Raw genomic sequence first — 57,671 nt, 5'->3', positions numbered from 1 at the left:
TCCTCGACGCTTTCGCTCTTCGGGGCGGGGCTCGGGGTCGCCATCGGCGTGGGCTTGAGCTGGCTGGTACGGGCGGTGACTCCGCTCCCCGCCGCGGTGGCCGTCAAGTGGGTCGTCGTTGCCGTCGTGCTGGGCGTCGCCACCGGCGTGATCGCCGGAGTCTATCCGGCCCGGCGCGCGGCCCGCCTGGATCCCGTGGACGCACTTCGCTACGAGTAGCGGGAGGATCCGCAATGAAGGGCATCACGACATTGATCGAGGGCGTACGGGTGGCGTTCGAGGCGCTGCGCTCGAACAAGATCCGTGCGGGCCTTACGATCATCGGCATCGCCATCGGCGTCGCGGTCGTGGTCGCGATGGCCAGCGTCATCACCGGCATCCGGAGCGGGATCGCCGAATCGTTCGAGGCGGCCGGACCACGCAACTTCGTGGTCATGCCGTTCGACCTGACCGGCATCCGCATCAGTAGTGGTGGCGACAGCGGGCCACCCTGGTGGAAGAACCCGGAGATCACCGACGCGGAGGTGCGCAAGGTGGGTGCGCTCCCGGCCATCCGCAGCGCCAGCGCTGCGATCAATTTCTCGATTGCGATTTCGAACGGCTCGGATCGCGTGAGCGACGTCCAGTCCCAGGGAACCACCTCGGGCTGGGAGCTCTACTCGGCCGGGGAGTTCGTGGCCGGCCGCAATTTCACCGAGGTCGAGGTGAACGAGGGACGGCCGGTGGTGGTGATCTCCGACCGCTTGGCGGAGGAACTCTTCGGCGCGCAGGACCCGATCGGGCGCCCGGTGCGGGCGACGTCCGGATGGAGAGGCGTCAACGAGCGTTTCCAGGTGGTGGGCGTCTACAAGCAGGCGGAGAACATCTTCGCCGGGGCCCAGCCCTTCTTCGCGATGTTCCCCTACACCACGGCCGTGCGGCGGCTCAAGGCCCGCAACATCTTCGCCTTCGCGCAGATCCTGGTCGTGCCCCGCGACGAGGTGCGCCTGGAAGACGCGCAGGATCAGGTCATCTCGGCGCTGCGCTCTTCGCGGGGGCTGCGTCCCGACGAGGACAACAACTTCTGGCTCATGCAGCCCACGCAGCTTCTCGACCTGTTCAATCGGTTCACCAGCGCGTTCTTCGCGGTGATGCTGGCGCTCTCTTCCGTGGCGCTGATGGTGGGTGGGGTCGGGGTGATCGGGATCATGCTGATCTCGGTGACCGAGCGGACCCGGGAGATCGGAATCCGGAAAGCGGTGGGCGCGAACCGGCGGGAGATCCTGCTCCAGTTCCTCGTGGAGGCCGCGGCCCTCACCATGGTGGGCAGCGCCGTGGGGCTGGCACTGGGAGGGCTGGGGTCCTGGGGCGTAGCCCGCTTCACCCCGGTCCCAGCCGAGATCCCGCTGTGGTCCATTGGCGCCTCCTTGTTGGCGGCGGCGTTCACGGGCATGCTGTTCGGACTGCTGCCGGCCGTGCGGGCCGCGCGACTCGACCCCGTGGTGGCCCTCCGGTACGAATGAACCCTCCTCCCTTGGACGTCCTGGTGGTCATGGCGCACCCGGACGATGCCGAACTGCTGTGTGGCGGGACCCTCCTGAAGTGTGCGGACCTCGGCCAGCGCACCGGCGTGCTCGACCTCACCCGCGGTGAGTCCGGGACCGCCGGCTCCGTCGGACTTCGGGCCCAGGAGGCAGCTCGGGCCGCCACGGTCCTCGGGCTGACCGAGCGCCGCAACGCCGAGCTGCCCGATGCCCGCCTGGAGAACGACCTGGCTGCGCGCCTGCGCGTGGCTGCGCTCCTTCGCGAGCTGCGGCCTACCATCGTCATCACGCATTGGCCCGTCGCCCGTCATCCCGACCACCGGGTCGCGGCCGAGATCGCCCGCGAAGCCTCGTTTCTCGCTGGACTCAAGGGACTGGAGCTTTCTGGCGTTCCGCACCGTCCCCGCTCGATCGTGCACGCGCTGGCGTTCCACGACGACGCGCCCGCGCCCACCTTCGTCGTGGACATCACCGAGCAGATCGACCGCAAGATCGAGGTGCTCAGGTGCTACGCCTCCCAGTTCGACGGCCGCACTGGCTTCGGGGGTGTGCACGCGGGGGGCGATCGGGCCCTTTACGACCAGGTGCAGGTTCACGCGGCCCGCGACGGTGCTCGCATCCGCCGGCGGTTCGGTGAACCGTTCTGGATCCGCGAAACCCTGGAACTCGACTCGCCGCTGGACGTCACCGTCCCGACCTTCTGAGGCGCCCCGCCCGTGGAGGCGGGTCCGTTGGACGCGAGCTACCCAGGTGTGCGGAGCCTCCCCCCTGAATCAGTCCTCCCCACCCTTGCACTCCACGTGGACGACGAGCCGCCGCCAGGACGGCGCCTCCGCTCCGTGGACCTGGATCGCTTCCGCCTCGGCATGTCCCCCCTTCTGCAGCCACGGCGCCAGCCAGGTGCCCACCTCGTCGGGCAGGTGCCCGACCGGCTCGCCGGACGCCAGGTGGACCCACACCTGCGGCTCCGGCTGCACCGGTGGATCGGCAGCCAGTCGCAGGGCCTGACCCCGGACGACCTGTTCGAGATAGCGCTCGCGATCCCCGAACACGGTCCCGTGCACGGTCACATTGAAGCTGCGAGGGCGTCCCGACGGGAAGGGAGGGCACGCTCCGGGCATTCGCCTGCCTCCTGCAGCGCGGGGATCGCCGCCGGCCCGGCGGACGGCGGACGCTGTTAGAATAACAGGTCCTGCTGCCGCAACGCTTCCAGATGAGCATCTATCTCGATCACGCAGCCACGTCTCCGCTCCGGCCCGAAGTCATGGAGGCCATGGAGGCGCTCCTCACCAGCGGCCTCGGCAATGCCTCCAGCCGTCATGCCTTCGGCCGCAGAGCCGCGGGCGTGTTGGAGGATGCCCGGGAGCGCGTGGCCCGAACGCTCGGAGCCGCGCCCGACGAGATCGTCTTCGTCCGAGGAGGAACGGAAGGGGACAACCTCGCCGTGCTGGGCCGGGGGCTGCACGCGCTCCGCCATCCCGGGCCCCTGCGCCCCGCCGCGCTCGTCTCCGCGATCGAGCATCCCGCCGTCCTGGCGGCAGCGCGAGCCCTGAGCACGTTCGGCGGCGGGCACACGTGCTTGACGGTCCATGCGAGCGGCAGGCTCGACTCCGATCAGCTCGACGCGGCGCTGGCCGCCAATCCCGCCGTGGTCTCCGTCCAGTGGGTCAATAACGAGACCGGGCTTCTGCTACCGGTGTCCGAGGTGGTGGAGCGTGCGGCGCCTGCAGGGGTGCCCGTCCACACCGATGCCGTGCAAGCGGCCGGAAAGGTGGCCGTGCGTGTCGACAAGGTGCCCGTGGACCTGCTGACCCTGACCGGCCACAAGCTTGGAGGACCGATGGGCGTGGGGGCGCTCTTCGTCCGCCGGGGCGTCGAGTTGGAACCACTCCTGTATGGTGGTGGCCACGAGCGAGGGATGCGACCCGGCACCTCGGACGTCGTAGGGGCCTTGGGCCTGGCCGTCGCGCTCGAACGTTCCGTCGAGGCGCTTCCCGAACAGGCGGTCCGTTGGCACGGCCTGCGGGAGCGCCTCGACGCGGGTGTGCGAGAACTCGTCGCGGATCGCGTGGTGCATGGGGGCCAGGGCGCGAGAGCGCCGCACATCCACAACGTGGGCCTCCCGCGGGTCGATGCCGACGCGCTCTTGGCCGGACTCGACCTGGAAGGCGTCGCGGTGTCCGGCGGGTCGGCCTGCGCGAGCGGGAGCGGCCGCGGAAGCCATGTGCTGGAAGCGCTGTACGGCGACGCTCAGGATCGCGCCGCCCTGCGCTTCAGCTTCGGTCCCGATACGGACGAGGACGATATCGATGGCGCCCTGGCGGCGCTCACTCGAGTCCTCGCTCGCCTGGGAGTGGGATCGTGAGCCGCGAGCGCGTGCTGGTGGCCTTGTCGGGAGGCGTCGATTCCTCCGTGGCAGCCGCGTTGCTGGTCGAGGCAGGTCACGACGTGGTGGGCATCACCATGAAGACCTTCTGCTACTCGGAAACCCCCTCGCACGGGAAGACCTGCTGTGGGCTGGATGGCATCGCCGACGCCCAGAGGGTCGCCCACCGCTTGGGGATCCCCCACTACGTCTTCGACGTCGAGGAGGAATTCACCCACGACGTCATCGACGACTTCGTCAGCGAGTACGCGCGAGGGCACACCCCCAACCCCTGTGTGCGTTGCAACTCCAACACGAAGTTCCGTGACCTGATGCGGCGCGGGGAGGCACTCGGTGCACACTCCATCGCATCAGGCCACTACGCGCGCGCGGAGGTCGATGCCCGGGGGGAAGCGGCACTGCTCCGCGGCGTCGACCGAGAGAAGGATCAAGCGTACTTCCTGTGGGGCCTCCCTCGTGACTTGCTGATGCGCCTACGCTTTCCTCTGGGGGAGTTGACCAAGCCGGCGGTGCGGGAGCGCGCGCGCGAATTGGGGCTCGTCACGGCGGAGAAGCCGGAGTCCCAGGAGATCTGCTTCGTCCCGACCGGAGACTACCGCGACCTGCTGAAGCGGAGGATGGGCCCGACCCACGACGCGCTCACCGCTGGTCCCTTCGTCGACCTGAACGGTCGGGTGGTGGGGCAGCACGCCGGATACGCCGGCTTCACGATCGGACAACGCCGCGGCCTCCCCGGGGGAGCGGCCGAACCCCAGTTCGTCCTGGCCATCCGGCCCGCGTCGCGCGAGGTGGTGATCGGCCCTCGAGAAGCGCTCTTCGTGGACGAGGTGATGGCGAGCGACCTGAACTGGCTCGCCGAGCGGCCCCGCCCCGGGGACCGGGTGCAGGTGCAGCTCCGACATCGAGCGCCTCCCGTGGGCGCAACGGTCGCCGAAGTGGAGGGGACGCTGCGACTCACCCTGCATGCGCCCCACGCGGCCGTCACCCCGGGTCAGTCGGCAGTGCTCTTCCAGGGAGAGCGCCTGATCGGAGGAGGTCGGATCCGAGCGTCCGATCGGCCCTCCAGGCTCAGTGCTTGAGGCCAGCCGACTCGGCAAATCCTTCGAACCGCTCGCGCGCCTGCTCATCCAGCGCTTCGGGGACCAACACCTTCACTTCGACGTACTGGTCACCGGTCCTGCCGTTCTTGCTGAGGCCCTGACCCCGGATCCGGAAGCGCGTCCCGGACTGCGTACCCGCCGGGATCTTGAGCGTGACCTTCCTGTCGCTGATGGTGCGCACGCGGATCTTCGAGCCCAGCACCGCTTGCGCGACGTTGATGGGCACCGTGACGTGCACATCGAGCCCCTCGCGCCGGAAGAAGCGGTCGGGAAGCACCTTGAAGGTGATGATCAGGTCTCCGGGAGGACCACCCTCGGCGCCGCGCTCGCCTTGCCCCGCCAGCTTCACCTTCGTGCCCGTCTCCACGCCTTCGGGGATGGCGACCTGGATGGCGCGCGTCTGACGGATCGTCCCGGTGCCGGCGCACGCCGCACACGGGCTCTCCGGGATCCGGCCCCGTCCGAGGCACGCAGGACACGGCCTCTTGACCGCGAACCCTCCCTGCCCGAACGAGACCGTTCCACTGCCGTTGCACTCACTGCAACGCACCAGCTTGGTACCGGGGGTGGCACCCGTACCGCCGCACGTCGCGCACTCCTCGGCGATCGGTAGGTTGATGGTGACCTTGCCGCCATCCACCGCTTGGCGGAACGCGATCTCCACCACGTACTCGACGTTCTGACCCCGCGTGGGCCCGCGCCGACGCTCGTCCGACCGTCGGCTGCGGTCGAAGATGGAGGCGAAGATGTCGCCCAGACCTCCCAGCCCGGACAGGTCGTCGAAGCTGAAGCCACCTTCGGCGCCGGGGGCCTGGGTCCGTCCGCCCGGCGCAGGCCGCCCTCCGAAACCAAACGCGCCCAACTTGCGCATCCGGTCGTACTGTTTGCGCTTCTCCGGGTCGGAGAGCACCGAGTAGGCTTCTCCGATCTCCTTGAATCGCTCCGCCGCCTTGGAGTCGTTGGGGTTGGCGTCGGGGTGATGCTGCTTGGCCAGCTTGCGATACGCCTTCTTGATCTCGTCGGCGCTCGCGCCCTCGGCCACCCCGAGGACCTTGTAGAAGTCGGTGGTGCTCGCCGCCATCGCCGTCAGTCGTGCTTGAGGACGCTGACGCGGGCGGGCCGGACCAGGTTGCCCTTCAGCCGATAGCCCTTCTGGAACACGTCCTTGACCATGTCATCGGAGGCCTCGTCGTCGGCGGGTACCCGCATGACCGCCTCCATGATCGACGGATCGAAGGGAGCATCGGCCGGCTCCAGGACTTCGACACCGGCCGCGGCCAGTGCTTGCTTGAACTTCCGCTCCACGAGGTCCACTCCCTCGATGAGCGCTTCGACGGTCGTCGTCGACGCCTCCCAGGTCCCGACGCGCTGCAGGTCGTCCAGGGCGTCCACGAGCTTGGCCAGCATGTCGGCCTGTGCGCGTCCCCACGCACTGCTGAGGTCCTGCTCGGTGCGGCGGCGGTAGTTCTCGAACTCGGCGGCCAGGCGCAGGTGCCGATCCGTGAGCCGCGCGTGCTCGGCCCTGAGCGACTCCATCTCGTCCTCTCCCCGCGCGCCGGTCGGCTCCACCTCCGCCGGATCGGGGTCTCCGGCGGCTGCGGTCTCGCCGGTCCCGGGTTCGAGGTCTTCGGTCTCGATGGCTTCCGCTTCCGATCGTTCGTCGCTCATCCCTTGTCCGCGGTCTGGGGCTCTCACTTCAGGTTCGGGCACAGCAGGGTCTATACCCGACGGGATCCGGGCGGTTCAGCCCCTACTGCCGTCCAGGGCTCCATCCATCCAGGACCCGACCTGTCGGAGTACGTCCTCCCGCTCCACTTCGTTCAGCGGCTCGTGGCGGAGGCCGGGCAGGCGGAGCAGTTCCATCCCGTGACCCGCCCTCTTCTCCGCATAGGCGATGCTCGTGGCCGGGTCCACGAGGAGGTCGGCCTCGGGTACCAGCATCAGGGTCGGCACCCGTACCAAGGGCGGCATCTGAAGGACGTGGGCTTGTGTGCGCTCGACCTCGAAGAAAAGACGAGGACTCATGCGCGAGTGATTCAAAGGATCCTCGCGGTACTCCCGGATCATCCGAGGGTCACGCGTCAGCAGTTCTGGCCTCGTCCCGGTGGGGAGGCCCACGCTGGGCCAGACGTGATCCAACGCTTCAGCCAGCCGGCGGCGGAGTGGGGAGACCGGAACGGCGGTGGCCAGCCAGGGCGCGCTGATCACGGCGGCGGCCACGCCAACCAGCCCGGTGTCCAGCGCGCGTAGTACGACCAGCCCCCCCAGCGAATGCCCCAGCGTCACCCAGGTGATCCCGGGTTCTCCGATGCGGTCGGCGGCCTCGTCCCGGGCCCGCCCCAGGTCGGCCACCAGGTCGTCGAAGCGATCCACGTGGCCTCGAGCACCCTCCGAGCGCCCGTGGCCGCGCTGGTCGTAGGCGAAGACCGCCAACCCACGCCCGGTCAGGGTTCCGGCCACCATTTCGTAGCGGCCCGCATGTTCGCCCCAACCATGGACGATCAGGACCGCGGCCCGGGGATGGTCGGGCAGCCAGAGCCTCCATCGCAGCACGGTTCCCCCCGCGCCTTCGAACACCCCCTCGCGCGCGCGGATCACGGGGTTCCCCCGGACTCCCGCAGCATGCGGTGGAGGAGGCCCAAGGCCGCCTCGCTGGCCCGCTCACGGACCCCCTCCCGATCTCCAGGGAATCGGCGCTCCACGGCACGTACGCGGCCATCCACCGCGGCCGCGTACCAGACCAGCCCGATCGGCTTCTGCGCTGATCCCCCGTCGGGGCCCGCAATGCCCGTGACACTGATCCCGGCGCCGGTCTCGAGGAGTCGACAAACCCCCAAGGCCATCTGCTCGGCCACCGGGCCCGACACCGCGCCCTCCCGCTCCAAGGTGGCGGCGTCCACACCCAGGAGCGCGGTCTTGGCTGCGTTCGCGTAGGCCACCACTCCGCCCACGAACGTGCGGGAGGCGCCGGGAATCCTGGTGAGGCGGTGGGCGATCCGCCCCCCCGTGCAGCTCTCCGCCACCGACAGGCTGCGCTCCGACGCCTCGCAGAGGGCGAGCACCGCTTCGGCCAGGTCCCCGTGCGCCGACTCGAACCGGTGGGGCGCCACCCGGGGCCCGATGGCCTCCTCGATCCGGTCCAACCAAGCACGCGCCTCCGGCTCGGGCAGGCCGCTCACGGTCAGGCGCACGTCCACGCTGCCCAGGTGCGGCAGGAACGCGATCGCGACCGGCCCGGAGCCTTCCGGTAGCGCCTCGGCGATGCCCGCGGAAAGCACGGACTCTGCGACTCCGGAGGTGTGGATGAAGCGGTGGAAGGGCGGATCCAATCGATCGGAGAAGCGCTCCCGCAGCGCGGGGACGACCGAATCTCCGAAGATCCGGCGCATCTCTCCCGGCACTCCAGGCAGGCACACCACCGGGCAAGCGCCCTCGAACCAGAGGCCGGGTGCGGACCCCAACGGATTCGGCAGGGGCGCTCCCCGCCCCTCCTCCGGAACCATGGCCTGGCGGGCGTTGTCGGGGGGAAGGTCCTTGAATCCGTGGGCAAGGAACCGGGCCTCCAGACCCCGCAGGATCGCGGCGGAGGGCACCAACTCGATGCCCAACTCCCGCGCCACCGCCTCGCGGGTGAGGTCGTCCGGCGTCGGGCCCAGGCCTCCGGTGACGATGACGGCGTCGACGGCGTCCCTGAGCCACCGCAGGGAGCGGCGGATTTCCCCCTCTACATCTCCCACGACCGCACGCGCCCGCACGGGGAGGCCCTGCTCGGCCAGTCGTGCGCTGAGCCAGCTTCCGTTGGTGTCGACGGTGCTCCCGTACAGGAGCTCGTCTCCCACGGTCAGGACGCCCACGCGCACCCCGGTCATGTCTACCCGCCGGCGGCTCGCGACAGAAGGCGCCGATACCCCCACAGGTAGTCGGCCATCGAATAGACGGTCAACACAAGGGCCGCGACCAGCATGATGCCGATCCAGGCACCGTGGAAGCCGCGCCAGACCGACCAGGCCGATCCCGCCCAGGCGCGATCCTCGGCGAGGCGACGCAGAGGGTACCACAAGAGCACGCCGCCCGAGAACAGATTCTGCACGAAGGCCTTGTACTTCCCGGAGGGACCCGCCGCGATCACCTCGCCTCGTCGGGCCGCCCAGCTACGGAACAGCGTGATGGCCAATTCGCGGCCGAAGATCACGGCAAGGACCCAGAGCGGCAGGGCACCCCACCAAGGCAGCTCCCAGGCGACGCCGCGGTGGGAGACGAGGTAGAACGGCACGAAGGTCGACGCCAACAACAGCTTGTCCGCAATGGGGTCGAGCAGCTTCCCCATATTGGTGATCAGCCCGTGCTTACGTGCCAGATAGCCGTCGAACAGGTCGGATGCGCTCGCGGCCAGGAAAAGTGCGAACGCCAGGAATCCGTTGGTGATCTCCGTCGACAAGGCCAGCCAGAAGATGACTGGACATGCGAGAATCCGCAGGACGGTGATCAGGTTGGGAAGGTTCCACCGACCACCGGCGGCCATGGTCAGCTCAGCGACTTGACGACCAGCTTGCTCACGGCCTGCAGGGTTTCGAAAACGCCTTTGCCCTGCACGGCCACCGCCTCGAAATCCGGCACCCCCGTCGGATTGAGTTGTGCGCGCATCTCCTCCACCGCAAGGACGTTGGGGAGATCCCGTTTGTTGTACTGGATCACAAAGGGGAGCTTGTCCATCTCGTACCCGTACGACTCGATGTTCTCGTACAGGTTGTGCATCGCCTCGATGTTGGCCTCGGAGCGACCCTCCTGGGAGTCCGCCACGAACACGAGCCCGTCCACGCCCTTCAGGATGAGCTTGCGACTCGCGTTGTAGTAGACCTGGCCAGGGACCGTGTAGAGATGGAAGCGCGTCTTGAAGCCTCGGATCTCACCCAGGTCAATCGGGAGGAAGTCGAAGAAGAGCGTGCGATCCGTCTCCGTGGCGAGAGAGATCATCTTCCCCTTGGTGTCGGGGTTGATCTTCTCGTACACGTACTCGAGGTTCGTCGTCTTCCCGCCCAGCCCGGTACCGTAGTACACGATCTTGCAGTTGATCTCGCGGCTGGCGTAGTTGATCATCGACATCGATCGGACCCTATGCTCCTTCTCTGAATACGCGTTCGATCTCGTTCTCGACGGCTTGGACCCATTCGGAGCCCACTCCCGCCGCGCCCGCACCGACGCTCTTTCCCAGGAACTCCGCGATCGGATCCGTGAGCTGGCGAGCCAACTCCAGGCCGGACGGACCTACGTCTTCAAAAAGACGAGTTCCCTCGTAGACCAGGGCGAGCACCGCGCTCGACCCCACACCTGCGAGATAGATGGACGCCTCGTGCCCCTGATGGAGCAGCGTCCTAAACTCGGGTTCCCCGACCAGCGTGGCAAGCTGCACATTGGCTTCGAAGTGGGCCGCGCAGACCGAAGCGAACGAGGTCGGATCCAGGCGTCCGGGGTTGCCGGCCGCTGTGATGACCCGCCCCGCGGTGTCGATCACCAGAGCCAGCTGCGCGTCGCCGCCGTCCAGATAGCCGCGCAGCAGCGCCCGCGCGTCGTGCACGGGGGTCTGCTCGTCCGAAGAGCCCCGGGCGCCGCTCAAGCCGGCTCTCCCACTCCGACCCCGACGACATCGCGCTCCATTCGCTCGATGATGCCCACCGCCCGTTTGCGGAGGGCCCGGATGGGCTCCCGGGCAACGTAGTCCCGGAGCACGTTCAGGTCGTCGATGGTGGCCTCGCGCTGGGCGAAATGACCAAGGGCTGCCAGGCGCTGCAGGCGGCGGGGACTGAAGAGGCCCCGCTGGTGCCTGTCCACCTGATCGCGTACCAACAGGGCAGCGGCGGCCCCGGCGGCGCCGGCAGCCAGGACCGCGATCAAGACGGTGCGCCATGGTTTCGACATACCTCTCCCCCCTACTGCATCTCACGCCGGCCGGACAAGGCCTGCGCCAGAGTGGTTCCGTCCACGTACTCGAGGTCACTCCCCATCGGAATGCCCCGGGCCAGCCGCGTGATCCGTCCCACCCAGGGCCGCAGCTGGGATTCCACCAGGACCGCGGTGGCCTCGCCCTCCATGCTGGCGTTCGTGGCCACGATCACCTCGTCCCGCCCCTCCCCTTCGTCGCGGATGCGGGCCAGGAGACCGGCCAGATTGAGTTCATCAGGCCCGATCCCGTCCAATGGGGACAACCGCCCACCGAGGACGTGGTACCGTCCCCGGAAGGCACCGGTCCGCTCCACGGCAGCCACGTCGAACGCTTCCTCCACCACGCAAAGGGTGCCAGGCTCCCGGCGGGGATTGCTGCAGACCTCGCACAGCTCACCCTCGCTGAAATTCCCGCAGCGGGTGCAGGGGTGGATGCGCTCGGCCAGATCCACCAGAGCCCGAGCCAGGTCCTGGGACCGCTCCGAGCCAGACTTCAGCAAGTGGTAGACCAGCCTAAGCGCGGTCTTCTGGCCGATTCCCGGGAGACGGGCGAACTCCCGGGTAGCTCGCTCGATGACCGACATGGTGGCGGGCGGCTACAGGAGCCCGGGGAAGCCTCCGGGGAGCGGCAGACCCCCCGTCACCTGGCGGAGCCGGTCCTCCTGACTGCGCTGGGCTTTGTGTTGCGCTTCCGAGACGGCGGCGCTGATGAGGTCTTCGAGCATCTCCACGTCGGAAGGGTCGACGACCTTGGGGTCCAGCCGGATACGCTTGACCCGACCCTTGCCGTCGACCGTTGCCGTCACCATGCCGCCGCCGGCGGACGCCTCGACCTCGAGCGAGTTCAGGGAAGCCTCCAATTCGGCCATCTTGGCCTGGAGTTCCCTGCCCATCTCGACCAGTTGCTGCAGATTGTCCATCGATCCTCGGGAGGGGGGAGTCCCATCGGGACGTTGGGCCGCAAGACCTATTCCATCAATTCGAGGTCGAGTCCTTCTACCGCCGCCTTCAGACGCGGTTCCCGGGCCAGAAGCTCGTCCATCCTCGTCTTCCGGACCGTTTCCTGAGTCACTCTCTCGGGAGTCTCGGCAGCCTTCGACTGGGATTCCACCCGGAGCCCGAGCGGGCGTCCGAGGTGCCGGGCCAGCGATTCTTCGAGCGCGGCACGCACCCGGGGGTCCTGAAGCCGCTCGAGCCCCGGACCGGGAGGCATGTGCAGTCGGGCTGCGCCGTCGCTCTCATCGATGGTCGCGGTCCGGAGAAAGGGGCCGAGCCCGGGTGGCACCCCGCTCCCCGATTCGACCAAGCGGGCCCAGGCCTCTCCGACGCTCCCGGCCGCCGCGGTCACCGTCGCCGCCGTAGGAGTGGGCGGCGTGGCGCGGGTCGCGTGGCGGGTGGCGGCGGCCGCCGGCTTGGGGTCCCGGGCCACGCGGCCGTCCGGAGACCCGCTGCCGCCACCGGCGGGTGCCCGGGCGCCTTGACCCACGGCGCTCCCACCGCTCGGGCCGCCCCCTGCTCCGGAAAGCAGCTCCTCGATCTGGAGGGTGCGGTCGAGGTAGCTGAAGCGGAGCAACAGCATCTCGATCAGCACACGTGGGTTGGGCGAGCGGCGCAGGTTGCCCGATGTCTCCAGGTCCGCCGCCAGTGCCAGCATCCGCACCAGGTCGCCGGTCGCGAACCGCGCGGCCGCCGTTCGGAATGCGTCGCGAAGGTGCTCCGGAAGGCTGGCGTCCGGTGCTTCAGGATCGAGCGCCGCGCGCAGCAGCAGGCGCAACGTGTCCATCAGCCCGTGATAGAACTCCACGAGATCATAGCCTTCGTCGACCAGCTCCTCGATCAGTCGGAAGACGTCTCCGTGTCGCCGCTCGGCCAACACGTCGAAGAGTTCGAGGTAACGCTCCTCCTCGACCAGGCCGAGCACCCGCCGCACGGCGTCGAGGTCCACGGCGTCCCCGGCGAGAGCCAACACCTGATCGAGCAAGGAGAGGGCGTCGCGCATCCCCCCGTCCGCCTTGCGCGCCACGGCGTGGAGCGCCTCGGGCGTTGCGGAGGCATGCTCCCGTTCGAGCACCATCTCCAGACGCCGCTCGATCTCGCCCGCCCCGACGCGACGCAGGTCGAACCGTTGGCACCGCGAGAGGATCGGCGCCGCGCTCTGCTGGATCTTCTGTGGCTCCGTGGTGGCGAAGACGAAGATCACCCGCGGCGGTGGCTCCTCGAGGATCTTGAGGAGCGCATTCCACGCTTCCCGCGTGAGCATGTGCGCCTCGTCCACGATGTAGACCTTGAAGCGCCCATCCTCGGACGGGGCGTACATCGCCCGCTCCCGCAAGCTGCGTGCGTCGTCCACCCCGCGGTTGGAGGCGGCGTCGATCTCGACCACGTCCAGCGAGGTGTTCCCGCTCCAGATGCGCGCACAACTCTCGCATTCCCCACAGGGCTCCCCCTCCGGCGAGCGCCGTGGGCAGTTCAGTGCCATGGCGAGAACGCGTGCCAGCGTAGTCTTGCCTACACCACGCGGACCGCAGAAGAGGTAGGCGTGTCCGACACGATCCGTGGCCACCGACTTCCGGAGCGTCTCGGAGACGTGCTCCTGCGCTGCTACGTCAGCGAAGTTCTTCGGCCGGTACTTGCGGGCGAGTGCGGTATGCGACACGGAGCACGGGAGAGAGGGCCAACGTGCCCCAGGCGATCCCAGCGACGGTCACCACACGTACCGCTGCTACCTGCCGGTCCTGACGGGATTCCGAGAGCTCCCACCCTGGGGACCTGGGGCACTGCCGAACCTAGATCCGGGTCACTCGACGGTCAAGGTGAAGCGGCGAAAGCACCTCAGCGCCAGGCGTCTTCGAATACGTCGATCCGGACGGTGCCACCGCGACGATCCACCAGGACCGAGACGATGTCGAAGCGCAGGCTGGCGCGGGGCTGGGGGTGGGTGCAGAGCCAGGCCCGCGCCACGCGGCGGATCCGAGCCTGCTTGCGCCGATCCACCGCCTGCGCCGGCAGGCCGAAGCGGTCGTCGCTGCGCGTTTTGACCTCCACGAAGGCCAGCGTTCCCTCACGCAGAACGACGAGGTCGATCTCTTCCCGACCCACACGAACGTTGGACGCAAGATGCACCCACCCGCGCGCCTCCAGGTGCTCCCGTGCGAGCCGTTCTCCGCGCTGGCCCAGCGAACGTCGGTCCACAGGTCCATCATCGTCCGGCCGCCGGGGCCGTGCGATGGCGGAACCGGCCCTCGTGCACCAGGTGCACTCAGGCCGGCACACCCTCCGGGAGTGTGCTCAGCTCGCGCCCGAGGGCTTCGAGCAGCGCGCGCGCCTTTCGCAGCAGCCGCGCAAAGGCTTCGGGGTCGAGCGACTGCGCCCCGTCCGACAAGGCCCGGGCGGGCTCAGGATGGACCTCGATGAGCAGTCCGTCCGCGCCAGCCGCCAAGGCCGCGAGGGCCACCGCTGGCACGAGGGCACTCGCGCCGGTTGCATGGCTGGGATCGCCCAGGATGGGAAGGTGGGAACGTTGATGCACGAGCGGAATGGCCGAGACGTCGAACATGTTGCGCGTGGCGGAATCGAAGCCTCGCACACCGCGCTCGCACAGGATCACGTGCGGATTTCCCTCGGCCAGCACGTACTCGGCAGCGAGCAACAGCTCGGTCACCGTCGCGGCGGGCCCGCGCTTGATCAAGACCGGTACGCCGGACTGACCCGCCTTCCGGAGCAACGGTGCGTTTTGCATGTTGCGGGCCCCGACCTGGATCACGTCGGCCACCTCGGCGACCCGCTCCACGCCGGACGGCTCGAGTGCCTCGGTGACGATGGGCAAGCCCGTGCGCGCCCTGGCTTCGGCCAACAACTCCAGCCCTTTCTCTCCCAGCCCCTGAAACGAGTAGGGCGAGGTGCGCGGCTTGAAGGCGCCGCCGCGCAGCGCGATGGCGCCGGCCTCCCGAAGGGCGTGCGCCACCTCCACGATCTGCGATCGGCTCTCCACCGCGCAGGGACCGGCAATGATGCCAGCTTCCTCCCCTCCCCCGATCCATACCGCGCCGAGGGGGACCCGGGTGGGCTCCCGCTTCCATTCGCGCGAGACCTGCTTGTAGGGCTCCGAGACCGGGACGACCTCCAGGATGCCCTCCAGGTGCGTGAAGCGCGCGGGGTCGATCGGACCGTCGTTGCCCAGAACGCCAATGGCGGTCCTGCCGTGACCAGGCAGCGGGCGGGCCTCGAACCCGAGCGCAGCGATGGCGGCCACCACCGCTTCCACGTCCTCGGCCGTCGCCTCGCGCCGCATCACGATCAGCATCCCACGGCCTCCTCCATGGGCAGGGTCAGTCCGTCCCACCCCATTTCCAGCGCTCCCACATAGCCCGCCCCACGCACCCGCCGCTCCGCCTCCGCGGGACCCAGGACGGGGTCCACATGCGTCAGACACAGCACCCCGGGGTCTGCGCGCGTCCACAGCGCCGCCACATCCGACGGCGCCAAGTGCCCGGCTCGCCGCGCTTCCTCCCGGGTACCGCACTCCGAAATGGCCACGTCGACGCCAGCGAAGAACGTCGCCAACCCTGCAGCGGGACCCGTGTCCCCCGTGTAGCCCGTCGCACCACCCGGGGTCTCGAGGCGGACCGCGATGGAGGGGTCCGCGTGCGGGGTCGGATGCACGCTCACCTCCAGCTGCGCGCCGGTGTCGTCCCGCCAATGGCCTGTGCCGAGTTCCACCACTCGGAGCGGTGCGCCCGGCGCCAGGATGTAGTCGCCGAACGCGGCAGCCACGCGCGCGAGCCACGCGTTGGTTCCGGGTGGGCCGAGCACGGTCAAGGGTCGAGGACCGGGGCGGGGCCGCCCCTTGGCGAGGGCCCAGAAGAGCCCCGGGACATCACCGACGTGGTCCACGTGGAAGTGCGACAGAATGAGGTGGGTAAGACCCTCCCACCCACGCTCCGCCAGGGAGCGGACCGTGCCCGCGCCACAATCCAACAACACATGCGCGCCCGTGGTCTCGACCAGATGGGCCGCGGAGCCCCGGCTGGAGTCCGGCGACAGCGTACCCGAGCCGAGGATGGTGACGCGCATCGGTGTGGCTCACGCCGCGCCGCTGACCTGCAGCGCCTCCTCGAGGCGGACACCCACGATGTTCGACACCCCCGGCTCCTCCATCGTAACGCCGTAGATCCAGTCGGCCGCTTCGATGGTGCGTGGATTGTGGGTTATGACGATGAACTGCGTCTGGCTCTTGAACTCGTGCAACAGGCGGATGAACCGCGCGATGTTGGACTCGTCCAGGGGCGCGTCCACCTCGTCCAGCACGCAGAACGGACTGGGCTTGACCAGGTAGATCCCGAAGAGTAGCGAGAGTGCCGTCAAGGCACGCTCTCCGCCCGAGAGCAAGTCGATGCGCTGGGTCTTCTTGCCCCGCGGGGACGCGTGGATCTCGATGGCGGACTCGAGGGGATCCTCCGGATCCGCCAGCCAGAGGTCGGCCTCCCCGCCCTGGAACAGCCGCTGGAAGGTCGCCTGGAAGTTCGTGCGGATGGCTTCGAACGTCTCGGTGAACAACGAGGTGGCGGTCTGATTGATCTGCTTGATGGCGGTGCGCAGGTCGTCACGGGCCGTGAAGAGGTCGGTCCTCTGCTCCTCCAGGAACTTGAGACGCTGACTCTCCTCTTCGTGCTCCTCGACCGCCAACATGTTGACCGGTCCGATGCGCGCGACCTGTTCGCTCAGATCACGGAGCTCGTCTTCGAGCATCTCCGGATCTCCTTCGACCGGCTCGGCCTCTCGCTCCAACTCCTCGAAGCTCTTCCCCCACTCCGCTTCCAGACGATCGTGGACACGCTCGATGCGTGCCGCCACGTCGTGTGCCTCCAACTCGAGCTTGTGCCTGCGCTCCGTGGCTTCACGTTCGACGGCGCGTGCGCGCCGCGCTCGGGTATCGGCTTCGGAGACCGCGTCCGCGATCTCCGCCAGCTTCTCGTCCCGCGCGCGCAGCTCGGACGTGGCGCGATCGCGATCCTGGAACAGCCGGGCCAGCGCCTCCTCGCCTTCCTGCCTCAGCGTCGCGACCGTCTCCAGCTCGGCGCGGAGCTCGGTCTGCTCGCTGGTGAGCGCCTCCTGGCGCTGCGCCAACACCTGGCGCTGCTCCTCGACCCGCTGGCGTCGGTCGCGCAGGCGTTCCAGCTCACTCTCGATGCGCGTGAACTGGACCGTGTGGCGCGCTTCGTCGGCACGAGCCTCCTCCCACTCCTCCGTGACCTGCTCGACGCGGGCGCGGGCCTGCTCGCGCTCCCCCCCGAGTCGCTGTTCCTCGTCCACGAGGGCTTCCCGCTCGGAGCGCGCGGAGCGCGCCCGGTCGGTGGCACGGACTTGAGCCGCCCGCGTACCCTCCAGATGACGCAGTAGCTCCTCGTGGTGGCGATCCAGACGGGTGCGGTGATCGGCCGACGCGGCAATGTCGGCGTCGGCACGGTGGAGCTCCGCTTCGGCCTCCTGTGCCCGCGTGCGCGCGGTCTCCAGGTCGGCTTCGGCCTGCGCGAGACGACTGAGCCCCTCGCTACGGGCCGCCGTCGCATCGGAGATCGCGCGCTCCAACGCACCGTGGCGCTCACGCAGTTCGCGCAGCTCCTCACGACGGGTGAGCGAGCCGCCGCCACCCAGCGGACGCCCCACGCGGAAGATGCCGAGCTCGTCCTGCACCAGGCCGCCCCGGGTGACCCGTGCCCGCCCATCATGTTTGGACGGACCCTCCAACGCCTCGGCCAGATCGACGTTGGCCAGCAGCGCCTGAGCCCAGGAGGCCCCGGGTCCGTCGATCTCCACCTGCCCCAGCAAGGAACCGCCCGCCGAGGCGGGCGTGGGCACGCTGTCGAGGGGCAGCAGGAACAGCCCACCGCCCCCGCCCCACTCCGTGCGGAACCATTGCTCCACGGCCGAGGCATCCGCCGCCGAGCGCACCAGCACCCCGTTGGCGAGCGGGCCCAGATAGGCCTCCACGGCCTCGACCGCGACGCGAGCCCCATGCACCGAGTCTCCGAGCACGCCCAGCACGCCGTCCCAGCCCAACGCCAGGATTGCCGCCACCACGGGCTCCATCCCTTCCTGGTCCCGCTCCATCTGCTCGAGCGCTTCGATGCGCGCGCTCAACGCGGAGGAGGCCTCGCGTGCGGCCGCCTCCTCGGCCCTGCGGGCGTCAAGGCCTTCCCGGGCGGCGCCCAGCCCGCTTTGAGCGCCCTGCACCTGCCGTCGCGCCTCGTCGACGCGCAGGCGGAGGTCGTCCAGCCGTCCCGCGAACAGGTCCCCCTGCGACTGCAGGTCGGATACGGCAGCGGCGGTCCCCTCCAGCTCCTCGCCGAGGCGCTGGATGCGGGAGGCGAGATCATGGGCCTGCGTTTCCGCGGCCGCCGCGTCGCCGTCCAGGCGTGCGGCCTGGTGCACGATCTCACGCTCGCGGGTGGAGAGGCGCTCCAACACGTCCCGGGCGTCGACCAGGCGCATGCGTACATCATCGGCCAGGGCGCGCGCCCGATCGACCGCCTCCCGAGCCCGCCCGACCTCTTCCGCGCGCTCCTGCTCCGTCGCGGCCAGCCCGGCATGCTCGCCGGCGAGCGACTCCTGCTGCTCGCTCACCTCGGCGTCCTCGCGGGCGATCTGCTCCAAGCGCCGTTCGGCATAGCTCTGCCGTTCGCCCGCGACGGCGAGGTCACGCTCCCAGCGGACCAACTCGTTGCGCACCGACTCGAGCGCCGCGGCCGCCTTGTGGCGGTCCCGCTCGGCTTCGACCTGCGCGATGCGCAGGGATTCCAGCTGCGCCTCCGCAGCGGTGACCTCGGCGGTAACGCCGGGACCGACCTCGGTGTCGCCCTGGAGCTGGTGCTCGAGGTGCTGAAGCCGGGCCCTCAGCGTCTCCAGCCGCTGACGCGTGACCGTCACCTCCACGGATAGCTGGCGGGCACGCAGCTCCAGGTAGCGTTGGGCCTTGCCCTTCTGGCGCGCGAGCGAGCGAACCTTGGTCTGCACCTCGGCGATCACGTCCTCGAGCCGCTGCAGGTCGATCTCGGCGGTCTCCAGACGGCGGGTGGCGACCTTGCGCCGGTCCTTGTACTTCCCGATCCCGGACGCCTCCTCGAACAGCGAGCGCCGCTCGTCGGCTCGATCCGAGAGGATGGCGTCCACCATGCGGCCTTCGATCATGGAGTAGGCGTTGGCGCCCAGCCCCGTGTCGCGACACAGATCGACCACGTCCCGGAGTCGGCAGGACGCGCGATTGAGGGAGTATTCGCTGCCGCCGTCCCGATAGACCGTTCGGCCGATCTCCACCTCCTGGAAGGGGACGGGGAGCAGTCCGTCCTCGTTGCTCACGGTGATCGACACCGAGCCCCGATTGACCGGCCGACGACGGATGGAGCCCTGGAAGATGGCCTCTTCCATCTTCCCGCCCCGGATCGCACTCGGGCGTTGCTCACCCAGCACCCAGCGAATGGCGTCGCTGATGTTCGACTTTCCACAGCCATTGGGGCCCACCACCGCGGTCATGCCGTCGTGGAACTGGACCTCCGTGGCATCGGCGAACGACTTGAAACCCTGGAGTCGCAGGGTACGCAGCTTCATGAATCCACCGTCGAAGTACGAAGAAACCCCAGCCCTGCCGCGAGGGCAGTGACCGCCGGATCGGAGCCCAGGCCGGGGATGTCGATCCAACCCATCCAGAACGCGAACAACAACGCGAGCAGAACCAGCAGGAGAAGCACGCGCAGCAGAGGAGTGCGGGGCTCGGTAGCGCGAGGTCTTGGCCCGGGACGGTCGGCTCCGCCGCGCTGCGCCGCTGGACGTGGCTCCCGCGTGTGACGGCTGGCCCCTTCGAGCGGCAGCGCGGGACCGGCGTCCGCCGTGCGTCGCAGCTCCCCGGAGTCGGCAGTGACCAGGCCATCCATGGGCTCGGGAACGGGCTCTGCCGCGGACCCCAGGTCGACGCGCTCCACTTCGTACTCCCCTGCCCACCCCGGGGGCCCATAGCGAGCGGGCGGCGACTCGGAGGCCTCCGGCTCAGTGGGCTCCTCCTCTCCCGCCGGTCCGAACCCCTCCCGCAGCGAAAAGGCACCACCGAGGTCACCCCAGCCGTCCGGCACGGACGGGATCGCCTCGGTGACCGATGCGTCCAAGCTGGGGCGCGCCGTCGACTTGAGCTCTTCGGTGACCTCGTCGACCGCTTGATCGATGGGGTCCGTGACCTCGACCGGGTCTCCCCAGACGTCGTCGAGATCGAGGTCGGGGGCGTCATCCCCGGAAACGTGGGCCGTGTCCGGCGCGTCCTGCCCCACGGGCTGCGCGGCCACCGCCTCCTCGAGCCCCTCCTCCTCGAGCCCCAACTCGTCGAGCTCGATCTCCTCGATCTCCAACTCATCCAGAACGGTTCCCGCCAGATCGGGCTCGCCAAGCGCTGACGGCTCGGGCTCCACCTCCGGAACCTGGGGCGCTGGGGTCGCTTCGAGGGGCTCGAGCACGCGGGGAGGGCCCGCCAGGGCCGCCGTCTTCGCCGCCAGGGTCGCGGGCAGAAGGGACGAGACTTCGGGCCCGCCCAACACCACCACCGCGTCCGCCCCTTCGAGCACCGCCTCTCCTCCCGGCTGTTCCAGGTGGACGACGGCCACCGCGAGGGCGTCGGTGGCGCAGGCGGCCCAGAATCGACTCCACGCCTGGTCCTCGAGGATGCTCCGTCCGTCGCCAACGGGCGTCCCGGCTGGAACGATCGAGATCGCCTGGCTCGCCTCTACCGTCACGCGGGTCGCGGAGGCGCCAAAGAGGACCGCGTCGCTCAGCCCTTCACGACACCCGGCCTCGGGTGTCAAGGAAGCAAGCAGCGGCCGAGCGAGGGATGCATCCAGGAGGCGCACGGGCCGGCCGGCGCTGTCACTCCAGCGCCGCGCCAGGTCGAAGGCGAGTTCGGCGATCCGGGCCGCGGCCGGCGCGGCGGAGACCCCGTCGTCGCCGGTGCACAAGAGCGCGATCCGGCCATGCGGACCCCACGACGTCGGGAGCGCGTCGAGGCCGGGCGCGGAGGACCCCAGCGCGAGCGGTTGCCAGTCAGGAAACGCGCTCGTCATGTCCGGCGGTGAAGAGCGGTGGACGGAGCACGTTCGAAACTAACCCGCTCCACGGGGGGCGACCACCGCCAGAGATCATGGCCCCGCCTGCCGCGCGACCGCATCCGGACCCTCGGGTTCGAAGTCGCGCGTCGGTGCGTCACCCCAGAGGTTCTCGAGTTGATAGAAGTCGCGGACCGAGCGCTGGAAGACGTGGACAACGACGTCGATGTAGTCCACGAGCACCCAGGCGCCCGACTGCAGTCCCTCGACGTGACCGGGTCGCACGTCGGCCTTCTTGAGCTCCTCGACGATGTGGTCGGCGATCGCACGCACATGCACGTCGGAGCCCCCACTGGCGATGACGAAGAAATCGGTCGCCGATGAGATCCCTCGAAGATCCAGCGCAACGACGTTCTCGGCCTTCCGCTCCAACGCCAGGTCGGCGATGCGGACCGCCAGGGCCTCGGCGTCGTTCGCTTGCCTTCGGGACGAGGTCAAGCGTTTAAGCCTCGGCCTCGATACGCACTTCGATGGGCACATGGACGTCGGCGTGCAGTCGCATCGCGACCGTGTGGGTGCCCACCTGCTTCAGGGGCTCCTCCAATTCGAGCCGACGGCGATCCACCTCGAAATCGAGTCCCATCTGATTCAGGCGCTCGGCGATGTCCGCGTTGGTCACCGACCCGAAGAGCTTGCCCTCCTCACCGGCCTTGGCCTGGAAGACGAGGCTCTTGCCTTCGAGCTGGGAGGCCCGCCGCTTGGCTTCGAGGTAGTCCCGACGACTGCGCTCCTCCGCCTGCTTCTGCTCTTCTTCGAGCCGACGCAGGTTCTGCTCGGTGGCCTGATACGCCAGGCCTCGGGGAAGGAGGTAGTTGCGCGCATAGCCGGGCTTCACCGACACCACCTCACCCGCGTCCCCGAGGTGCTCGACCGCTTCCCTCAAGATGATCTTCATCGTGCCGTTCCGTTTCTAGGAGCCGTTCTCATCCGTTGAACATCGCGCGGGCCCGCTCGCGGATGTCCAGCCACGTGTCACTGAGTCCCACCATCAAAGCCGTCCCCACCATGAGACGGGGCAGCAGTGTCATTCCCAGCAGCGTGAGCGCCACGCCTCCCACCGAGACACCCCCGGTCAGGAAGACGATGACCGCCGCTCCCCGCGCCGTGTAGAGGGCCGCCATGAAGACCAGCGCATTGGCGCCGGCCCGTACCCACCCGTCGGTCGTCCCCCACAGCGTAAGGGCCAGTCCCGCCACCACGACCCAGACCCAAGCGTGGTGGAAGCGGAAATCACGCAGCGGCCCCAGCGCTCGGTCACTGCCCTGTGCCACCCGCACGTACAGCCACCAGGCCACGCCCAGCCCACAGACGGAAGCCACCAGCAGGATGCCTGGATACAGTTGCGTCTGCCACTCGATCAACCGGGCCACGCCCGCCAGCACCGCCGGTGCGGCCGTTCGCTCCCCGACGAGGAGCCGCACGGCCTCCATCGCCGTGGCGCCCACCAGGCCGATGAAGTTGCCCATTTGCCAATCCACCACCTGCCAGTCAGGCCCGGCAAAGCGGAAGAGTCCCACGGCGATGCCCGTGCTCAAGACCAGCGTCGCCAACGCCCGTCCGGTGAACGAGGCTACCGGCCGGAACAACGTCACCGCGACGAAGCAGAATCCGATGAGCACGGCCCACCCACGCACCAGGTACCAGACGCTGTCCCCAGCTGGGCCCCAGAACGCGAACAGCGCCGCACCCATGGCGGCGAGCAAGGCCGGCCCCGACCGCGGGCGCGGGAGCAGCGCCAACTGCGCCAGCAACGGCAACGCGATCAAAGGGGTGTTCGGGATCACCGAGATCACCCAGGGGATCACCAGGAGCACCGCCGGACGCGTCCAGCGCCGAGAGCCCTCCTGCCCTACGTCCACCGCCCGACTCCGCCGCTCAGGCCTCGTGGTCCCGAACGTACGGGATCAACGCCAGATAGCGGGCTCGCTTGATGGCGCGGCCCAGCTTGCGCTGGAAGGCCGCCGTCACCTTGGTGGTGCGCTTCGGGAGGATCTTCCCCTGTTCTGTCATGAACTTGGAGAGCGTCCCCACGTCCTTGTAGTTCAGGAGCTCGATCGCGGGGCCCTCGATGCGCCGACGGCGGCCGCGACCGCCCGAGAACTCCACCGGTCCGCGGCGGCCCTCGTCGTCGTCATCCTCGTCGCTGGGGCCCTCGTCGCCGTCCTCGTCGTCATCCTCGTCCTCGTCGCGCGACGACGAGGCCGACTCGGGGCGCTCGGCCAGGATCGACATCCCGTTGGTGGGCTCGCCCTCGTTGACGACGATGAGGTGCCGAAGCAGCTCTTCGTCCAGGCCGATGATCCGCTCGAACTCCGGGAGGTCCGTGGCGGCCATGCGCACGTGGGCGACGACGTACTGACCGGTCTTGTGCCTACCGACCGGGTAGGCCAGCTGGCGGGGTCCCCAGGGATCGACGGCCACCACCTCGGCACCCGCGGTCGGGGTCGCCACGGAGTGGAACCGTTCGAGCTTCTGGGTCAGCCCCTCCTCCGAAAGGGAGGGGTCGAAGATGTAGACGATTTCGTACAGGCGCATCCGGGATCTCCCATGGACCGCAGTTCATACGGGCCCCACCGGGGACGGTGGAGCGGGATGTAGCCTGGAAATATGGCCGGCTAGACGTTGAAGCGGAAGAGGACGATGTCCCCGTCCTGGACCACGTACTCCTTGCCCTCGGAGCGGATCCGCCCTTCCTCCCGGGCCCTCTTCAGCGACCCCATCCGGACGAACTCGTCATAGTGGATGGTCTCCGCCCGGATGAAGCCCCGCTCGAAGTCGGAGTGGATCTCCCCGGCCGCTTCGGGCGCTTTGGCGCCGCGGCGTACGGTCCAGGCGCGCGACTCGTTTTCGCCGGCCGTGAAGAAGGTGATGAGGTCGAGCAGGGTGTACGCCTCCCGCACCAGGCGGTCCAGGCCCCGCTCCTCGATCCCGAGACTCTCCAGGAATTCCGCTCGCTCCGCCGGATCCAGTTCCGCGAGTTCCGATTCGACGCGACTGGAGACGGCGACCGTGCGCTCGCTGCCGTCCGAACGGATGGCTGCTTCCACGGCTTCCGTGAAGGGGTTGGTCCCGGCGGGCAGATCCCCCTCCGAGACGTTGAGAACGTAGAGCACCGGCTTGGCCGTGAGCAGGGCCAGCTGCTTGAGCAGCTTCCGCTCCTCGGGCTCGACCTCCAGCAGGCGTGCCGGACGGCCCGCGGCCAGGAGCGCGTGGACGCGCTCGACCAACGCAAGCTCCTTCTGGGCGTCCTTCTCGCCCGACTTGGCTTTCTTCGCCAGGCGGTCACGCCGCCGTTCGATGCTCTCCAGGTCCGCCAACACCAGCTCGGTCTCGACGATGTCCCGATCGCGGACCGGATCCACCGTCCCGGAGACGTGGGTCACGTTGGGATCGTCGAAGCAGCGTAGCACGTGGGCAATGGCGTCGACTTCCCGGATGTGGGAAAGAAAGCGGTTCCCCAACCCTTCCCCCTGGGAGGCCCCCGCCACCAGGCCGGCGATGTCCACGAAGTGGATGACGGTCGGCACTTTGCGGGTCGACCCCACCAGCTCGTGGATATGGTCGAGACGGGGGTCCGGTACCTCCACCGTCCCGACGTTGGGATCGACCGTGCAGAAGGGGAAGTTCTCCGACGGCACCCCCGCCGCGGTCAGGGCGTTGAAGAGGGAAGATTTCCCGACATTCGGGAGGCCGACGATGCCTACTTTGAGCATGTGCGAGCGCCGCGGGGGCAAAAAAAATGCGCCCTTCGGGGCGCGGGTCTTCTAAGGCCAGATAGTGTAGGGCGTTAGCAAGGGACGGTCAACGGATTCGCCCGTGGCGGGTTGCGCTCCCCACGCGTTCGCTAGAGGTTTTCCGCGCTCCCGCAACGCCATCAGGCGTCGGGCGGTGGGTCGTAATCCATTCAGCGCGAGTGACATGGACTACTCGTTCGCCGGACTCCACGAAGACGAGCGCTTCCGGTGGTTCGCCGACGGTCTCAAGACCGTCATGCAACGCCACGGGCATGACTACGTGTCCGACCCGAACGAGGCCAAGCTCGTCGTCAATTTCTTCCGGGGCAGCGAGCCCCGGCCCTTCCGTCGTCGGGCCCAGGCCGTCTTCCTGGCGGGCGTGGCCGATGTGGACGGACCCTTCGACAGCCACATGGTCAGCGGCTATCCGCTGCTGATCCGCTCGCTGTCCAACCTGTTCATCGCCTTGGTCCCGGGGTCGGAGGCCGATCCGGACGTCCACTTCGTGACGCCGGAACAAGGGCACTACGTGGTGCCCGGGAACTGCGATCGCGAGCAGTATTTCGAGGGCGTCTATCGGCGGATCCGGCCTTTGGCCTCCAGTCGCCTGGTGATCGACAACATCTTCGATCCCGACCTCCCGGAGGAGCTGAGGAACGGAGATGAGATAACCGAGTCCATCTATCGTGCTGGAAAGCACTTGGATGACCTCGAACTCCTCCCCGCCCCGTTCCCGATGCAGGAGTATCTGTCGGAGCGGGACATCAAGCATCTGAAGCGGCTGTACGGACTGGGCGGCCTCAGCTATGGCAACCTGAGCGCCCGCTTCGACGAGACGCGCTTCTGGATGAGCGCCTCGGGCGTCGACAAGTCCAACCTGCGGGAGATCGGTCGCGACATCCTTCTGGTGACCGACTACGACCCCGAGCTGAACGCCATGCGTCTCTCGGTGCCTCCGGGCGTGGAACCACGGCGGGTGTCGGTGGACGCCATCGAACATTGGATGATCTACCGCGAGCACCCCAGCGTCGGCGCCATCCTGCACGTCCACGCCTGGATGGACGGCGTTCCTTCCACAGAGTTCAACTTCCCCTGCGGCACCCGGGAGCTTGGGCAGGCGGTGGCGGACCTGGTGCGTACGGCCCCGGATCCGGACCGGGCGGTCGTGGGCCTCAAGAACCACGGCCTCACCATCACCGGTCGCTCCCTCGACGAGATCTTCGAGCGCGTCGAAGGGAAGCTGCTGAAGACCGTCCCGATGAGCTGAGAAAGGTGCCGGGGGCTACCGGCCCCCGGCACTCAAGAGATGGGGGGGCGTTCCAGCGCCCCTGCCGCGCCGCTCCTATCGTCGCCGCAGCGGGTCCTCGTGGCAGGCGTCGCACCGGATGGGCGCCTCCCAGCGGTGCTCCTCGTGGCAGGCCCCACAGTCGTTCGCCACCTGGGCGTGTTCGTCCCGGTGGAAGGCGGAGAGCTGCTCCGGCTGCTCATGGCAGCCTGCGTTCGTACAGGTGTTGTACGCCTGACTGGGCTCTTCCTGGACGTGCGGATTGTGGCAGTAGCCGCAGGTGCCCTGATGGGGCTCCTGCTCGATATCGAACTCCTTGGGTAGCCCCTCCATCTCGTGGCAGGACTGACAGTCCTGCGAATCGGGGATGAGCCGACCGAAGGCATCGCTGCGGGGTGCGCTCTCGGAGACGGGGGCGGTGAACTCGTGGCAGATCACGCAGTGGAGTGACGTGGTGTCGGAGCTCATCCCGCCCAGCACCAGGTCCACCGACCCGTTGTCGTGGCATTCGGACTGGCCGCAGGTCTCGGCCGTGGGAACGAAGTGGTGGATTTCCCGCGCGTGACACTTCACGCACTGCACATTCTCCAATACCGTCGAATCCGACTCCAGGTGGACCCGGTGGCCCGCCGTGGCCGAGATCCGCTGCCAGGTCTCGTCAGGGTCGTCTTCCACGTGGCACCGCATGCACACCTGATTGGGAACGGGAGCGTGCGAGCCGATGGACGTGGGACGCTCCAGCACCCAGAGCGCGACCTGTCGCAAGCTGGCCGATATGGGCTGCTGATGGCAGTCGTGACACCCCTCCTCCGCGTGCTCGCTCTGCCCGAAGCGCGTGAATGCGTCGTCCATCACGTGGCAGCTGACGCAGAAGTCGTTCGAGTGCTGCGTATAGTTGTACCCCGACATCCCCACCATCGAGACCACCGTGAGGGCGACCACGCCCAACACGACGAATCCGATCTGCAGGGCGGTCGAGCGGGACCGCGCCCAGCCCCAGAGGCGAGGTCCCTCCTTCCAGAGCTTTCGTCCCAGCCAGAGCAGCACGACCGCCCCGGCCAGCGCGGCCGGGACCTGAATGACACTCGGAAGTTGAAACAGCCAGATGGAGATCCGGGTCACCAGAGGAAACGGGGAGGTCAGGCTCTCCGGGATCTCCTGCAGGCCGGTCCCGGCCTCCGTCCACGCTGCTATCACTTCAACCATCGGTCGAGACTCCACGAATCGTCAGGCCCACTTCCTCGGGGTGTCCGAGGGCTTCGCCCGCTCCTACGTGCCACGCCACTTCCGCTGCCGCGCCGTGTTGCTGCTGCTCGATCTCCCGGGCGGACGCTCGGTATCCCAGGTAGGTGAGGAGCACGATATAGGCCAGGACAGCGTAGACGCCGTAGGTCCACATCGGGTGATGGGAGCCGTCCGAGCGGGGGCGATCGAGGAACGGCAGCAGGAGCAGTACCGCGCCGAGCACGCCGAATCCCAGGATCCCGACAAGCTCTCCTTCGATGCCCAGGATGGTGGCAGGCAGGTATTTCAGCGTCTGGAACATGAACATGAAGTACCACTCCGGCTTGATGCCGGCCGGGGCGGGCGCGAACGGATCGGCCTTCGCCCCGAGATGTGCGGGCACGAAGGCCGCCATCGCAGCCAGGATGGCAAGCGCACACAGCCAACCCACGAAGTCCCGGAGCAGGAAGTTGGGAACGAAGGGCACCGTGTAACGGGCGCCCCCCTTCTTCTCGACGCCGGGAGGCACGCTCATTCCGTGCTTCTGTACCAGCAGCACGTGTAGACCCACCAGCATGAATGCGATGCCGGGCAAGACCGAGACGTGGAGGGCATAGAAGCGGGTCAACGTCGCGCCCGTGATGTCGTCACCGCCCCGAAGGACCGTTCGCACGATGGGTCCAACCCCCGGAATGACGCCAGGAATCTCCGTGCCCACCCGTGTCGCGAAGAACGCCAGCTCGTTCCACGGCAGCAGGTAGCCCGTGAAGCCCAGACCCAACGCCACTGCGAACAGGCCCACGCCACTCAGCCAGGTCACCTCGCGCGGTGCCCTGTAGGCCTTCAAGAGCATGACAGAGAACATGTGCACGAACACGACGAAGATCATCAGGTTGGCGCCCCAGGAGTGGATGGATCGCACCAACCAGCCGAACTTCACCTCGGACATCAGGAACTGCACGGATTCGAATGCGCCTTCCGCGCTGGGGCGGTAGTAGAACAGCAGCAGGATCCCGGTCCCGACCTGGAGCAGGAACAGGAAGACCAGCATCCCTCCCAGGTAGTACCAGATCGAATGCCTATGGACCGGAATACGCTTCTTCCGTCCCAACGGGGCGAGGGCGCTGAACCCGATGCGATCATCGAGCCAGGCCACGGCCTCGCGCAGTCGGTGCAGAAGGGTATCCATGATCAGGCCTTGCGGTTCACCACAATCGTGTTTCCACGCAAGCGCACATCGTACGCTTCCAACGGTTCCGGCGGCGGGCCCGCGATATTGCGCCCATTCAGGTCGTAGTGACCATTGTGACACGCGCACCAGATGTGCTCCAGATCGTCGCGGTATTGCACCGTGCAATCGAGATGGGTACAGGTCGCCGAGAAGGCCCTGAGCTCGCCCGCGGGAGTGCGCACCAGGATCCCGGGGCGACTACCGAACTTGAAGATTTGTCCGGAGTTGGGGGCCATGCCGCTGGGGTCGACGTTCAGTGTCACGCTGTTGACCGCCGCTTCCTCGACCTTGGGCGGAAAGATGTAGCGCACCACCGGATACACGATGGAGATCATCAAGCCGACCACGCTGGATCCGAGCACCCAGTCGATGAAACCGCGCCGTGAGAACCGGCCATGCTCCCGCGTGGACCTGACTTCCGTCTCCCGATCTGCGCTCACTCCAGCTCTCCTTGGTCTCGACCGTAGTCGTGGTTCACGGACTCGAGCGGCCGGCAGAGGCCGTCGCATCCTGCAACGCGGCGGGACTGAGTCCCAGGCGCTGGAGCAGTTGACTGAGAATGAAGGACTCGTGCAGCGCCAGGTCGGCAACCGCCGCACACAGCTTCCGCACTGTGGTCACGACCTGAACCTTCTGCCGCTCGTCGAAGTGCTGAGCGGTCAGGCGGGCGAACTGGCCCGCGTCCATGGCTTCCTGGTGCTGCTCGTCGATCAGAGCGAGCAGGCGGGGAAGCGCTGGGGAGGCTGCGGTGGCCGACGCGTGCGCGCGGGTCGCCTCGGCTACCTCATAGAGCCGGTGCTCCTCCTTCGTCAGTTCGTACAGCAAGGCAGAGGCGGCGAGGGCCATGCCGGCTTCGCTCACCTCCTGACCGGGCTTCTCCGGGTCCAGGATGTGCTCGACGAAGAAGCGGCGGGTCTCCAGGGCGGTGCCGCGCAGCCGTGCATCGATCCCTCGGATCCGCAGGATCAACAAGAGCACCACCAGGGCCATCAGGCCGGCGGAGACCCCCAGCCCCACTCTCCGGAAGCGATGCTCCTCCAGGGCGGCCTCACCCCTGCGCTGCGCGCTCCGGACCACGGCCCGTCCCTTGTCGATCTCCTGCTGCACGGGCTCGACGCGGAACGAGTGCACGGCGGTCCGAGCCAGGGTGAGCGCGGTATTCACGCCATCGAGCTCGAAATGGGCTTGGCTCACCTCCATGCCCATCTCCTCGGCTTGCTCGAGCCTGGCCGCTGCGGAGTCGACCTCGTGCTCGAATCCGCCCAGGAGATCATGGATCGCCAGAAACTCCCGCCCGACCGGCTCCCGCTCGGCGTGACACTGGGCACAGACGTCCTGACTCACCTCCAGGAGGAACTCGTCGTGGGGGGGTGAGATGTCGTGATTGCTGTGGCAGGCGGCGCAACCGGGAAGACCTTCCCTCGTGAACACGTCGACGTGCCCACTGTTCTGGAAGAACTCCGCCATCTGCACGTGACACTCGCCACACACGTTCCGTACCGAGGCTACGCCGGGGGGAGCGGCACCGTGATTCCCGTGACAGTCGTTGCAGGTGGGGGCGCTGAGATCGCCAGACTCGTAGAGCAGCTGGCCGTGCACGCCATGTCGGTACTTCTCCAGCTCGTCCGTCTCGTGCCCGCGCGGACCCATGATCTCCGCGTTGGCATGACAGGACCCGCAGAGGTCGCCGACGTTCAGCGGATGGACCGACGACTCCGGGTCGCTGGGCGGGCGGATACGGTGCGCGGGGTGGCAGCTCGTACAGGTCGCTACGTCCGGGTCACCTTCCCCGAACAGCAGGCGCCCGTGCACGGAGGTCTGATACTCCGCGAACTGGTCCACGCGGATCGACGGATTGTAGTCCCGCATGAAGGCCGCATTCGAATGGCAGCTCGAGCAGAGCGTGGGAATGTCCCGTCGCTCCGGCTTCGACAGGAAGCCCACCGCAGGGTCTGGTCGATCTCCCTCCAGTCGACCATGGCACGCCAGGCACCCGAACCCGCGCTGCGCATGGATGTCAGCGGGGAAGTCACGCGCGGGTGCCACCAGTCGCTCCTCGGATTGATCGAGGTGGCAGGTCACGCAGGGCGCGGCGTCCTCCGCCTGGGCGGACGCCGCCTTCGGGACCCATCCGAGTAGCCCGACCCCCAGGGCCAGGCCGGCGACTCTGAGACCCGAACGGCGCATCATCGCGGGATCCCCGTTCGATGGCAGGCGACGCACATGCTGGGATTGGCGTCTCCCATCTTGGACGGATCGAAGCCCGGGCCGTGAGGGTTGATGCGCCAGGCGCCCACGGCGGCATGGCAGCGCATGCAGTCGCTCTGTCGGTGGCAGGTGGTGCAGCTTTCCAGCCCCTGGCGGGCGGCTTCTCCGTGTCCCAACAACCACATCGGTCGAGAGCTGTGGAAAGCGGTGGCCAGTCGACCGCTCGATTGCAGCCCGACGTCCGCGTGGCAGCTGCGGCAGAACGTCTCTGTGTTGTGGCAGGAGGCGCAATCGTACTCCCGGCCGTACGCCTCCGCTCCGTGACCCTGGAGGAAATTCCCCGTGTGGAAGGAGGGCGTGCTGGAGCCTGCATGACAGGAAGAGCAGAACGACTCCTGGTGGCACCCGGCGCAGGTGCTCTCCATGCTCGCTGCCTCTACGCCGTGCGCCGTTGCGAAGCCCGGATCGTGGACCTGCCGCGATACCATGGCGATCTGCACACCTCGCGTGTCTCCGTCTCCCAGAACCGGGAGCGACGCGATGGCAAGACTGGCACCTCCAGCGTGGCAGGTCTCACAACTCGGGCGCGTGTGGCAGTTCGAGCAAGATCCCACGTCCGCCAACGCAGATTCGCCGTGTGTCCACCCCCAGGAGCCCGTCTCGTGCGTCGCCGGCTCCGGGTAGCTCGCGTCGCGCCCCGCCACCAGGCTGGCCACCCGAGGATCCCGCTCCAAGGCAGCAACCGCGGGCACGCCCGCACCGTTGAAGTGGCAGCGCTCACAACTGTCTCGGGTGTGGCAGAAGGCGCAGCTTCCCTGGGCCGCCTCCCAGGCCGCGCCGTGCTGCGACGCGAAGTCGGGGACCTCGTGCGTGGCGGGCTTGGGCAAGCTGTCGATCTGCGCCACGGCGAGCTCGTGGGCACGTGCCAACGGCACATGACAGGACGCGCAGTCCCGAGCCGGCGCGAAGTGCTCGTCGGCCTCGTGGGCGTGACAGGTCAGGCACCCATCGGGATCAGCGCGATCCACGGCCATGCGCCCTTCCCCGCCCGGAAGGGCGTGGCAGGTCTGGCAGGTGACCGGCTCGGCCTCGTCGGAGGTTGCGGCGAAGTGCTCGACGTGGCTGAAGCTGAGATTGGTTCCGCGTTGAGAGGGGCCCGTCCACGGCACCGCCTCTTCCCTCTGTCCGTCGTGGCACTGCTGGCACGACCCACTGGACGGGTACACGTCGGCGACCGAGCCGCTCTCGATCCCCGAATGGCAGGTCTGGCAGAGAGGGAACAGGCCCTCGTGCTTGGCGTGCGGGAACCCCTCGTCGGCTCGGACGGTCGCCCACACCGCTGTGGCGATCAGGCCGGAGAGCCCCAACGCGGGCACCAGCAGGAGAAGACGGAGCGCCTTCATTCCCTTGCCCTCCTGGCGGGCTCGGCCCCCAACGTCCAGTCCACTCGCAGGGACCCTCGCATCTGGTTCCAATCCACCTCCGGCGAATCCACTCCGGCGTCGTGTCGGTAGACCGAGAAGCTCCCCGAGACGGACGTGCGCTCGCCCAGCTCATAGCGCCCATCGACGCCGGCGCCGTACACCCTCCCCTCGTTGATGCGGAACTCGAAAATGCGCTGGAAGGCGGTCGCGCTCACCCCGAGCCATCCCACCTCACCCAGCGTCCGCTGCACTCGCGCCTGTCCCTGGGTCTTGGCGGCTCCGTATCCGATGTCCGCGCCATAGCTCCCCGACAACATCCAGAGCGGCGCGAGGGGCAGCGTCGCTCCCAACGACGCCCGCCAGCCGTCGGACCGGGTCACGCCGAACGCAGTCGAGGCATCCGCGTCCCCGTAGCCACGCCGGGAGAACTGGACCTCGAACGAGCGCCCCGAGCCGGGATCGGCCCAGGCCCCAGCGGCCCCCACCTCGTCGTACGAGACCGGACTGAAGGCGCCCCAGATGGTCCACAGGTCGAAGTAGGGACGGTAGTGGCGAGCGAAGGCTCGCGCTCCCCAATTGCGGGGAAGGCGCGTCCGGGCCGAGAGGCGTGCGTCATTCAGCACGCCGCTGGCCAGGTCGTAGGTCAGCGCGCCGTCGAGCGTACCCCGTTCCGATCGGAGTACAGCGTCCGTGGACACCCGCTCCGAATAGAGGCCAGCCCGATCATCGCGGAGCTCCCGCTGATAGAGCGCGGTCACGGCCAGGCGCGGTGAGGGGCGATACCCGACCTGCCCACCCACCAGGAGCCCCCGGGCGTCGGGAGCCAGCGACTCGATGGCCGAGACCGCGTCACTGGTCACCGGCTCGTTGAGCCCACGCAGCAGGCTCCAGCCCCCGTAGGCCTCGACCGAGACATCGCTGCGAGGGCGAAACAGGACGGATCCACCATCGAAGTTGTAGAAGCCCAGGCCCGACGTCTTGAACTGTCGCCCGCCGCGCACGCGCAACCGTGGCCGCTCGATCTCGGCGAAGGCGACGAGCGCATCGAAACGGTCGTCCGCTTGCGGCCAGATGGAAGCCTCTTCGGAAACCACGCCACGCCCCCGCAGCTGAGCATAGACCCGCACGCCCTGTCCAAAGCCCCAGGCGCTCACGGTGACGTCTTGAACGAACGGGAAGGTGCTCACGGCATCGACGGACCGTAGGAAGCGGCAAGACGCCTCCCCCGTGACGCAGCGCACCACCTGGCCGTCGGCAGTTCGCCGAACGATGCCGCTTCCCAGGGTCTCACCCACCGGCACGCTGTCCAGCTCCAGCGGGCGGATGTTCACGAAGTGGACCTGGCTCGCTCCGGAGACCCGCACCACCTGGGCATCCAGGGCCTGCGGCCCCACGCCCAGCAGGAATCCGAGCAGGGCGGCGTTCCAGATCGCCCGGGTGCGGGTCATGATGCCCCTCCTTCGAACGACCCCGATCCGCGCGCCGGCGAGAACAGGTGGCAGGTCGCGCACTGATTGCCCGGCTCGTGGTCCACCCGGTCCGCGTGACACACGAGACAGGTGTTGCGCGCCGCCTGCACGGCTTCGGTCACAGGATCGCTGTGACAGCCGCTGCCCGAGCACCCTTGGTGGACGGTCAGTGGATGTTCGTCCGCCGGCGGCTCCTGGTGGCAGGTGGAGCAATTCGCGTCCGGGCGGTGGTGGTTGTCATGGCAGGACGCGCACGTTTGCGTGTAGGGCTGCCCGCCGCCGCCCGAGTGGCAATCCGAGCACTCCCTCGAAGCGTGCAGCGCGTGGTCGAAGGGCAGGAGACGCTCGCGGGGTGCGTCCCAAACGCTGAACGCCAACGACTCCGTGCGCACCACCGGTTCCGGGCCGGTGCCGTGACACCGGGAGCACTCGTAGCCCCGCGCGGGATCGTGATGGCAGGCGAGGCACTCCTCGCGTGAGTAGATCACCCGAGCCCCCAGCCACTCCGGGCCCCGATGGCAACTCTCGCAATCCACCATGTCGTGGGACTGGTGGCCCACCACCGTGGCGTGACACTGCGCGCAGGCCACCCCGCCATGGGGTCCGTGCGGGAACCCGCTCCCCGCCTCCAGCGGCACAGCCAGGCGCGCGAGGTCGGCAGCCGTCGAGGAGACGCTGTCCGGAGCCGGGACGTCCTCCTCGATCGCCGCAGATTCGGCGGCCTGGGGCTCCACGGAACCGGGCTCTTCCGACGCGCACCCAGCCAACAGAGCCGAGAGCAGGGCGAGCGCCGCCAAAGGCAGGTTCGCAGACACGCGACGGAGCGACGGTTTCAGGAGCCCTCCTAGGTCGGACAGCAGAGACGGTGGGCCCGGAGGCCCACCGTCGTCAACTCAGCGTGACGGTTCACGTGAGCAGGTGTCAACGGAGCACACCTACTGCATGCCGAGGATGTTCTCCAGCGTGATGTCCGCGGACGGCACCAGCCCGTAGTCGGTCTGGAGCTGCCGGATGCTGGCGGTGAGGAGCGCCTCGACCAGGAACGGATTGTGGATGGCCGAACCACGGAACTCCTCCGCTAGTTGCGCGTTGAAGCGCGCCCCTTCGGCGGTGGTGATCAGGTCGTCGTTGGTCACCAACTCGCTCGCGGGTGCCTGGGCGACCAGATCCAGGACCTCCTCGGCCAGGTCCAGCAAGCGTTGCCGGGAGATGGCCACCAGATTGCGAGCGACGTCCGGCGTGCCGTGGCAGGTACCCGACGAGCAGGCGCTGAAGTCCCGCTCCGTCTCGGCACAGTCGTCATCCGTGGTCGGGATGCCCTGGGCATCCAGACATGGGATGGCCTTGAACAAATGGCCCTTGGAGCTGAACACGTGCCCGCCCGTGGCCGGATCCGTGACCTCGATGGCCTGGACGTGACAACCGGCGCAGAGCTCGGGGTTCCTCGACGTTCCATGCGATCCGACGATCTGCGCCGTCGGAGCCTGGAAGTTGGGCGGCCGCCAGCCCACGCCCTCGCCGACCAGGAGGGGCCCCTGCGGGGAATGCGGCCCACGCGTCGACGTGTGATCGGGCTCGCTGCGCCGTTGGTGGCACTTCATGCACAGGTTGACTTCGATGTCCGGCACGTCGATCGGGAAGCGGAGCTGGTGCTCGTTGGTCGCGTCGTGCGGATCGTGGCAGACCGCGCACACGATCGGGATCACGTCGGTGCTGTTCTTCTCGATGTAGTCGGCCTTGACACCCCAGGCGGCGAGGGCTCCGCGTGCCTCATGGCACGTGGTGCAGCCTTCGCGCGTCGATGCGGAGTTGCTGGTGTTGGCGTGTCGAGATTGCTCCCACTGATCCACGAAGGGGTGGTGGGCGCCGGAGTGGCACTCGCCGCAGGAGTTCGCGACGCCGGTTCCAACCACGATCGACGCATAGGGCTGCGTCGCGTCCGGGTTGGTCACGTGCTCCAACCCCGGACCATGGCAGGCTTCGCACTGGACGTCGTGGTAGCGCGACTCACCCGTAGCCGCGAAGCCCACGCTCCCGTCGGTGGCGTTCCCGTTCGGGCCGACGGTGTGGCACCCCTCGCAGAACGCCTGCGCGCTGCCGCTCTCTTGCAAGGTCTCCCAAGCGCCGGCGTGGTGCGTCTGCTTCCACTCGGCATACTGGCCGACGTGGCAGTTCCCGCACACGGGGAGCTTCGCGTCTTCGTCGCTATAGCCGAGGAAGCCGGCCGCCGCCGCAGCTGGATCCTCATACAGCGGGAAGGGAACGAAGACCTCCTTGGTCTCGGTGCAACCGGCCAGAGCGCGCGCCATCAGAGCTCCGACCAGGACGTACGCTGCTCGTCTCATTGCGATGCCTCCCTGTACGACAACCCGCCCCCCGACGCCCCCCGGCGTCCGAGTCTCCAGCCTGCGGTGCGCTTCGCAGCGCGACCGCCGTCTGGCCACTGCTGACAAGTCTTTGCTGCTGCGACACATGCTGTCAAACGACCACGACGCCGGCTCCCTCCGGGGAACTGGCGCCGCGCTGCTTCTTGGACCCTGCTCGGGCTCATCGCTCGACCTTTGTGTCTTTTTTCACGTATGTAATTCTACGGAGCTTGGAATGCCTAAATAGTCTGGAATCACCCTCGGGACGTGTAGGGCCATTCCCTACATACGCGAAAGAGAAGACCGCTGCCCTGTGTACGCAGCGAGTCGGGGGGATGACCCCCCTTCCCCGCGCCCCTCCCGCCTCAGGTCGTAGCGGCTGCCTGCACGGCGGGAACGATCTCGCCGTACCGCGCGAACGCCCACCCCGCCTCCTCCAGGTCCAACCGCTCTGTGTTGGTGTGGGCATGACGCTCCTCGCCCGGGGCGAACCCGAAGCTGGGGATGCCATGCACTCCGCAGGTCCAGCCCCCATCGGTGGCGAACGTCCAGGGACGCACGGTGGCGGGACCCCTCCCACCCCGCACTCCCGCTGCCGCGGCCGCCGCGAGCACCACCGGGTGATCCGGAGCCACCAGAAAGCCCGGGGTGAACAACTGGCGGTCCCGCTCGATGCCCGTCCAGGTGACCTGACGCTCCACGGCGTTGCGCACCTCGATCCGATATCCGGCGGGCACGCTGCCGAGGTGCTTGGCGATGGCGCCCTCCAGCATCTCCACCAACGCCTCTGAGGTGGACCCTGGAAGCACGCGCCAGTCCACCACCACCACCACCTCGTCCGGGATCACGTTGCGGCTTTCCGGCCGAACTTCCACCCCCGTAGCGACCGCGCTGGCCCGGCCCAGGACCGGATCAGTCCGAGGGTCCTCCTTGAGAGCAGCCACTCCCGCCAGCACGGCCGGTAGCAGGTCGAGCGCGTTCCTCGCTCGAGCGGGCGCGGACGCGTGACCAGCCAGGCCATGGATGACCACCTCGAGCTCGCCCCGCCCCCGGTGACCGATGGCGATGTCTCCGTGCGTGGATTCCCCGATGATGACGGCGGCTGGGGCCACGGTGCCGCTCTTCATCAGGTGCTCCATGCCCCATCCCCCGCGCTCCTCGAGCACCGTGTGCGCAACGATGACGTCGCCGGGAGCCGACCCCGCCAGGGCGGCAGCGGCGTAGGTCTGGAGGGCAAGCGGCCCCTTGATGTCCATGGCGCCACGGCCGTGCAGGCAGCCGCCCGTGATCTCCGCGGCGTAGGGCGGATGCTCCCACTGCGCCGGGTCCCCGGGCGCCACGATGTCGAGGTGACAGGACAACATGACGGGGGGCGCCTCCCCGCGCCCCCGCGCCACACCGATCACGTTGCCGACCTCGTCGGTGCGCACGTCCTCGAAACCCAACGCCAGCATCTCCTCGCGGAGGCGCTCAGCGACGCCACCTTCCTGCCCGGGCAGAGAGGGGATGCGAATGAGGTCCTGTGCGAAGGCGATCGCGTTCTCGAAGGTAGGCTCACGCATGGGTCACTCCGGAGGGAAAAGAAGCGGGCGGCCGGCCCCCGCTATGGGTTCCGGCCGCCCGTGGGGTTCGACAAGGGTCAGGCGAGGAAGGAGCGCACCGCCTCCATCAACCACGACATCCCGTCCCCGTCGGCATGCAAGCGCACGAGCCAGGGCGCCAGCACCAGGGACACCACGCTCATGAGCTTGATCAGGATGTTCAGCGAGGGGCCGGACGTGTCCTTGAAGGGGTCCCCGACGGTGTCGCCGACGACGGCCGACTTGTGCGCAGCCGAGCCCTTGCCGCCATGGGCACCGCCTTCGATGTACTTCTTGGCGTTGTCCCAGGCGCCACCGGCGTTGGCCATGAACAGGGCCATCAGCACGCCCGTCACGGTCGCTCCGGCCAGGAGGCCGCCCAGCGCCTCCACACCGATGAACGCGCCCACCAGCACCGGCGCGGCCACGGCGGTGATCCCGGGCAGGATCATCTCGCGCAACGCAGCCTGGGTGGAGATGTCCACGCAGCGTGCCGAATCCGGCTTGGCGGTGCCCTCCATCAAGCCCTTGATCTCGCGGAACTGGCGGCGGACCTCCTCCACCATGGCGGCTGCCGAGCGGCCCACGGCCGTCATGGTCATGGCCGCGACCAGGAACGGCAGCATGCCACCGATGAAGAGTCCGATGACCACCATCGGGTTGACGACGGAAATGCCGGACTCCGTCAAACCCACGCTGGTCGCGTAGGCACTGAACAGGGCCAGTGCCGTCAGTGCCGCCGAGCCGATGGCGAATCCCTTGCCGATGGCCGCCGTCGTGTTTCCGATGGCATCGAGCGAATCCGTGATCGCACGCGTCTCCGGGCCCAGCTGGCTCATCTCGCTGATGCCACCGGCGTTGTCGGCAATGGGGCCATAGGCGTCGACCGACATGGTCACGCCCACCGTGGCCAGCATGCCCACGGCGGCGATCCCGATGCCATACAGTCCAGCGGTCGAGAAGGCGATGAAGATCGCGACACAGATCAACAGCAACGGGATCGCCGTCGACTCCATGCCCACGGCGAGGCCGGTGATGATGTTGGTGGCGGCGCCCGTCTCGCTGGCGTCCGCGATCTTCCGGATCGGACCCGCCGCGGTGTAGTACTCGGTGACGAGGCCGATCAGGATCCCGACAATGGTTCCTGAGAGCAACGCCCAGAACGGTCCGATGGCAGAGAAGGTCGTGCCGGTGAGGACGCCGACGATCCGTACATCCATCGCCCGGATGATGAAGAACATGAGGACCAGGAAGAGCGCCGCCGCCAACATGGGCGCGTTGCGCAGGGCCGCCGCGGGGCTGGAGCGCTCCAGCAGCCGCATGGCCCCGATCCCCAGCAGGGAGCAGAACAGCCCCACCATGATCGTCAGGATGGGCAGCGCGACGGCGCCGGCTCCACTACCCGCCGCGGCCGCTGTCGCTCCGATGGCGACGGTGGCGACCACCGAGCCGACGTAGGACTCGAAGATGTCTGCACCCATCCCGGCCACGTCACCGACGTTGTCGCCGACGTTGTCGGCGATGGTCGCCGGATTGCGCGGGTCGTCTTCAGGAATGCCCGCTTCGACCTTCCCTACCAGATCGGCGCCGACGTCGGCCGCCTTGGTGTAGATCCCGCCGCCCACGCGAGCGAAGAGCGCGATGGAGCTCGCGCCCATGGCGAAGCCGGAGATCACCTCGGCGAAGTGCGCCAGCATGCCGTCTCCACCGCGGGAGACGTAGGCGAAGTAGAAGCCGCCGATTCCGAGCAGGCCCAGGGCCGCGACGGAGAGCCCCATGACGGCACCGCCGAAGAAGGCGATCCGCAGCGCCTTGCCGGTACCTCCCTCCTTGGCCGCCGCCGAAGTCCGCACGTTGGCGCGGGTTGCGGCCTTCATGCCGAAGAACCCGGCGAAGATGGAGCACAGCGCTCCCGCCACGTACGCCAACGCGGTCTCCCGTCCGATCGCGGCGAAGAGCAGGCCCGCCACCACGATGACAAAGACCGCCAGCACGCGGTACTCGCGCCCGAGGAACGCCATGGCCCCGTCGTGGATCTGATCCGACAGCTCGATCATCCCTTCGGTGCCGGGCGACTGACGCTTCACGTAGTTGTAGATGACCAGGGCTACCAGCAGGCCGACCACGCCCACCGCCCAGGCCCACCCCGTCATGCTCACGATGTCGCTCATGCTCGGGTTCTCGTTCCTTTTCTCTCGGGTTCACGGCCCCGGCGGGGCGCCTTGCATCTCACGCGTTGATACGGTTCATGGCGGCGTCGAGGCCGCGGTCCATCCACAATCGGACGCCTTCGACCACGTCCGGCAAGCGATCGATCACCTTCGCTTCGTCCTCGGGCTCCAGAGGAGCGAGCACCCAGTCGGAGAGGCCGCCACTGGCCGGCTTCGGGCCTACACCGATGCGCAGTCGCGCGTAGGCGTTCGTCCCCAGGGCACCCTCGATGGACTCCAGTCCCTTGTGTCCCCCGGCCCCGCCCCGCCCCCGCAGTCGCAAACGTCCGGCGTCGAGATACACGTCGTCGACGACCACCATCAGGTGCGTGTGCGGGTCGATCGATCCGAGGACCTCACCCAACACCTGCCCACTGCGATTCATGTAGGTCTGGGGCTTCACCAGGCGGACCGGATGACGCGCCACCCGGCCCTCGGCGACCAGACACTTCCCCACGCGCTCGAACGGACCCAGGTCCCAGTCGACCGCCATCCGATCCAGGGCCCACCACCCGACGTTGTGTCGGGTGTCGTCGTACTCGGGCCCGGGGTTGCCGAGACCCAGCACGACCCGCCTGCCCCGCCCGATCGCCTACGACTCCTTGGGCTTCGCGCCGGTGACCTCAGGCTCGGCGGCGCCCTCACCCTCGGCGGCGGCAGACTCCGCCCCCTTGGGCAGCACCACGATGCAGAGGGTGCGGTCCGCTTCGGTCTGGATCTCCACGCCGGCGGGAGCCGTCACGTCCGAGACGTGCAGGGCGTCCCCGATGTCCAGCTTCGAGACGTCGACCACCAGGTGATCGGGGATCGCAGAGGGAATGCAGCGCACGTCCAGGTCGTGCACGTGCTGCTCCAGCATTCCGCCGCTCAGGCGCACGCCCACGGGCGTGCCCTCGAAGTGCAGCGGCACCTGCACGTGCACGGCGACGCCACGCTGGATGCGGTAGAAGTCCACGTGCACCAAGGACGACTTGAAGGGATGCACCTGGACCTCGCGCACCAGCGTGTCGACGGCCTCCTTCTCCCCTTCGATCTCGAGCGAGACGATCGTGTTCTCGACGGAGATCCTCTCGAAGAGCTGCCGTGCCTCGTGCGCATCGATGCTGAGGGACGCGGGCTCCTGATCGGCGCCGTAGATCACGGCCGGAACCCGCCCTTCCGCGCGGAGCTTCCGCGCGACACCCTTGCCGCCCTCATCGCGCCGCTGGGCCTTCAACTGTGTAGCCTGAGACATGTCGTCCTCTACGCAGGTTTCATGTCGGTGGAGCCGAAAAGCTGGCTCACCGACTCGTTCTTGTGGATGTACTCGATCGCTTGAGCGAGCAGCGTTGCGACCGAAAGGACCTTCAACGAAGAGAAGCGCCGCTCCTCGGGGAGATGGATCGTATTGGTGACGACCAACTCCTCGAGCGGAGCCGCGGACAGCTTGTCCCGTGCGCTTCCGGACAGCAGCGCGTGCGTGGCGCACGCAAAGACACGGGCCGCGCCCCGTTCCTTCAAGGCGTGGACCGCCGAGGCAATGGTGCCTCCCGTATCGATCATGTCGTCGGCCAGGATGCAGGAGCACCCGTCCACGTCTCCGACGATGTTGAGCACCTCGGAGACGTTGGGCGCCGGGCGGCGCTTGTCGACGATCGCCAGTCCCGCGTCCAGCCGCTTGGCGAATCCGCGCGCCATCTTGGCTGAGCCCACGTCCGGGGCCACGACGACCACGTTGTCGAGCTTCTTCTCGAGGAAGTAGCTGACCAGCACCGGAGCGGCGTAGAGGTGGTCCACCGGGAGATCGAAGAAGCCCTGGATCTGATGCTGGTGGAAGTCGATGCCCAGCACGCGATCCGCGCCCGCGGCCGTGATGAGGTTGGCCACCAGCTTGGCGCCGATCGCGACGCGCGGCTGGTCCTTGCGATCCTGGCGCCCGTAGCCGTAGTAGGGCAGCACCGCCGTGATGCGCGCTGCGGAGGCGCGTTTGGCCGCGTCGATCAGGAGCAGCAGCTCCATCAGGTTCTCTGCGGGCGGGACCGTGGGCTGGACGATGAAGACGTCACGCCCGCGGGCGTTCCGGTCGATCCGGACGAAGATCTCGCCGTCGGAGAAATTCCGGATGGTCGCCCCCAGCGGAGACGTGCCGAGCAGCGCTCCGATCTCCTCCGCGAGGGGGAGGTTGGCCCGCCCCGAAAGCAGAAGAAGGGGGCCCCTCTGAAAGGTGTCGTCCATCCGTGGGCTGGCCGGGTTCCAGGCTCCGAGTCAACAGCCCACTATGGTAGAGAAGGCCCCAAATGGCGTCAACTCTGGGCGTTCGCCAACTGCCTCAGGTGCCGGGGGCGTGCGCCAGGGCCGCCTCTCCGAGGACCCGCAGCTCCTGGGCGGCTGTCAGTACCGATCGTCCCGGGAAACTCACCTCCAGGGTCAGCCGATAGGCGCCTTCCTCCAGGTCGGGCAACACCAGGTCCACCGCGCGGAAGCGGGGTTCGGGAGAAGGGTCGTCCACCTCGGACCAGGCCAGGACCACCGGGCGCTCCGGATCGAGCAGGCCCGCCCACTCCCCCGCCCTCCGGAACAGCCCCCGCTCGAGCGGCTCGAGCAGCACCCGGTACCCGACCTCCTGCCCCCCTCCACCGAGCCGGTAGAGCTCCCAGGCCAGGGCGAGCCGCTCGCCCGAGTGGACGATGCGCCCCGCATGGGCCCTGCGAATGGCGTCGCCCAAGGTGGCAGGCAGGCGGTCGCCCCCGTCCACCAACAGGAGATCGGACAACGCGGCCACGTCGGCCGGGACGGGTTCGAAGCGGGCCCCATAGCGCGTGCGCCGCGCCCGCCCGCTCTCCCGGTCGATCCACTCGGCGCTCAGCATCCAATCGCCCCAGGGAAGGCGCTCGCTGAAGACGGCGCCCGAGCGGGGACCGCCCACCCAGCGGCGCGAATCGAGGCCGACGGCCACCAATCCACGGTCCCCGGGCAGGTCGACGGAGTCCGGCGCGGCCACCAGGAGGACGCCGTCTTCGCGACGGAACGCCGCGAACTGGGCCACCATCGGCTCGATGCCCCGCGCATAGACCGGTGCGTAGGCGGTGTGAGGCCGTTCCCGCTCCAGCGCCCAGTCGTCGGGGCCCGTCTCGAGCGGCCGCTCCAGGACGGCCACGGGGGGCGCGTATTCCCGGCTCTTGGGCGGATGGTGGCCCACCACCCGCTCCTCCCCCATGCGCCCCGCGCGCCAGACGTCCCGCCCCCAGGACACCTCCCAGCCGTAACGCACAAGTAGCTCTTCCAGGTCGAAGCCCCAGGAAAGGCCATACGGGTTCTTGGCCCGCTCGCGGATGCGCGCCGCGGTGAGGCGGGCGTAGTGGGCGCTCCGGCGGTCGTTGCCCGGAATCAGCCAGGAGGGGTCGGCCAGCAGCCAGAACCGCTCCAGAGCCTGAGCGCGGTCCGGTTGATCCTCGAGCCAGCGCAGCCGCTCGCGCCCGAGCACCGGCTCGATCGCCTCCGACCACTCCTCACGCCGCTCGGCGGGCATCGTCGCCAACGCCTCGTCGAACGCTCGCTCCGCCACCTCGAAGCGCTCGGCACCGTGCGCCGCCAGACCCCGTAGCGCGGCACACCACCAGGGCTCCCCGGCACAGTCCCTCGCGACTCGCAGCGCCTCGTCCGCCCGCCCGGCCTCCAGCGCGTACCAGACGCGTTGCCCGACGACCCAATCGTCTCGGGGAATGCGGGCAGCGATCCCGGACAGCTCCCTTAGGAAGGCGTCGCGGGCCTCGGTGATCTCGGGCTCCTCCGGAGGGGGGTCCCGGTCGTCGTCCCCGTCATGGCTCATGCAGATGCGACCGATGACCTCGTCACAGCCGCCACTGCCCACCATCTCCCGCGGGAGCCGGCGCACACGCAAGCGCTCGAAGCGTGACTGGGCGTTCCGGGCTCGGGAATGGAGCTCGGCGGAGTCGGGCGGGAGCGCCTGGCCGGAAGCGCCGGGGAGACCGCACAGGATCAAAGCCCCGAAGAGCAGGCCCGAGCACAGGGGACGGAGCAGGCCCCTACCCGGAGTGGATGCGTCGGCCGGCCGGAATCCCATGTCGCAACATACGCCGGCGGGGCTCGGCGTCTACCGCATCTGTTCCGCGCGCACCCGCTCGATGGCACGGGCGGTCACATCGGCGCGGAACTGGGCGAGCTTTCTTCCGATGGCCAGCGCCTCGGGCTCGTCGATGTAGAGACTGTTGATGTGGTCCAGCCCGACCTTCTGGCGCTGGGGCAAGCGGACGTGCGCCGGGCTGTCGTTCATGATCAGGGAGGTGATGTAGTAGTCGTCGTGGTAGCCGTCCAGGTCCTTGTTCAGCTCCACCTTCCCCAGCACCTCGTTCTGGTAGCGCAGCACGTCGCCGTAGTTGTAGTACTCGCGGATGTGCGCCACCAACACGTCCTGGCCCGTCCACGCCTGGGCGAGCTCCTCAGCCACGCTTTGCAGCATGCGCTGGTTGCTGCCGCTGTCGCCCAGGAAGAAGATCTCCTTGAAGCCCTGCGCCTTGAGGCTGGTGGCCATGTCCTTGAGCATGGCCTTCAGGGTCTCGGGCGAGAGCACCAGCCGGCCCGGGATGTCGGTCTCCTCCGGATTCCCCTCGTCCAGCATCACGATGGGCGCCACCAGCGTCTTCCCCAACGTGCGCGCGATCCGGTCTCCGGTGACCTTGAGCACGTGGTTGTGCTTGCCGGTCGTCAGGTAGGGGCCGTTGGACTCCATGGTGCCGTTCAGGATGAGCGCCGTGGTATAGCCGTATTCACGCACCAGGTCGCGCATCTCCAGGATGGTCAGCTCCGACATCCACACGTTGTCCGGCATCGCGACCGGCCGGACCATGTCGTAGGAGAAGGGGGCCGGCACCCGCTGATCGGCGGGGCGCACCACGTCGGGTGGCGCGGACCTTCCTCCGGTGACAGGGCGCTGGGCCAGGGCCACGTCGGGTCCTGTCAGGGCGAATACGAGCGCCAACCCGAGAGCCAGGCAGAAGGTGGTGCGTGTGATCATGGGTGCCCCGCGGTGTCGAAAGGCCTGGGTCCGGGAGCTGCCGTCACCCGCTCGGGTGCCTACCCGTGACCGCGCGAGTGGCCACAATCCCGCGGGTCGGAGGGTTCCGTCAAGAGAGCCGGGGAGGCGGAGATTGGCCCGGGTGGATTCGAACCACCACTACCGGTTCCAAAGACCGGTGTCCTGCCATTAGACGACGGGCCAGCACCGAAGAGCCGGAATCGTAACGGAAGCCCGGCGTGCGGCTCAACCGCGCGCTCAGTCCGCGAGCGAGGGCCGGGGCCACTCCGTCAGGCTCTCCGCCCGCAGCACGCGCACCGTGGGGTCCAGCGCCGCCAGCGCTCGGGCCGCCGCGTCCGCGGCCGCGCCCGTCTCGAACACCCCGAAGTGCGCAGCGCCGCTCCCCGTCATGCCCGAGAGCAGGGCCCCGCTCTGCTCGAAGGCTCGGCCCAGGGCAGCGAGATCCGGGCGAGACGGGTAGAGCGCGGCCTCGAAGTCGTTCTCCCGGTTCCGGGCCAGCGCCTCCCAGCGCTCCAGGTCCTGGAGCGTGAGGGCCGCGGGCTCCGCCGAGCGATGCTCCGACAGCGACCCCAGCAGCCCATAGGCCTCTACGGTCGAGACGCCCCGCACGGGAACGGCGATCACCACCGGGTTGGGGGGTGGTGGCTCCAGGCTGAGCGAGCGCGTGCCGCGGCCCCAGGCCCAGGCCCAGGGCGAGGCGCTCAGGAAGAACGGCACGTCGGAACCCAGCTCGGCCGCCAACCTCCGCAGCTCGGTGGCGCGCAGGGCGTCTGGATAGAGTGCCGCCAGCACCCGCAGCGTGGCCGCCGCGTCCGACGATCCGCCTCCCAGACCCGCAGCCACCGGGATGCGCTTCGACAGGCGGATCTCCAGTCCCCCGACCTCCTCGCGGCAGCGCCCCCGGAACCCCTGGGCCGCGCGGGTGACCAGGTTCTCGCCGCCCAGCGCACCTCCAACGTCGCCCTCGACCACCAGTCGGACTTCATCGCCATCCACTTCGCTCACCTCGACCTGGTCACAGAGGTCGACTGCGACCAGCAGCGTCTCGATCTGATGGTATCCGCTGGTTTCCCGCGCGAGCACCCGTAGGACCGGGTTGAGCTTCGCCGGAGCGGCGAGCCTTCCCTTCCGCGTCACACGGCCGGCTCAGGCTGCGGTGCTTCGGCGGGCGCCTCCACCTGGGTCACGTGGATGCCGAGTCGCCAGGCGTAGTAGAGGCCCAGCGCGGTGATGGGCAGGAAACCCGCCAGATGATACCCGGTGGCGAAGGCCAGGGCCTGGGCTTCTGGAACCCCGTAGGCGTCCACCAACGCCACCTTGGCGGCCGCATGCCAGGTGCCGAAGAAGCCGGGGGCCGACGGCACTGCCGCACCGAACGCCACCATGGACTGCGTGAAGAGCGCCGCGCCATACCCGACGTCGATGTGGAAAGCACGCAGGCCCAGCAGAAACGAGATCCCGTACCAGGACCAGTGCAGCAGGCTGAGCGCCAGCGCACCCGCGAACAGCCGCACGTCCCGGAGCACCGACAGCCCGTTCAGGAAGTGGTCGGTCATGGCGGCCAGCGTGTGCGCCCCCTTCTCCGGCAGCACCCGCCCCACCTGACGTACCCCCCAACGCGCCAGACCAGGGACCAGCACCAGCGTGGCAATGATCACCAGGAGCGCGCCCAACGTGATGACGACTCCCCGTACGAAGCCGGCCAGGGGCTGGCCGAACACGACGACGCCGGTCGGGAAGCTCGGAAGCGCCACCGCCACAACCAGCAGCGCCACCACGGCGATGCCGTCCAGGAAGCGCGCCACCACCAACGAACCGAACGCCCCGGAGACGGACACCGGCTCCACGCGCGCCAACGCGTAGGCGCGCACGAACTCGCCGACGCGGGCCGGCAGGAGGTTGTTGGCCATGAAGCCGATGTGGGTGGTGGCCCAACGGTGATAGAACGACGTCTCGGGGCAAACCGGCCGTAGCAACAGCCGCCAGCGCCAGGCCCGCACCGCGTACGCGGAGACGGCGATGGCGGTGGCCAGGAGAAACAGCAGCAGGTTGGCGCTCCGGATCTGCGCCCAGATCTGGGCAGCGTCCTGATCGCGGAACAGCCACCACAGCAACACGCCGCTGATGGCGACGCCGACGACCGCCTTCCAATCGAGCTTCAAGAGACGCGTGCCTCACGGAGGAGCGTGCGCATCTCCCGAACGGCGCGCTCCATGCCTACGAACAATGCGCGGGAGACGATGCTGTGCCCGATGTTGAGCTCCTCGATCTCCGGGATGGCCGCCACCGGGACTACGTTCTCGTACGTCAGGCCGTGTCCAGCGTGAACGGAGAGGCCGATGGCGCGGCCTTCGTGCGCGGCGGTGACGAGGCGATCCAGTTCAGCCTCGCGACCCGCACGGGATGCATTGGCGTACTCACCGGTGTGCAGCTCGACCGCCTTGGCCTCCAGGTCCCGGGAGGCGACCAGCGCGGGGATGGTGGGATCGATGAACAGCGACGTGTGGATGCCTGCCGCGTTCAGCTTCGCCACCGCACGTCCGACCCGTTCCTGGGCCGCGATGCTCCCCAGGTCCAGACCCCCTTCGGTCGTGACCTCTTCGCGCTTCTCGGGCACCAGGGTCACCTGCAGCGGGCGGAGCTCCAGGGCCAGGTCGAGGATGGGCTCCGACGTCGCCATCTCCAGGTTCACGCAGGTGCGGACCGTTTCCATGAGCATACGGACGTCCCGGTCCTGGATGTGCCGCCGATCCTCTCGCAGGTGCACGGTGATGCCATCGGCGCCCGCCAGCTCGACGAGGACGGCAGCCCGCACGGGATCCGGCTCATCGGTGCGGCGGGCCTGCCGTACCGTGGCCACATGGTCGATGTTGACGTAGAACCTCACGGGTCTTTCCCTGCTGCTGTGGAGACCGGACGCGCGAGCCGCGCTCGCTGGGGCCGCCCGCGCTCGCATCCCCGGTGGGCCGCGACCGCCGCATCATATCACCGGGGACCGGCCGCTGGAATGGTGATGCAGCGCCCGTGCCGCCCCGAACTGGGAGTGCTCCCGGCCGAGACGTCCCCCGGCTTCAGTCGGGTACCTCGCTCGAGACCAGGTAGCCGGTGCTGCGCAAGCGTTCGACCAGCGCCTCCGGCAGGCGAGCAGTGACCCGCACCACCGGCCCCCGTGACTCCAGCCACCGCACCTCACCAGTGCGGTGCACCTCGGCGAGAAGCCCTCCGTCCGCGGCCGGGATCTCCAGCGTCACCTCGGGCTGCCGTACCCGCAACCGCGCCAGGAGCACGCTCTTGAGGGACTCGAGCCCACCCGCCTCCAAGGCCGACGTGAAGACCGCGGGCGTGGGCTCCAAGGCGTGGATGCGCTCGCGGAGCGCCGTCTCCTCAGCGTGCGTCAACTGATCCACCTTGTTGAACACCAGCACCTGAGGGCGATCGAGCTCCAGCTCGTGCAGCACCTCCCGCACGACGGCGAGCTGTTCCTCCCACTCCGGGTGGGACGCATCGACGACCAGCAGCAGCACATCCGCTTCGCGCGCCTCCTCCAGGGTGGAACGGAAGGACGCGACGAGGTTGTGCGGCAGCTTGCGGATGAACCCGACCGTGTCCGTGACCAAGGCCTTGGCGCCGGACCCAAGATCGACGGCGCGGGTGGCCGGGTCCAACGTGGCGAACAGACGGTCCTCGACGAAAACGTCGCTCCCCGACAGGGCACGCAGGAGCGAGGACTTCCCGGCGTTCGTGTAGCCCACCAGCGCGGCCCGGAACTCGCCCTGCCTGCGCTTGCGCTGGGTCTCACGCGAACGCGCCACCACCTCCAGCTTCTGCTTGAGATCGGCGATGCGCCGGCCCACCAGTCGCCGGTCCACTTCGAGCTGGGTCTCGCCGGGCCCACGGAGTCCGATGCCGCCTCGGATGCGGGACAAGTGACTCCACATGCGCGTAAGACGTGGCAGAAGGTACTCGAGTTGTGCCAGCTCCACCTGCATCTTCGCCTCTCGACTGCGCGCCCGCGTTGCGAAGATGTCCAGGATCAACTCGGAGCGATCCATGACACGCGCCTGCAGGGCTCGCTCCAGGTTCATGCCCTGGACCGGGCTCAGCTCCTCGTCGAAGATCACGAGGTCGGCGTCGGTGCTCCGCACGAGCGCAGCCAGCTCCTCGACCTTGCCCTTGCCGATGTAGTGGGAGGGCGTGGGGCTGTCCATTCGTTGGACCAGCGTCCCCACCACCTCGCCGCCTGCCGTGTCGGTGAGGCGCTCCAGCTCCGCGAGGTGCTCGTCTACCACGTGCCGGGGAGTGGCCGCCAGGGGCGCGCCCACCAGCACGGTTCGCTCGACGGGCGTGCGATTCTCGATCAGGGCTGTGGGGATGGGACCTCCAACGAGAAGAAAGGAGCCCGCCGATCGGCCCCGACGCGCAGACCGGCGTCCCGCCTGTACCCCGCCGAGGGGGAAAGGCTCTGCGGGCGGCTCAGGGCTGTTCCGGAGGGGCGCCGCGGCGGAGCTGTCCCCAGGCCTCCAGGCGCTCGCGCACGCGCGCCTCCATCCCCTGGTCGCTCGGATGGTAGAAGCGGGTGCCGTCGAGCTCGGGCGGGAGATAGCTCTGCCGCGCCACGCCGCCCGGCTCGTCGGGATCGTAGCGATAGCCCCTTCCGTACCCCAGCTCCGTCATCAGGTCGGTGGGCGCATTGCGGATGTGCAACGGAACGGGCAGACCACCGGTCTCGCGTGCCTTGGCGCGGGCCTCTCCGAAGGCGGCATAGACCGCATTGGACTTGGGCGACGTCGCCAGGAAGACCGCCGCTTCCGCCAGTGCCAGCTCTCCTTCGGGGGACCCGAGGAAGCGGTAGGCACGCTCGGCCGCGATTGCGACACTCAGGGCCTGCGGCGTGGCCAGACCCACGTCCTCGGAGGCGATGCGTACCAGTCGGCGAGCGATGTAGAGCGGATCCTCGCCACCCTCCAACATGCGCGCCAACCAATAGAGCGCGGCGTCCGGGTCGGAACCCCGCACCGACTTGTGCAGCGCCGAGATGAGATTGTAGTGCTCCTCACCGCCCTTGTCGTAGACCGCGTGTCGGTGCTGGAGCGCCTCGGTGACCGTGGCCAGATCCAGCCGCCCGTCCTGCTGGGCCGCCAGCTCGGCGGCCACCTCCAGCGCACCCAAGCCGCGGCGTGCGTCACCGTCCGCCGCTCGGGCAAGCGCCTCCAGCGCCTCGGGCGAGGCCGTCAGCCCCCGACCCCCCAACCCCCGCTCCGCGTCGGACAGCGCGTCGTCGAGGATGCCGATCACGTCGGGCACGGTCAGCGGCTCCAGCACCACCACGGGCGCACGTGACAACAGCGGCCGCACCACCTCGAAGGAAGGGTTCTCGGTGGTGGCCCCGATCAAGGTGATGGTGCCGCTCTCCACATGCGGAAGGAAGGCATCCTGTTGGCCCTTGTTGAAGCGATGGATCTCGTCACAGAACAGGATCGTGCGCTTCCCCATGCGCTCCAGGCGCTCGCGGGCGCGCGTGGTGGCGTCACGGATGCCCGCCACGCCGGCAGTCACGGCGCTCATGGGCTCGAAGGCTGCGTCGACGTAGCGAGCCAGCAACCGCGCCAACGTGGTCTTCCCACATCCGGGGGGCCCCCAGAAGATCATGCTGGTCACGCGTCCGGCCTCGATGCGCTTGCGCAGCGACCCTTCCGGGCCCAGCAGCGCAGTCTGGCCGCGGAATTCGTCCAGCGTGCGCGGCCGCATGCGGGCCGCCAACGGTGCGTCCGGCTGCGGCCCCACCTCCGGTTCTTCCGGAAACGCCGGTGGCGGCGGGCGGCCGAACAAGTCGTCCTGGCTCACGCGTCCCCCGTGGTCCACTGCTCCACGCGAGCGAGGAGGCGCTCGGGTCGATTGGCGCTCGGGTCTTCGATCACCTCGGCGAGCAGCCGGTCGAGCAGCACGCCGAACTCGGGGCCGGGCCTGAGGCCATGGCGGATCAGGTCGCGTCCGTCGATGGCGAGATCTCCCACGGTGAGCGGGGGTCGCCGACGGGCCTCGCCCCGCAGCGCTCGCCAGACACGCACCACCGGCGACACATCCGCGCCCACGCCGTCCTGACGCGCACGCGCTGCGGCAAGCTCCAGGCCCATCAGGGCGCGGCACTCCGCTCCGCCGCGATGCAGCCAGCGCCTCAAGGCCGGCCCGTCCGCCTCCGGCGCCGGGAATGGGATCCAGGCAGCACTCAGGTGCACGAGGCGATCCATCTGAGCGTTGGAGAACCGGAGTCGCCGCAGCAACACGGCCACGGATGCCGGGCCACCCCAGGTCGCGACGGCATGCAGCAGGGGCACCAACCGCACGGTGGGATCGCGGAGGGACAGACGATCGCTGGTCGCGAGCGCCCAGGTCCACGCATCCGGCTCCGCTTCGCTGAACGCGGACTCGATCTCGGCGAACAAGACGCCCAGGACTCCGGAGGCCCGGTAGAGGCCCAGCGCCCTGGACGGGCGCCGGTCCTGCGCCACGACCTTCGTCAGCTCCTCCCGCACGCGCTCGGCCGAGAGGTCGCGCGTCTGCTCGCGGCGTCGGACCAGGGCTTCCCAGGTAGCGGGCTCGATGCGTAGAGAAAAGCGCCCGGCGAAGCGCAGACCGCGCAGAATCCGCAGGTGGTCCTCGACCAGGCGCTGGTCGGGATCGCCCACCGCGCGGAGCACGCCTTGCTCCAGGTCGCGGAGTCCCGAGAAGGGATCGCGCACCTCGTCCCGGACCGGATGCCAGGCCAGCGCGTTCAGCGTGAAGTCCCTTCGACCCAGGTCGTCCTCGATCGAGTCGGCGAACTCGACCAGCGCGCGCCGCCCCAGCGGGACGACGTCACGGCGGAACGTGGTCACCTCGATCATGGAGCCACCCGGCGCGAGTACCCCCACCGTCCCGTGGTCCACACCCACCGGGATCGTGCGCCGGAACAGGCGCTGTACGTCCCGCGGGCGGGCGCGCGTCGCCAGGTCCCAGTCCCCACCTGGAAGCCCGAGCAAGCGATCCCGGATCGCCCCGCCCACGGCCCAGGTCTCGAAGCCGGCGCTCTCCAACGTGCGAACCACGTCGAGCACCGGACGAGGTGCCCGGAGCCCCCGGGTCGGCGCGCGCTCCATCCGCTCCGCGACGCTCAGCCGGGCAGCACGGCGCCACCGTTCACGTTGAGCACCTCCCCGGTGATATGGCGCGCCAGCGGCGAACAGAGAAACACGATCGGGCCGGCGATGTCCTCGGCCGTCGCGATGCGACCGAGCGGGATCGTGTGGCGGATCCGTTCCTCGCCACCGGCCTCCAGGGCTTGGTCGACCATCTCCGTGAGGATCCAACCGGGCGCGACGGCATTCACCGTGATGTCGCGAGGAGCGAGCTCGACACACAGGCCCTTCACCATGGAGAGGATGGCACCCTTGCTGGCGGCGTACTCGACGTGGAAGGCCTCCCCGCGCTGCCCCGCCGTCGAGCTCACCAGCACGATGCGCCCATGATCCCGCAGGCGACGCGCGGCCGCCCGCGTCGTGTAGAAGATGGAGTCGAGGTTGATCGCCAGCGTGCCACGCCAGCGTTCGCTCGTCATGTCCTGGATCGGTACATCCGCGGTTGGCCAGATCGCCGCGTTGCCCACGAAGAAATCGAGACCCTCGAACTCCCGGTCGGCCCGCTCGAAAAGGGCGTCCGCATCCGCTTCCTGCGCGAGATCCCCGGGCTCGGCCCAGGCATGTACGCCCAGCCTCTGGAGGGCGGCCACCGTCTCTTCGGCCTCTTGATGGCGGGAGCGGTAGCCGATCCCCACGGCGCAACCCGCGCGGGCGAAGAGCTCCGCGACCGCGCGCCCCACGCCTCGAGAGCCGCCCGTCACCACCGCTGTCCTGCCGGAGAGATCGATCATCGCCTCACCTGCGTCGTATGAGTCCCTTGAAACGTCGCCAGAAGCCAGGAGCCAGGATGAGCGGAGTGGCAGGCATCGGCTCCCGGTCCTCCAGGATCAAGCCCGGATTGATGCTGCTCAAGGTCTGGAAGACCTCCCCGCCGTCCGCGCGGTGCAGCAACTCCTCCGCGTCCTCCAGATACACGTTCGAGCCAGGAAGCGGGTGTAGGTCGGTGGCCAGCACGTCCACCCATCCCCGCTCCAGGAGGCGCTGGGCAACCGAACGAGCCACCGGTCCGTACTGCCCCAGGAGCGAACCGTAGCTGACCTGGACATAGGCCCCCGCCTCTTTCCAGCGGGCGACCCGGGTCAGATCCCGCTCGGCGCCCTGATAGCGCTCGACGTGGGCGATGAGCGGGCGAATCCCTTGCGTGCGGATGCGCTGCAGTGCGAGCTCGGCCGCGGGGGGCGGATTGAAGCGGGGCCACTCGACCAGCGCGTAGGAGGTCCCGGCCAGGCGGACGCGGGGATCGTCGAACCGAGTGTCGGGGTCATCCAAGGCAACCTCGTGGCCTCGCTCGAGACGCAGGGCCGGGAACTCGTCGGACGCCATCCGCGAGAGTTCCGCCCAGGCCGCGTCCACCCGATCCATCAGATCCTCGAAGCGGTCCGGATCGAGCGTGACCGACCCCGCAAGGTGGGGCGTGGTGATGATGGCGGTGACGCCTGCCTGCCGCAGACGCCGAATGCCCACGCGCGAGTCCTCGAGCGAGCGGGCACCGTCGTCGACGCCCGGGATGAGGTGATTGTGGAGGTCGACGCGACCGTCTCCTGCCTCCGCCAACTACAGACCCTCCACCAAGCGAGCGAGCACCTGCTCGAGGGCACGCTCGGGATCGGACTGCACGGTCGCTCGCTCGCAGGCACGCGTGAGCAAGGCGTCGGCCGCCAACAGCACGTAGGCCGCAGCCCGGTCCGAGCGGGACTCAACGGTCCGCAGCGCACCCACGCCGGCCGCCGCCAGACGGGCGGCCTCGGCGTCAGGCCCTACGCCGGCATCCTCCAGGGCTGCGGCCAGGCGGGAGGGGACCTCGGCGACCGCGGCCCACGACGAGGTCATCCGCCACCACCGGCGCTCTGGAGGCGCGCTCGCACGGCCGCCATTGCACCCGCGAGGGCACGCTCCAGCCCCTCTGGTCCGTCGACGCCACCTTGGGCCAGATGAGGGCGCCCGCCCCCCGAGCCTCCCCCGAGGGCCGCCAGTTCCCTGACCAGGTCTCCGGCCCGAACGCCGCGCTGTACGAGATCGTCGCTCACCGACACCATGAGCCCCACCTTTCCGTCGGTGTACTCGGTGCCCACCACCGCGACGTGCGACGTCTGCGCTCTGAGGCGGTCTCCCAGGTCACGAACCTCGTCCGCCGCGCGCGCCTTCGTGCGCATCACGACCGCCCGAGCCTGGCCGCCCCCGAAGGACAGCGCCTCGTCGGCCAGCCGCTGCTCTCCCGCTCCCCCGCCGGCGCGCAGCTCCTTCAACAGCTGTTCCAGCTCGGCGTTCTCATCCAACAGGCCCTGAACGCGTGCGAGTAGTCCCGCAGGGCGGGTCTTCAGCAGCGCCGCAGCTTCCTCGAGGCGCTCCTCCTCCTCATGGACCTGGCCCAGGGCCGCGCGCCCGGTCAGCGCCTCGATGCGACGAACGCCGGCAGCCACGCCGCTCTCGGAGACGATCTTGAACAGTCCGATCTCGCCGGTGTGGCGCACGTGAGTGCCGCCGCACAGCTCGAGGCTCACGGGCGGAACCTCCACCATGCGCACGACGTCCCCGTACTTCTCGCCGAAGAGAGCCATCGCGCCCCGCCGTTTGGCCTCGTCGAACGCGACCTCCTGCCAGCGGACCGGCCGGTCGTCCCAGATCCAACCCTGCACTCGGGCTTCGACCCTGCGGATCTGCTCGCCGCTCATGGGCGCATCGTGCGAGAAGTCGAAGCGCAGTCGTTCCGGTGCGACCAGGGAGCCGCGCTGGCGGACGTGGTCGCCGAGCACGGACCGGAGGGCCGCATGCAGCAGGTGGGTGGCCGTATGGTTGCGCTCCGTGTCGTGGCGGGCCCGGGTGTCGACCGCCGCACATGCGTGCAACCGGCCGACCTCGGCGTCGGGAAAGATCCCGTCGACCGGCCCCAGCACGGCGATGTTGCCCTGTACCTTCTGTACGTCCTGAACGAGCAGACGCCAGCCATCCCCCTCCACGGAGCCGACATCGGAGACCTGTCCGCCGCCCTCCGCGTAGAAGGGGTTCGGATCCAGGATGAGGGCGAAGCGGCCTTCGCCCAGGTCGCGGGCGTCGCGCACCAGGACGTCCGCCGATCGCGTCTCGTAGCCGACCCAGTGTTGATCCAGATCGGCCGCACTCCCCCACTCGGCGGCGATCGATTCGCCGCCAGTGGCACCCTCCTGCGCGCGCGCCTCCCGACTGCGCGTGCGCTGCGCCTCCAAAGCCCGCTCGAAACCCGCAACGTCCACGGAGTAGCCGCGCTCTTCCGCCATGACGGTGGTCAGGTCCAGCGGGAACCCGAACGTGTCGTAGAGCTTGAAGACCTCGTCGCCGGGAATGACGCCGGCACCGCCCACGGGCGCGATCTCCTCGAAGCGGTCGAGTCCTCCGGCGATGGTGGCGAGAAAGCGTTCCTCCTCCACACGGGTCGCGCGCAGGATCTGGGGCGCATGCGCCGCCAGGTCCGGGTAGGCGGTCTTCATCTCCTCGATGACCTGCTCCACAACCTCGACCAGGGTGGGCTCCCGGCGCCCCAGCAACCAGGCGTGGCGAACGCCGCGCCGGAGGATGCGCCGCAGCACGTAGCCGCGGCCCTCGTTGGAAGGGAGCACGCCATCGCTGAGCAGGAACGCAACCGCTCGCGCGTGGTCGGCGAGCACGCGGAAGCTGACCCCCTCCGCAGTGTTGGGCTCATAGGGGCGACCCACGACGGCGGCCACTCGCTCCAGAAGTGGACGGAAGAGGTCGGTGTGGTAGTTGGAGTCGGCTCGCTGCAGCACCGCGGCCACGCGTTCGAGGCCGGCGCCCGTATCGATGGAGGGCGCGGGCAACGGCTCCAGATGTCCGGTGTCGTCCCGATCGAACTGCATGAAGACGAGATTCCAGAGCTCGATGATGTCGCCCCGCTCGCTCAGCCGCTCGAATGTGGCCGTATCCAGCGCTCCGGAGCGCTCCTCGGCGGGGCGCTGATCGTAGAGGAGCTCCGAGCAGGGACCACAGGGGCCCGTGTCGGCCATCTGCCAGAAGTTGTCTTTGTCCCCCAAGCGGAAAATGCGCGCGGGCGGCAGCCCGGCGATCTCCTCCCACAGGGCGGCCGCCTCGTCGTCGCTGTGGTGAACCGTGGCGTACATGCGCTCGGGATCGAGACCGAACTCGATGGTGAGCAGCTCCCAGGCGTACGCGATCGCGTCGCGCTTGAAGTAGTCTCCGAACGAGAAGTTGCCCAACATCTCGAAGAAGGTGTGGTGGCGGGCCGTCTTCCCCACTTCCTCCAGATCGTTGTGCTTGCCTCCGGCCCGCACGCACTTCTGCGACGTGACCGCGCGGCGGTAGGGCACCCGCTCCTGGCCCAGGAAGACGCCCTTGAACTGGACCATGCCCGCGTTGGTGAACAACAACGTGGGGTCGTCGGCCGGTACCAGGGGCGAACTGGCCACGACTTCGTGCCCGCGGGCACGGAAGTACTCGAGAAAACGCGAGCGGATTTCAGCGGCCTTCATGGTGGACGTCGGTCAGCGCGCAATGGGATGATGGGGGGCTGGCCGGCGGCCGCCCCCGCCTGAACCCGAGAACATAACGAGCCCCATGCCCTTTCCAAACCAGCGGGGCGGGGCCGCCAGCGCGGCCCCGCCCCGAGGTGTAGCGCAGGCTTTCTCTGGACTCAGGCTTCGGCCGCCATCCCGGCGGCAACCGGCTCGTCGTCGTACGAGGCAGCCATGGGGTGCAGCCCCACCGCTTCGCGGACCTTCCGGTCGATCTCCTCCGTGATGTCCGGATTGTCCTTGAGGAACTGCTTCGCGTTTTCCTTCCCCTGCCCCAGTCGCAGGTCGCCGTAGGACAGCCATGACCCGGACTTGTCCACGACGTTGGCCTCGACGCCCAGATCGATCAGGAGACCGAGATGGGAGACCCCCTCGTTGTAGAGGATGTCGAACTCCGCCTGTCGGAACGGGGGAGCGCACTTGTTCTTCACGACCTTCACGCGGGTGCGGTTGCCCACGACGTCCTGGCCATCCTTGATGGCTCCGATGCGGCGGATGTCCAGGCGCAACGATGCATAGAACTTGAGCGCGCGGCCTCCGGAGGTGGTCTCCGGGCTACCGAACATGACGCCGACCTTCTCGCGGATCTGGTTGGTGAACATCACAGACGTATTCGACCGGTTGACGGCCCCGGTGATCTTGCGCATGGCCTGACTCATCATCCGAGCCTGCAGCCCGACATGCGTGTCCCCCATCTCGCCCTCGATCTCGGCCCGAGGCACCAGGGCAGCCACCGAGTCGATCACGATCACGTCGATGGCGTTGCTGCGGATCAGCACCTCGGCGATGTCCAGCGCCTGCTCGCCGGTATCCGGCTGGGAGACGAGGAGATTGTCGACGTCCACCCCGAGCTTCTTGGCATACTGGACATCCAACGCATGCTCCGCGTCGATGAAGGCGGCCACGCCGCCGGCCCTCTGCGCGTTGGCGATCACGTGCAGGCACAGAGTGGTCTTTCCACTGGATTCCGGACCGTAGATCTCGCTGATGCGTCCGCGAGGAACCCCACCGATCCCGATCGCCGCGTCGAGGTTCAGCGCTCCCGTGGAGATGGCCTCGATGGTCATCTGGCTGAGGTCGCTGCCCATCCGCATGATGGAGCCCTTGCCGTGGGCGCGC

At 68.7% G+C, this 57,671-nt stretch carries 54 protein-coding genes, 1 tRNA gene, 1 other RNA gene and 1 pseudogene (1 of these 57 running past the window's edge); 6 read left to right on the top strand and 51 right to left on the bottom strand.

Going from position 1 to position 57,671, the window contains the following annotated elements; genetic code table 11:
* The 3 genes in view from R3E10_00285 to bshB1 are tightly spaced (at most 14 nt apart) and all read left to right on the top strand, a layout consistent with a single transcriptional unit that may run on beyond the window.
* Positions 1–219: the 3' portion of an ABC transporter permease gene (locus R3E10_00285; GenBank protein ID MEZ4414168.1), read on the top strand. The gene continues 1,023 nt to the left of window position 1, outside the view; the window shows 219 of its 1,242 coding nt (coding positions 1,024–1,242); its start codon lies beyond the left edge, outside the window; it ends in the stop codon at positions 217–219.
* 14 nt (positions 220–233) lie between these two features.
* Complete coding sequence (locus tag R3E10_00280; GenBank protein MEZ4414167.1) at positions 234–1,502, top strand: ABC transporter permease; 1,269 nt, start codon at positions 234–236, stop codon at positions 1,500–1,502.
* A complete protein-coding gene (bshB1, locus tag R3E10_00275; GenBank protein MEZ4414166.1) occupies positions 1,499–2,227 on the top strand; it encodes a bacillithiol biosynthesis deacetylase BshB1 in 729 nt (242 codons plus the stop codon). Before R3E10_00280 ends, bshB1 begins: the two co-directional genes overlap by 4 nt.
* Before the next feature lie 69 nt (positions 2,228–2,296).
* On the opposite strand, the gene R3E10_00270 is transcribed toward bshB1, so the two are convergent.
* Positions 2,297–2,644, bottom strand: coding sequence for a hypothetical protein (locus R3E10_00270; GenBank protein MEZ4414165.1), 348 nt, complete (start codon positions 2,642–2,644; stop codon positions 2,297–2,299).
* A gap of 92 nt (positions 2,645–2,736) precedes the next feature.
* On the opposite strand from R3E10_00270, the gene R3E10_00265 reads away from it, so the two are divergent.
* Together R3E10_00265 and mnmA are read left to right on the top strand one after the other, a co-directional pair.
* Positions 2,737–3,888, top strand: a complete 1,152-nt coding sequence (locus R3E10_00265) for a cysteine desulfurase family protein (GenBank protein ID MEZ4414164.1) — start codon at positions 2,737–2,739, stop codon at positions 3,886–3,888.
* Positions 3,885–4,988: a tRNA 2-thiouridine(34) synthase MnmA gene (mnmA, locus tag R3E10_00260; GenBank protein MEZ4414163.1), complete on the top strand. Its 1,104-nt coding sequence runs from the start codon at positions 3,885–3,887 to the stop codon at positions 4,986–4,988. Before R3E10_00265 ends, mnmA begins: the two co-directional genes overlap by 4 nt.
* Here mnmA and dnaJ read toward each other — a convergent pair.
* The 23 genes and pseudogenes from dnaJ to ychF form a co-directional block, all read right to left on the bottom strand.
* Entirely contained in the window at positions 4,978–6,090 is a 1,113-nt protein-coding gene (gene dnaJ, locus R3E10_00255) for a molecular chaperone DnaJ (GenBank protein MEZ4414162.1), read from the bottom strand. The genes mnmA and dnaJ overlap by 11 nt on opposite strands.
* Positions 6,091–6,095: 5 nt before the next feature.
* A complete protein-coding gene (locus tag R3E10_00250) occupies positions 6,096–6,677 on the bottom strand; it encodes a nucleotide exchange factor GrpE (protein MEZ4414161.1) in 582 nt (193 codons plus the stop codon).
* 75 nt (positions 6,678–6,752) lie between these two features.
* Complete coding sequence (locus R3E10_00245; protein ID MEZ4414160.1) at positions 6,753–7,607, bottom strand: alpha/beta hydrolase; 855 nt, start codon at positions 7,605–7,607, stop codon at positions 6,753–6,755.
* Entirely contained in the window at positions 7,604–8,878 is a 1,275-nt protein-coding gene (locus R3E10_00240) for a CinA family nicotinamide mononucleotide deamidase-related protein (GenBank protein MEZ4414159.1), read from the bottom strand. Before R3E10_00240 ends, R3E10_00245 begins: the two co-directional genes overlap by 4 nt.
* Positions 8,879–8,880: 2 nt before the next feature.
* On the bottom strand, positions 8,881–9,531 hold the full coding sequence (gene pgsA, locus R3E10_00235) for a CDP-diacylglycerol--glycerol-3-phosphate 3-phosphatidyltransferase (GenBank protein ID MEZ4414158.1): 651 nt from the start codon (positions 9,529–9,531) through the stop codon (positions 8,881–8,883).
* 2 nt (positions 9,532–9,533) lie between these two features.
* Positions 9,534–10,112, bottom strand: a complete 579-nt coding sequence (locus R3E10_00230; GenBank protein ID MEZ4414157.1) for an ADP-ribosylation factor-like protein — start codon at positions 10,110–10,112, stop codon at positions 9,534–9,536.
* Between the two features lie 10 nt (positions 10,113–10,122).
* Entirely contained in the window at positions 10,123–10,623 is a 501-nt protein-coding gene (locus R3E10_00225) for a roadblock/LC7 domain-containing protein (protein MEZ4414156.1), read from the bottom strand.
* A complete protein-coding gene (locus R3E10_00220) occupies positions 10,620–10,925 on the bottom strand; it encodes a hypothetical protein (protein ID MEZ4414155.1) in 306 nt (101 codons plus the stop codon). The genes R3E10_00225 and R3E10_00220 overlap by 4 nt, the downstream gene beginning before the upstream one ends.
* An 11-nt stretch (positions 10,926–10,936) precedes the next feature.
* Complete coding sequence (gene recR / locus R3E10_00215; protein MEZ4414154.1) at positions 10,937–11,533, bottom strand: recombination mediator RecR; 597 nt, start codon at positions 11,531–11,533, stop codon at positions 10,937–10,939.
* A gap of 12 nt (positions 11,534–11,545) precedes the next feature.
* Positions 11,546–11,869, bottom strand: a complete 324-nt coding sequence (locus R3E10_00210) for a YbaB/EbfC family nucleoid-associated protein (protein MEZ4414153.1) — start codon at positions 11,867–11,869, stop codon at positions 11,546–11,548.
* A 47-nt stretch (positions 11,870–11,916) separates the two neighbouring features.
* Positions 11,917–13,605 carry a DNA polymerase III subunit gamma/tau gene (dnaX, locus tag R3E10_00205; GenBank protein MEZ4414152.1) on the bottom strand — a complete coding sequence of 563 codons (1,689 nt, stop codon included), beginning with the start codon at positions 13,603–13,605 and terminating at the stop codon, positions 11,917–11,919.
* 23 nt (positions 13,606–13,628) lie between these two features.
* Positions 13,629–13,724, bottom strand: an RNA gene (ffs, locus tag R3E10_00200) — signal recognition particle sRNA small type.
* Positions 13,725–13,781: 57 nt separating this feature from the next.
* Positions 13,782–14,141 carry a YraN family protein gene (locus R3E10_00195; GenBank protein ID MEZ4414151.1) on the bottom strand — a complete coding sequence of 120 codons (360 nt, stop codon included), beginning with the start codon at positions 14,139–14,141 and terminating at the stop codon, positions 13,782–13,784.
* Between the two features lie 67 nt (positions 14,142–14,208).
* The gene (aroF, locus tag R3E10_00190) at positions 14,209–15,252 is read right to left on the bottom strand and encodes a 3-deoxy-7-phosphoheptulonate synthase (GenBank protein MEZ4414150.1); all 1,044 of its coding nucleotides are present in this window, start codon (positions 15,250–15,252) and stop codon (positions 14,209–14,211) included.
* Positions 15,246–16,022 carry a ribonuclease Z gene (locus R3E10_00185; protein MEZ4414149.1) on the bottom strand — a complete coding sequence of 259 codons (777 nt, stop codon included), beginning with the start codon at positions 16,020–16,022 and terminating at the stop codon, positions 15,246–15,248. The genes aroF and R3E10_00185 overlap by 7 nt, the downstream gene beginning before the upstream one ends.
* Positions 16,023–16,031: 9 nt before the next feature.
* The gene (gene smc / locus R3E10_00180; GenBank protein MEZ4414148.1) at positions 16,032–19,553 is read right to left on the bottom strand and encodes a chromosome segregation protein SMC; all 3,522 of its coding nucleotides are present in this window, start codon (positions 19,551–19,553) and stop codon (positions 16,032–16,034) included.
* Complete coding sequence (locus R3E10_00175) at positions 19,550–20,941, bottom strand: hypothetical protein (GenBank protein MEZ4414147.1); 1,392 nt, start codon at positions 20,939–20,941, stop codon at positions 19,550–19,552. Before R3E10_00175 ends, smc begins: the two co-directional genes overlap by 4 nt.
* A gap of 180 nt (positions 20,942–21,121) precedes the next feature.
* The gene (gene rsfS / locus R3E10_00170) at positions 21,122–21,526 is read right to left on the bottom strand and encodes a ribosome silencing factor (protein MEZ4414146.1); all 405 of its coding nucleotides are present in this window, start codon (positions 21,524–21,526) and stop codon (positions 21,122–21,124) included.
* 4 nt (positions 21,527–21,530) lie between these two features.
* On the bottom strand, positions 21,531–21,983 hold the full coding sequence (gene rplI / locus R3E10_00165) for a 50S ribosomal protein L9 (protein MEZ4414145.1): 453 nt from the start codon (positions 21,981–21,983) through the stop codon (positions 21,531–21,533).
* Between the two features lie 28 nt (positions 21,984–22,011).
* Positions 22,012–22,947 (bottom strand): DUF2232 domain-containing protein, encoded by a 936-nt coding sequence (locus R3E10_00160; GenBank protein ID MEZ4414144.1) that lies wholly within the window; start codon positions 22,945–22,947, stop codon positions 22,012–22,014.
* A 16-nt stretch (positions 22,948–22,963) separates the two neighbouring features.
* Positions 22,964–23,194, bottom strand: a complete 231-nt coding sequence (rpsR, locus tag R3E10_00155) for a 30S ribosomal protein S18 (GenBank protein ID MEZ4414143.1) — start codon at positions 23,192–23,194, stop codon at positions 22,964–22,966.
* Positions 23,195–23,350: 156 nt separating this feature from the next.
* Positions 23,351–23,623 (bottom strand): annotated as a pseudogene (rpsF, locus tag R3E10_00150) (30S ribosomal protein S6).
* An 80-nt stretch (positions 23,624–23,703) separates the two neighbouring features.
* On the bottom strand, positions 23,704–24,801 hold the full coding sequence (ychF, locus tag R3E10_00145; protein ID MEZ4414142.1) for a redox-regulated ATPase YchF: 1,098 nt from the start codon (positions 24,799–24,801) through the stop codon (positions 23,704–23,706).
* A gap of 205 nt (positions 24,802–25,006) precedes the next feature.
* Here ychF and R3E10_00140 point away from each other — a divergent pair, with 205 nt between their 5' ends.
* Positions 25,007–26,089: a class II aldolase/adducin family protein gene (locus R3E10_00140; GenBank protein ID MEZ4414141.1), complete on the top strand. Its 1,083-nt coding sequence runs from the start codon at positions 25,007–25,009 to the stop codon at positions 26,087–26,089.
* Positions 26,090–26,164: 75 nt separating this feature from the next.
* On the opposite strand, the gene R3E10_00135 is transcribed toward R3E10_00140, so the two are convergent.
* The 27 genes from R3E10_00135 to recA all read right to left on the bottom strand — a co-directional run.
* Entirely contained in the window at positions 26,165–27,313 is a 1,149-nt protein-coding gene (locus R3E10_00135) for a NapC/NirT family cytochrome c (GenBank protein MEZ4414140.1), read from the bottom strand.
* Entirely contained in the window at positions 27,306–28,520 is a 1,215-nt protein-coding gene (locus R3E10_00130) for a cytochrome bc complex cytochrome b subunit (protein MEZ4414139.1), read from the bottom strand. The genes R3E10_00135 and R3E10_00130 overlap by 8 nt, the downstream gene beginning before the upstream one ends.
* Positions 28,521–28,522: 2 nt before the next feature.
* Positions 28,523–29,002, bottom strand: a complete 480-nt coding sequence (locus R3E10_00125) for a ubiquinol-cytochrome c reductase iron-sulfur subunit (GenBank protein ID MEZ4414138.1) — start codon at positions 29,000–29,002, stop codon at positions 28,523–28,525.
* A 34-nt stretch (positions 29,003–29,036) separates the two neighbouring features.
* Positions 29,037–30,752 carry a cytochrome c3 family protein gene (locus R3E10_00120; protein MEZ4414137.1) on the bottom strand — a complete coding sequence of 572 codons (1,716 nt, stop codon included), beginning with the start codon at positions 30,750–30,752 and terminating at the stop codon, positions 29,037–29,039.
* Positions 30,749–32,173, bottom strand: coding sequence for a cytochrome c3 family protein (locus tag R3E10_00115; GenBank protein ID MEZ4414136.1), 1,425 nt, complete (start codon positions 32,171–32,173; stop codon positions 30,749–30,751). Before R3E10_00115 ends, R3E10_00120 begins: the two co-directional genes overlap by 4 nt.
* Positions 32,170–33,642, bottom strand: coding sequence for a hypothetical protein (locus R3E10_00110; protein MEZ4414135.1), 1,473 nt, complete (start codon positions 33,640–33,642; stop codon positions 32,170–32,172). The genes R3E10_00115 and R3E10_00110 overlap by 4 nt, the downstream gene beginning before the upstream one ends.
* Complete coding sequence (locus tag R3E10_00105) at positions 33,639–34,478, bottom strand: hypothetical protein (protein ID MEZ4414134.1); 840 nt, start codon at positions 34,476–34,478, stop codon at positions 33,639–33,641. Before R3E10_00105 ends, R3E10_00110 begins: the two co-directional genes overlap by 4 nt.
* 120 nt (positions 34,479–34,598) lie before the next feature.
* The gene (locus R3E10_00100; GenBank protein ID MEZ4414133.1) at positions 34,599–36,008 is read right to left on the bottom strand and encodes a cytochrome c3 family protein; all 1,410 of its coding nucleotides are present in this window, start codon (positions 36,006–36,008) and stop codon (positions 34,599–34,601) included.
* A 386-nt stretch (positions 36,009–36,394) separates the two neighbouring features.
* Positions 36,395–37,591, bottom strand: a complete 1,197-nt coding sequence (locus R3E10_00095) for a M20/M25/M40 family metallo-hydrolase (GenBank protein ID MEZ4414132.1) — start codon at positions 37,589–37,591, stop codon at positions 36,395–36,397.
* Positions 37,592–37,668: 77 nt separating this feature from the next.
* Positions 37,669–39,780 carry a sodium-translocating pyrophosphatase gene (locus R3E10_00090; protein MEZ4414131.1) on the bottom strand — a complete coding sequence of 704 codons (2,112 nt, stop codon included), beginning with the start codon at positions 39,778–39,780 and terminating at the stop codon, positions 37,669–37,671.
* Positions 39,781–39,838: 58 nt separating this feature from the next.
* Positions 39,839–40,387: an aminoacyl-tRNA hydrolase gene (gene pth, locus R3E10_00085; protein MEZ4414130.1), complete on the bottom strand. Its 549-nt coding sequence runs from the start codon at positions 40,385–40,387 to the stop codon at positions 39,839–39,841.
* Positions 40,388–40,411: 24 nt separating this feature from the next.
* Positions 40,412–41,053, bottom strand: a complete 642-nt coding sequence (locus R3E10_00080) for a 50S ribosomal protein L25/general stress protein Ctc (GenBank protein MEZ4414129.1) — start codon at positions 41,051–41,053, stop codon at positions 40,412–40,414.
* Positions 41,054–41,061: 8 nt separating this feature from the next.
* Positions 41,062–42,033: a ribose-phosphate pyrophosphokinase gene (locus tag R3E10_00075; GenBank protein MEZ4414128.1), complete on the bottom strand. Its 972-nt coding sequence runs from the start codon at positions 42,031–42,033 to the stop codon at positions 41,062–41,064.
* Between the two features lie 94 nt (positions 42,034–42,127).
* Positions 42,128–43,882 carry a hypothetical protein gene (locus R3E10_00070; GenBank protein MEZ4414127.1) on the bottom strand — a complete coding sequence of 585 codons (1,755 nt, stop codon included), beginning with the start codon at positions 43,880–43,882 and terminating at the stop codon, positions 42,128–42,130.
* A gap of 30 nt (positions 43,883–43,912) precedes the next feature.
* Positions 43,913–44,833 carry a creatininase family protein gene (locus R3E10_00065; protein ID MEZ4414126.1) on the bottom strand — a complete coding sequence of 307 codons (921 nt, stop codon included), beginning with the start codon at positions 44,831–44,833 and terminating at the stop codon, positions 43,913–43,915.
* A gap of 133 nt (positions 44,834–44,966) precedes the next feature.
* Positions 44,967–45,037, bottom strand: a tRNA-Gln gene (locus R3E10_00060).
* Positions 45,038–45,091: 54 nt separating this feature from the next.
* Complete coding sequence (ispE, locus tag R3E10_00055) at positions 45,092–45,991, bottom strand: 4-(cytidine 5'-diphospho)-2-C-methyl-D-erythritol kinase (GenBank protein ID MEZ4414125.1); 900 nt, start codon at positions 45,989–45,991, stop codon at positions 45,092–45,094.
* Positions 45,988–47,016 carry a lysylphosphatidylglycerol synthase transmembrane domain-containing protein gene (locus R3E10_00050; protein MEZ4414124.1) on the bottom strand — a complete coding sequence of 343 codons (1,029 nt, stop codon included), beginning with the start codon at positions 47,014–47,016 and terminating at the stop codon, positions 45,988–45,990. Before R3E10_00050 ends, ispE begins: the two co-directional genes overlap by 4 nt.
* Entirely contained in the window at positions 47,013–47,741 is a 729-nt protein-coding gene (locus R3E10_00045; protein MEZ4414123.1) for a pyridoxine 5'-phosphate synthase, read from the bottom strand. Before R3E10_00045 ends, R3E10_00050 begins: the two co-directional genes overlap by 4 nt.
* 184 nt (positions 47,742–47,925) lie before the next feature.
* Positions 47,926–49,182, bottom strand: a complete 1,257-nt coding sequence (hflX, locus tag R3E10_00040) for a GTPase HflX (GenBank protein ID MEZ4414122.1) — start codon at positions 49,180–49,182, stop codon at positions 47,926–47,928.
* 145 nt (positions 49,183–49,327) lie between these two features.
* Positions 49,328–50,698, bottom strand: coding sequence for a replication-associated recombination protein A (locus R3E10_00035; GenBank protein ID MEZ4414121.1), 1,371 nt, complete (start codon positions 50,696–50,698; stop codon positions 49,328–49,330).
* Positions 50,695–51,990 carry a tRNA cytidylyltransferase gene (locus R3E10_00030; protein MEZ4414120.1) on the bottom strand — a complete coding sequence of 432 codons (1,296 nt, stop codon included), beginning with the start codon at positions 51,988–51,990 and terminating at the stop codon, positions 50,695–50,697. Before R3E10_00030 ends, R3E10_00035 begins: the two co-directional genes overlap by 4 nt.
* 14 nt (positions 51,991–52,004) lie before the next feature.
* Complete coding sequence (locus tag R3E10_00025; protein MEZ4414119.1) at positions 52,005–52,760, bottom strand: SDR family NAD(P)-dependent oxidoreductase; 756 nt, start codon at positions 52,758–52,760, stop codon at positions 52,005–52,007.
* 4 nt (positions 52,761–52,764) lie between these two features.
* Positions 52,765–53,583, bottom strand: coding sequence for a CpsB/CapC family capsule biosynthesis tyrosine phosphatase (locus tag R3E10_00020; protein MEZ4414118.1), 819 nt, complete (start codon positions 53,581–53,583; stop codon positions 52,765–52,767).
* Positions 53,584–53,859 (bottom strand): hypothetical protein, encoded by a 276-nt coding sequence (locus R3E10_00015; GenBank protein MEZ4414117.1) that lies wholly within the window; start codon positions 53,857–53,859, stop codon positions 53,584–53,586.
* The gene (gene alaS / locus R3E10_00010; protein MEZ4414116.1) at positions 53,856–56,510 is read right to left on the bottom strand and encodes an alanine--tRNA ligase; all 2,655 of its coding nucleotides are present in this window, start codon (positions 56,508–56,510) and stop codon (positions 53,856–53,858) included. The genes R3E10_00015 and alaS overlap by 4 nt, the downstream gene beginning before the upstream one ends.
* A gap of 161 nt (positions 56,511–56,671) precedes the next feature.
* Positions 56,672–57,671: recombinase RecA (gene recA, locus R3E10_00005; GenBank protein ID MEZ4414115.1), on the bottom strand; the 1,000-nt coding region annotated here is incomplete at its 5' end.

It is taken from the genome of Gemmatimonadota bacterium, from assembly GCA_041390105.1.
Taxonomy (GTDB): domain Bacteria; phylum Gemmatimonadota; class Gemmatimonadetes; order Longimicrobiales; family Gaopeijiaceae; genus JAGQIF01.
This window is presented reverse-complemented; position numbering and strand designations above follow the sequence as displayed.

Coding starts and splice junctions, on each gene's coding strand:
- R3E10_00280 (MEZ4414167.1), top strand. CDS start 234: ATGAAGGGCATCACGACATTGATCGAGGGCGTACGGGTGGCGTTCGAG.
- bshB1 (MEZ4414166.1), top strand. CDS start 1,499: ATGAACCCTCCTCCCTTGGACGTCCTGGTGGTCATGGCGCACCCGGAC.
- R3E10_00270 (MEZ4414165.1), bottom strand. CDS start 2,644: ATGCCCGGAGCGTGCCCTCCCTTCCCGTCGGGACGCCCTCGCAGCTTC.
- R3E10_00265 (MEZ4414164.1), top strand. CDS start 2,737: ATGAGCATCTATCTCGATCACGCAGCCACGTCTCCGCTCCGGCCCGAA.
- dnaJ (MEZ4414162.1), bottom strand. CDS start 6,090: ATGGCGGCGAGCACCACCGACTTCTACAAGGTCCTCGGGGTGGCCGAG.
- R3E10_00250 (MEZ4414161.1), bottom strand. CDS start 6,677: ATGAGCGACGAACGATCGGAAGCGGAAGCCATCGAGACCGAAGACCTC.
- R3E10_00240 (MEZ4414159.1), bottom strand. CDS start 8,878: ATGACCGGGGTGCGCGTGGGCGTCCTGACCGTGGGAGACGAGCTCCTG.
- pgsA (MEZ4414158.1), bottom strand. CDS start 9,531: ATGGCCGCCGGTGGTCGGTGGAACCTTCCCAACCTGATCACCGTCCTG.
- R3E10_00230 (MEZ4414157.1), bottom strand. CDS start 10,112: ATGTCGATGATCAACTACGCCAGCCGCGAGATCAACTGCAAGATCGTG.
- R3E10_00220 (MEZ4414155.1), bottom strand. CDS start 10,925: ATGTCGAAACCATGGCGCACCGTCTTGATCGCGGTCCTGGCTGCCGGC.
- recR (MEZ4414154.1), bottom strand. CDS start 11,533: ATGTCGGTCATCGAGCGAGCTACCCGGGAGTTCGCCCGTCTCCCGGGA.
- R3E10_00210 (MEZ4414153.1), bottom strand. CDS start 11,869: ATGGACAATCTGCAGCAACTGGTCGAGATGGGCAGGGAACTCCAGGCC.
- aroF (MEZ4414150.1), bottom strand. CDS start 15,252: ATGCTGATCGTGATGCGGCGCGAGGCGACGGCCGAGGACGTGGAAGCG.
- R3E10_00185 (MEZ4414149.1), bottom strand. CDS start 16,022: ATGCGCGTCACCATCCTCGGCTCGGGTACGCTGTCGCCGGACTCCAGC.
- smc (MEZ4414148.1), bottom strand. CDS start 19,553: ATGAAGCTGCGTACCCTGCGACTCCAGGGTTTCAAGTCGTTCGCCGAT.
- rplI (MEZ4414145.1), bottom strand. CDS start 21,983: ATGAAGATCATCTTGAGGGAAGCGGTCGAGCACCTCGGGGACGCGGGT.
- ychF (MEZ4414142.1), bottom strand. CDS start 24,801: ATGCTCAAAGTAGGCATCGTCGGCCTCCCGAATGTCGGGAAATCTTCC.
- R3E10_00140 (MEZ4414141.1), top strand. CDS start 25,007: ATGGACTACTCGTTCGCCGGACTCCACGAAGACGAGCGCTTCCGGTGG.
- R3E10_00135 (MEZ4414140.1), bottom strand. CDS start 27,313: ATGGTTGAAGTGATAGCAGCGTGGACGGAGGCCGGGACCGGCCTGCAG.
- R3E10_00130 (MEZ4414139.1), bottom strand. CDS start 28,520: ATGGATACCCTTCTGCACCGACTGCGCGAGGCCGTGGCCTGGCTCGAT.
- R3E10_00120 (MEZ4414137.1), bottom strand. CDS start 30,752: ATGATGCGCCGTTCGGGTCTCAGAGTCGCCGGCCTGGCCCTGGGGGTC.
- R3E10_00115 (MEZ4414136.1), bottom strand. CDS start 32,173: ATGAAGGCGCTCCGTCTTCTCCTGCTGGTGCCCGCGTTGGGGCTCTCC.
- R3E10_00110 (MEZ4414135.1), bottom strand. CDS start 33,642: ATGACCCGCACCCGGGCGATCTGGAACGCCGCCCTGCTCGGATTCCTG.
- R3E10_00100 (MEZ4414133.1), bottom strand. CDS start 36,008: ATGAGACGAGCAGCGTACGTCCTGGTCGGAGCTCTGATGGCGCGCGCT.
- R3E10_00095 (MEZ4414132.1), bottom strand. CDS start 37,591: ATGCGTGAGCCTACCTTCGAGAACGCGATCGCCTTCGCACAGGACCTC.
- R3E10_00090 (MEZ4414131.1), bottom strand. CDS start 39,780: ATGAGCGACATCGTGAGCATGACGGGGTGGGCCTGGGCGGTGGGCGTG.
- R3E10_00080 (MEZ4414129.1), bottom strand. CDS start 41,053: ATGTCTCAGGCTACACAGTTGAAGGCCCAGCGGCGCGATGAGGGCGGC.
- R3E10_00075 (MEZ4414128.1), bottom strand. CDS start 42,033: ATGGACGACACCTTTCAGAGGGGCCCCCTTCTTCTGCTTTCGGGGCGG.
- R3E10_00070 (MEZ4414127.1), bottom strand. CDS start 43,882: ATGGGATTCCGGCCGGCCGACGCATCCACTCCGGGTAGGGGCCTGCTC.
- R3E10_00065 (MEZ4414126.1), bottom strand. CDS start 44,833: ATGATCACACGCACCACCTTCTGCCTGGCTCTCGGGTTGGCGCTCGTA.
- R3E10_00030 (MEZ4414120.1), bottom strand. CDS start 51,990: ATGGAGCGCGCGCCGACCCGGGGGCTCCGGGCACCTCGTCCGGTGCTC.
- R3E10_00025 (MEZ4414119.1), bottom strand. CDS start 52,760: ATGATCGATCTCTCCGGCAGGACAGCGGTGGTGACGGGCGGCTCTCGA.
- R3E10_00015 (MEZ4414117.1), bottom strand. CDS start 53,859: ATGACCTCGTCGTGGGCCGCGGTCGCCGAGGTCCCCTCCCGCCTGGCC.
- alaS (MEZ4414116.1), bottom strand. CDS start 56,510: ATGAAGGCCGCTGAAATCCGCTCGCGTTTTCTCGAGTACTTCCGTGCC.